This window comes from Jeotgalibacillus terrae (assembly GCF_016908195.1).
Classification (GTDB): domain Bacteria; phylum Bacillota; class Bacilli; order Bacillales; family Jeotgalibacillaceae; genus Jeotgalibacillus; species Jeotgalibacillus terrae.
In genome coordinates, this window is record NZ_JAFBDK010000002.1 from 57,672 (window position 1) to 115,342 (window position 57,671).

Annotated in this window: 45 protein-coding genes (2 of these 45 cut by a window edge); 17 read left to right on the forward strand and 28 right to left on the reverse strand. The window is 43.4% G+C overall.

What is annotated here, in order from left to right:
- The 4 genes from JOD21_RS02230 to JOD21_RS02245 all read left to right on the forward strand — a co-directional run.
- Window positions 1-754, forward strand: the 3' portion of a protein-coding gene (locus JOD21_RS02230; protein WP_204728038.1) for an O-antigen ligase family protein. 611 nt of this gene lie to the left of the window's left edge; only the last 754 of its 1,365 coding nucleotides appear in the window; its start codon lies beyond the left edge, outside the window; its stop codon occupies window positions 752-754.
- 204 nt (window positions 755-958) lie between these two features.
- Window positions 959-1,357 (forward strand): GtrA family protein, encoded by a 399-nt coding sequence (locus JOD21_RS02235; protein ID WP_338032859.1) that lies wholly within the window; start codon window positions 959-961, stop codon window positions 1,355-1,357.
- Between the two features lie 4 nt (window positions 1,358-1,361).
- The gene (locus tag JOD21_RS02240; RefSeq protein WP_204728039.1) at window positions 1,362-2,279 is read left to right on the forward strand and encodes a glycosyltransferase; all 918 of its coding nucleotides are present in this window, start codon (window positions 1,362-1,364) and stop codon (window positions 2,277-2,279) included.
- Window positions 2,280-2,295: 16 nt separating this feature from the next.
- Window positions 2,296-3,840 (forward strand): glucosyltransferase domain-containing protein, encoded by a 1,545-nt coding sequence (locus JOD21_RS02245; protein ID WP_204728040.1) that lies wholly within the window; start codon window positions 2,296-2,298, stop codon window positions 3,838-3,840.
- A gap of 56 nt (window positions 3,841-3,896) precedes the next feature.
- Here JOD21_RS02245 and JOD21_RS02250 read toward each other — a convergent pair whose 3' ends face one another.
- Window positions 3,897-5,243, reverse strand: coding sequence for an S-layer homology domain-containing protein (locus JOD21_RS02250; protein ID WP_204728041.1), 1,347 nt, complete (start codon window positions 5,241-5,243; stop codon window positions 3,897-3,899).
- A 109-nt stretch (window positions 5,244-5,352) separates the two neighbouring features.
- On the opposite strand from JOD21_RS02250, the gene JOD21_RS02255 reads away from it, so the two are divergent.
- Window positions 5,353-6,456, forward strand: coding sequence for an acyltransferase (locus tag JOD21_RS02255; protein WP_204728042.1), 1,104 nt, complete (start codon window positions 5,353-5,355; stop codon window positions 6,454-6,456).
- Between the two features lie 403 nt (window positions 6,457-6,859).
- Window positions 6,860-9,703, forward strand: a complete 2,844-nt coding sequence (locus tag JOD21_RS02260) for a carboxypeptidase regulatory-like domain-containing protein (protein WP_204728043.1) — start codon at window positions 6,860-6,862, stop codon at window positions 9,701-9,703.
- A gap of 27 nt (window positions 9,704-9,730) precedes the next feature.
- Here JOD21_RS02260 and JOD21_RS02265 read toward each other — a convergent pair whose 3' ends face one another.
- A complete protein-coding gene (locus JOD21_RS02265) occupies window positions 9,731-10,864 on the reverse strand; it encodes a diguanylate cyclase (protein WP_204728044.1) in 1,134 nt (377 codons plus the stop codon).
- A 198-nt stretch (window positions 10,865-11,062) separates the two neighbouring features.
- Between JOD21_RS02265 and JOD21_RS02270 the strand changes: the two genes are divergently transcribed.
- Window positions 11,063-12,244 carry a C40 family peptidase gene (locus JOD21_RS02270; protein ID WP_239581329.1) on the forward strand — a complete coding sequence of 394 codons (1,182 nt, stop codon included), beginning with the start codon at window positions 11,063-11,065 and terminating at the stop codon, window positions 12,242-12,244.
- A gap of 168 nt (window positions 12,245-12,412) precedes the next feature.
- Window positions 12,413-13,306, forward strand: a complete 894-nt coding sequence (locus tag JOD21_RS02275; protein ID WP_204728046.1) for a hypothetical protein — start codon at window positions 12,413-12,415, stop codon at window positions 13,304-13,306.
- 294 nt (window positions 13,307-13,600) lie between these two features.
- On the opposite strand, the gene JOD21_RS02280 is transcribed toward JOD21_RS02275, so the two are convergent.
- Both JOD21_RS02280 and JOD21_RS02285 read right to left on the reverse strand, forming a co-directional pair.
- Entirely contained in the window at window positions 13,601-15,337 is a 1,737-nt protein-coding gene (locus JOD21_RS02280; protein ID WP_204728047.1) for a methyl-accepting chemotaxis protein, read from the reverse strand.
- A gap of 277 nt (window positions 15,338-15,614) precedes the next feature.
- The gene (locus JOD21_RS02285) at window positions 15,615-17,756 is read right to left on the reverse strand and encodes a 5'-nucleotidase C-terminal domain-containing protein (RefSeq protein ID WP_204728048.1); all 2,142 of its coding nucleotides are present in this window, start codon (window positions 17,754-17,756) and stop codon (window positions 15,615-15,617) included.
- 257 nt (window positions 17,757-18,013) lie between these two features.
- Between JOD21_RS02285 and JOD21_RS02290 the strand changes: the two genes are divergently transcribed.
- Window positions 18,014-19,024 (forward strand): S-layer homology domain-containing protein, encoded by a 1,011-nt coding sequence (locus JOD21_RS02290; RefSeq protein WP_204728049.1) that lies wholly within the window; start codon window positions 18,014-18,016, stop codon window positions 19,022-19,024.
- Window positions 19,025-19,145: 121 nt separating this feature from the next.
- Here JOD21_RS02290 and JOD21_RS02295 read toward each other — a convergent pair whose 3' ends face one another.
- Both JOD21_RS02295 and JOD21_RS02300 read right to left on the reverse strand, forming a co-directional pair.
- The gene (locus tag JOD21_RS02295) at window positions 19,146-20,186 is read right to left on the reverse strand and encodes an S-layer homology domain-containing protein (RefSeq protein ID WP_204728050.1); all 1,041 of its coding nucleotides are present in this window, start codon (window positions 20,184-20,186) and stop codon (window positions 19,146-19,148) included.
- 226 nt (window positions 20,187-20,412) lie between these two features.
- Window positions 20,413-20,997 carry a histidine phosphatase family protein gene (locus tag JOD21_RS02300; protein WP_204728051.1) on the reverse strand — a complete coding sequence of 195 codons (585 nt, stop codon included), beginning with the start codon at window positions 20,995-20,997 and terminating at the stop codon, window positions 20,413-20,415.
- A 264-nt stretch (window positions 20,998-21,261) separates the two neighbouring features.
- On the opposite strand from JOD21_RS02300, the gene JOD21_RS02305 reads away from it, so the two are divergent.
- The gene (locus JOD21_RS02305) at window positions 21,262-22,188 is read left to right on the forward strand and encodes an LCP family glycopolymer transferase (protein WP_204728052.1); all 927 of its coding nucleotides are present in this window, start codon (window positions 21,262-21,264) and stop codon (window positions 22,186-22,188) included.
- Between the two features lie 121 nt (window positions 22,189-22,309).
- Here the strand turns inward: JOD21_RS02305 and JOD21_RS02310 are convergent, their stop codons facing one another.
- The 6 genes from JOD21_RS02310 to JOD21_RS02335 all read right to left on the reverse strand — a co-directional run bounded on the left by JOD21_RS02310 (window position 22,310) and on the right by JOD21_RS02335 (window position 32,958).
- Window positions 22,310-23,620 (reverse strand): acetamidase/formamidase family protein, encoded by a 1,311-nt coding sequence (locus JOD21_RS02310; protein WP_204728053.1) that lies wholly within the window; start codon window positions 23,618-23,620, stop codon window positions 22,310-22,312.
- 168 nt (window positions 23,621-23,788) lie between these two features.
- Window positions 23,789-24,577, reverse strand: coding sequence for a transposase (locus JOD21_RS02315; RefSeq protein WP_204728054.1), 789 nt, complete (start codon window positions 24,575-24,577; stop codon window positions 23,789-23,791).
- Window positions 24,578-24,727: 150 nt separating this feature from the next.
- Entirely contained in the window at window positions 24,728-29,476 is a 4,749-nt protein-coding gene (locus tag JOD21_RS02320; protein WP_204728055.1) for a S8 family serine peptidase, read from the reverse strand.
- A 205-nt stretch (window positions 29,477-29,681) separates the two neighbouring features.
- On the reverse strand, window positions 29,682-30,803 hold the full coding sequence (locus JOD21_RS02325) for a hypothetical protein (RefSeq protein WP_204728056.1): 1,122 nt from the start codon (window positions 30,801-30,803) through the stop codon (window positions 29,682-29,684).
- A gap of 11 nt (window positions 30,804-30,814) precedes the next feature.
- Window positions 30,815-32,257, reverse strand: a complete 1,443-nt coding sequence (locus tag JOD21_RS02330) for an MBOAT family O-acyltransferase (protein ID WP_204728192.1) — start codon at window positions 32,255-32,257, stop codon at window positions 30,815-30,817.
- A 179-nt stretch (window positions 32,258-32,436) separates the two neighbouring features.
- Window positions 32,437-32,958, reverse strand: a complete 522-nt coding sequence (locus JOD21_RS02335; RefSeq protein WP_204728057.1) for a nuclease-related domain-containing protein — start codon at window positions 32,956-32,958, stop codon at window positions 32,437-32,439.
- A 245-nt stretch (window positions 32,959-33,203) separates the two neighbouring features.
- On the opposite strand from JOD21_RS02335, the gene JOD21_RS02340 reads away from it, so the two are divergent.
- Window positions 33,204-33,731, forward strand: a complete 528-nt coding sequence (locus tag JOD21_RS02340) for a YehS family protein (protein WP_204728058.1) — start codon at window positions 33,204-33,206, stop codon at window positions 33,729-33,731.
- Between the two features lie 119 nt (window positions 33,732-33,850).
- Here JOD21_RS02340 and JOD21_RS02345 read toward each other — a convergent pair whose 3' ends face one another.
- Together JOD21_RS02345 and JOD21_RS02350 are read right to left on the reverse strand one after the other, a co-directional pair.
- Complete coding sequence (locus tag JOD21_RS02345) at window positions 33,851-34,993, reverse strand: Gfo/Idh/MocA family protein (protein ID WP_204728059.1); 1,143 nt, start codon at window positions 34,991-34,993, stop codon at window positions 33,851-33,853.
- A gap of 143 nt (window positions 34,994-35,136) precedes the next feature.
- The gene (locus JOD21_RS02350; RefSeq protein WP_204728060.1) at window positions 35,137-36,324 is read right to left on the reverse strand and encodes an aminotransferase-like domain-containing protein; all 1,188 of its coding nucleotides are present in this window, start codon (window positions 36,322-36,324) and stop codon (window positions 35,137-35,139) included.
- A 158-nt stretch (window positions 36,325-36,482) separates the two neighbouring features.
- On the opposite strand from JOD21_RS02350, the gene JOD21_RS02355 reads away from it, so the two are divergent.
- On the forward strand, window positions 36,483-37,007 hold the full coding sequence (locus tag JOD21_RS02355; RefSeq protein ID WP_204728061.1) for a VanZ family protein: 525 nt from the start codon (window positions 36,483-36,485) through the stop codon (window positions 37,005-37,007).
- A gap of 57 nt (window positions 37,008-37,064) precedes the next feature.
- On the opposite strand, the gene JOD21_RS02360 is transcribed toward JOD21_RS02355, so the two are convergent.
- The 7 genes from JOD21_RS02360 to JOD21_RS02390 form a co-directional block, all read right to left on the reverse strand.
- Entirely contained in the window at window positions 37,065-38,741 is a 1,677-nt protein-coding gene (locus JOD21_RS02360; protein ID WP_204728062.1) for an acyl-CoA dehydrogenase family protein, read from the reverse strand.
- The gene (locus JOD21_RS02365; RefSeq protein WP_204728063.1) at window positions 38,738-40,237 is read right to left on the reverse strand and encodes a class I adenylate-forming enzyme family protein; all 1,500 of its coding nucleotides are present in this window, start codon (window positions 40,235-40,237) and stop codon (window positions 38,738-38,740) included. Before JOD21_RS02365 ends, JOD21_RS02360 begins: the two co-directional genes overlap by 4 nt.
- Window positions 40,238-40,242: 5 nt before the next feature.
- A complete protein-coding gene (locus tag JOD21_RS02370; RefSeq protein WP_204728064.1) occupies window positions 40,243-40,614 on the reverse strand; it encodes a MerR family transcriptional regulator in 372 nt (123 codons plus the stop codon).
- Window positions 40,615-40,814: 200 nt separating this feature from the next.
- Window positions 40,815-42,017, reverse strand: coding sequence for an MFS transporter (locus tag JOD21_RS02375; protein ID WP_204728065.1), 1,203 nt, complete (start codon window positions 42,015-42,017; stop codon window positions 40,815-40,817).
- Between the two features lie 263 nt (window positions 42,018-42,280).
- The gene (locus tag JOD21_RS02380) at window positions 42,281-43,075 is read right to left on the reverse strand and encodes an ABC transporter ATP-binding protein (protein ID WP_204728066.1); all 795 of its coding nucleotides are present in this window, start codon (window positions 43,073-43,075) and stop codon (window positions 42,281-42,283) included.
- 6 nt (window positions 43,076-43,081) lie between these two features.
- Window positions 43,082-43,996, reverse strand: a complete 915-nt coding sequence (locus JOD21_RS02385) for an ABC transporter permease (protein ID WP_204728067.1) — start codon at window positions 43,994-43,996, stop codon at window positions 43,082-43,084.
- A 61-nt stretch (window positions 43,997-44,057) separates the two neighbouring features.
- Window positions 44,058-45,047 carry an ABC transporter substrate-binding protein gene (locus JOD21_RS02390; protein ID WP_204728068.1) on the reverse strand — a complete coding sequence of 330 codons (990 nt, stop codon included), beginning with the start codon at window positions 45,045-45,047 and terminating at the stop codon, window positions 44,058-44,060.
- Between the two features lie 273 nt (window positions 45,048-45,320).
- Here JOD21_RS02390 and JOD21_RS02395 point away from each other — a divergent pair, with 273 nt between their 5' ends.
- Window positions 45,321-45,629 (forward strand): hypothetical protein, encoded by a 309-nt coding sequence (locus tag JOD21_RS02395; RefSeq protein WP_204728069.1) that lies wholly within the window; start codon window positions 45,321-45,323, stop codon window positions 45,627-45,629.
- A 134-nt stretch (window positions 45,630-45,763) separates the two neighbouring features.
- Here the strand turns inward: JOD21_RS02395 and JOD21_RS02400 are convergent, their stop codons facing one another.
- The 3 genes from JOD21_RS02400 to JOD21_RS02410 all read right to left on the reverse strand — a co-directional run bounded on the left by JOD21_RS02400 (window position 45,764) and on the right by JOD21_RS02410 (window position 50,468).
- On the reverse strand, window positions 45,764-46,342 hold the full coding sequence (locus tag JOD21_RS02400) for a hypothetical protein (RefSeq protein ID WP_204728070.1): 579 nt from the start codon (window positions 46,340-46,342) through the stop codon (window positions 45,764-45,766).
- Between the two features lie 55 nt (window positions 46,343-46,397).
- Window positions 46,398-47,636, reverse strand: a complete 1,239-nt coding sequence (locus tag JOD21_RS02405) for a LysM peptidoglycan-binding domain-containing protein (RefSeq protein ID WP_239581318.1) — start codon at window positions 47,634-47,636, stop codon at window positions 46,398-46,400.
- A 312-nt stretch (window positions 47,637-47,948) separates the two neighbouring features.
- A complete protein-coding gene (locus tag JOD21_RS02410) occupies window positions 47,949-50,468 on the reverse strand; it encodes a bifunctional 2',3'-cyclic-nucleotide 2'-phosphodiesterase/3'-nucleotidase (protein ID WP_338032860.1) in 2,520 nt (839 codons plus the stop codon).
- 322 nt (window positions 50,469-50,790) lie between these two features.
- Here JOD21_RS02410 and JOD21_RS02415 point away from each other — a divergent pair, with 322 nt between their 5' ends.
- Window positions 50,791-51,324, forward strand: a complete 534-nt coding sequence (locus JOD21_RS02415; RefSeq protein ID WP_204728071.1) for a CueP family metal-binding protein — start codon at window positions 50,791-50,793, stop codon at window positions 51,322-51,324.
- 36 nt (window positions 51,325-51,360) lie between these two features.
- On the opposite strand, the gene JOD21_RS02420 is transcribed toward JOD21_RS02415, so the two are convergent.
- Window positions 51,361-51,834 (reverse strand): immunoglobulin-like domain-containing protein, encoded by a 474-nt coding sequence (locus tag JOD21_RS02420; RefSeq protein ID WP_204728072.1) that lies wholly within the window; start codon window positions 51,832-51,834, stop codon window positions 51,361-51,363.
- A gap of 33 nt (window positions 51,835-51,867) precedes the next feature.
- On the reverse strand, window positions 51,868-52,338 hold the full coding sequence (locus JOD21_RS02425; RefSeq protein WP_204728073.1) for an immunoglobulin-like domain-containing protein: 471 nt from the start codon (window positions 52,336-52,338) through the stop codon (window positions 51,868-51,870).
- 283 nt (window positions 52,339-52,621) lie between these two features.
- Here JOD21_RS02425 and JOD21_RS02430 point away from each other — a divergent pair, with 283 nt between their 5' ends.
- Both JOD21_RS02430 and JOD21_RS02435 read left to right on the forward strand, forming a co-directional pair.
- The gene (locus JOD21_RS02430; RefSeq protein WP_204728074.1) at window positions 52,622-53,452 is read left to right on the forward strand and encodes a hypothetical protein; all 831 of its coding nucleotides are present in this window, start codon (window positions 52,622-52,624) and stop codon (window positions 53,450-53,452) included.
- A gap of 123 nt (window positions 53,453-53,575) precedes the next feature.
- Window positions 53,576-54,682 carry an S-layer homology domain-containing protein gene (locus JOD21_RS02435; RefSeq protein ID WP_204728075.1) on the forward strand — a complete coding sequence of 369 codons (1,107 nt, stop codon included), beginning with the start codon at window positions 53,576-53,578 and terminating at the stop codon, window positions 54,680-54,682.
- Between the two features lie 63 nt (window positions 54,683-54,745).
- Here the strand turns inward: JOD21_RS02435 and JOD21_RS02440 are convergent, their stop codons facing one another.
- On the reverse strand, window positions 54,746-55,657 hold the full coding sequence (locus tag JOD21_RS02440) for an acetamidase/formamidase family protein (protein ID WP_204728076.1): 912 nt from the start codon (window positions 55,655-55,657) through the stop codon (window positions 54,746-54,748).
- Window positions 55,658-55,836: 179 nt separating this feature from the next.
- Entirely contained in the window at window positions 55,837-57,402 is a 1,566-nt protein-coding gene (locus JOD21_RS02445) for an S-layer homology domain-containing protein (RefSeq protein WP_204728077.1), read from the reverse strand.
- Between the two features lie 208 nt (window positions 57,403-57,610).
- Between JOD21_RS02445 and JOD21_RS02450 the strand changes: the two genes are divergently transcribed.
- A protein-coding gene (locus JOD21_RS02450) for a hypothetical protein (RefSeq protein ID WP_204728078.1) crosses the window boundary here: on the forward strand, window positions 57,611-57,671 show its start. Its footprint extends 470 nt past the window's final position; 61 of the gene's 531 nt are visible here — the first part of the coding sequence; the start codon lies at window positions 57,611-57,613; its stop codon lies off the right edge, out of view.

The window sequence follows — 57,671 nt, forward strand, 5'->3', positions numbered from 1 at the left end:
CTTTGCTTACTGGATTCCATTTATTTTAGTCAGCTTCTCACTGATCATGATCGGTACAAAAGTCGGTTATGGCGCAGTCGCAATTACACTTGTGATGGGTCTGATCAGTGCAGTATTCGCGCTCATTGCTAAAGTCAGCCATTTTGGCAACCTGAAAGTCAGTGCTGCATTCACACTGGCACTATTAATTGTGCTTGGTGCAGTCACACCTTTTACACCAGTATTTATGAACACATACGCACATATTGATCTGCTTGAAGATCAGCGTGAGAAAGAAAAAGAGCAGGAGCCGCCTGAAGAAGGTCAGGTAGAAGAACCTGTTGAAGAAGAGGAAAGTAACCTGAACAGTCTGATCTTAAGTAACCGGGATCTTTTCCTGAACCAGTTTGGTGAATATTATGCAGAAGCACCTGTTACTCAGAAATTTTTTGGTATGGGATATGCCGGTAACTTTGAAGAAGTACCGAAAATGATTGAGATGGATTATTCCGATGTCTTCTATTCAGTTGGCATCATCGGGGCAATCCTCTACTTCCTGCCAATCCTTTATATTGGATTCTCAGCCGTCAAAAATGTACTGAAAGAATTCAAAGCAATCTTCTTCCCGCACTATGCACTTGTGATCTCAAGCATCGTGCTCGGACTCGGAATTGCACATTTTGCAGGCCACGTATTTACAGCGCCGGGTGTCAGCATCTACCTGGCAATCGTCGCCGCATATTTCTATCACCACTTGAAAACGCAGCATGCCTGAACATAACCCGGTGCCTTTGGTGCCGGGTTGTTTTTTGGGGACGGAGTTCATACTCTATTATGCAGGGACAGAGTTGGCACTTCGGGGACAGAGGTTGTAGAGTGTTAACTCCGTCCCCAATCCCTGTCCCTTCTGCAGGGGTTGGCGTAAGCAACACCTGCTGATACAATATATAGGATGATTTCATAGAAGTGAGGTTTGGATGTGGAACAGTTAATGGGAAGACTGATGCAAAATGAGACAGTAAAGTTTATTATGGTCGGTTTTTTTAATACATTTCATTATTATTTGTGGTATTTGCTTTTTACGGAAGTACTGACGATTCATTATATTGTGGGTCACTGGATGGCGTTTTTGATCAGTATGGTGGGGTCGTTTTATCTGAATACGTATTTTACGTACCGTACGAAGCCGAGCTGGCGGAAGTTTTTTCAGTTCCCGCTTACGTATGTCGTTAATATTTCGGTATCAACCGGAGCGCTTTATATATTAACTGAGTGGCTGCAGATCGATAACAAGATTGCACCGCTGCTTGCCTCTGGCGTCGCGATACCGTTTACCTTTGTGATTTCGAGAAAAATTTTGAAGACGGAAAAGGATTGATCCGGTGAAAACGTTAAGTATTGTTATTCCGTGTTATAACGAAGAGGAAACAGTTCAGAAGTTTTATGACGAGACAAAACAGTGGATGGAAAAGATCTCCGCTGACATTGAATATGTATTTGTAGATGACGGAAGCAGCGACCGTACGCTTCCTATGTTGAAAGAAATGGCTGAACAGGACGATGATGTTCATTATATTTCGTTCAGCAGAAATTTTGGAAAAGAAGCTGCGATTTTAGCAGGATTTCAGTATGCCAAAGGCGACGCAGTGGTTCTGATTGATGCTGATCTGCAGCACCCTCCTTCTCTGATTCCGATGATGTGGAAGCATTTTGAGGATGGGTATGATCAGGTTATTGCTAAGCGTAACCGTGCCGGTGAGAAGTTTACCCGGAAAAAGTTAACGAATTTGTATTATAAGCTTGTTAACAGACTCGTTGAAGTTGAGATTACAGACGGTGTGGGTGACTTCAGGCTTTTAAGCAGACAGGCACTTAATGCACTGCTTTCATTAACAGAATATAACCGTTTTTCAAAAGGACTGTTTTCGTGGATTGGTTTCCATGAAAAGATGATTGAGTATGAGAATCAGATCCGTGTGGAAGGATCGAGTAAATGGAGTTTTGCGAGTCTGCTGAATTATGGAATGGATGGCATCCTGTCGTTTAATAATAAGCCACTGCGTATTGCTATTTATAGCGGTATCGGCATCACAACGTTTGGATTCATTTATATCCTGATTACACTTGTGAATTATTTTATAAATGGTGTGGAAACGCCTGGTTATTTTACAACGATCTCTGCAATTATTCTGCTTGGTGGTATTCAACTGCTGTTTCTTGGTATTATCGGGGAATACATTGGGCGGATCTACTATGAGACTAAACGACGTCCCCAGTATTTAATTAAGGAAAAAAACTGATGGAGGAACAGATTGTATGCCAGAAGATTTATTTAAATGGGTAAAGTCTAAAATGAAAAGGGAATGGAAAACCTCCTTTATTGCTGCATTAATCATTGGTTTTCTGACTCATATGTTTGTGATGACGAACACACTGCCCAACCATGATGGGCTGATTAATGTCTATAATACTCAGGAAAAATATGTGTCGGGGAGATTTTTTCTCAGCCCTCTTGCAGGAATCAGTTCTTATTTTGATTTGCCATGGTTGAATGGTGCACTTTCTATGTTATATCTTGCATTGACAGCTTTATTTGTCACAATGCTGCTAGATATCAAAAAGACACTGTCTGTTATCCTTACAGCCGGTATGATTGTTACCTTTCCGACAGTGACTGCTACTTTATCATATATGTTCACTGCTGACGGTTATATGCTTGCAAACCTGCTTACGGTCATTTCACTTGTCATTGCAAAGAAATGGCGGTTTGGTTTTATTCCTGCATCACTTCTGTTTTACATCAGTGTAGGAACATATCAGGCAAACCTGACGATCTTACTCACATTCGCAGGAATTTATCTGATAAAAGAATTACTGAATCATAAAAGTACTGTCAAACATTTCTTTGAATACCTTCTTCGCTTCTCAGGCGTGGCGGTTCTTGGGATGGGGTTATATTTTATACATTTCAAAATCTATCAAGCTTTTTTTGCCGGACAGGTTACCAGTTATCAGGGGTTAGATGAAGTTGGATCAGGAGGGGTGGGCGTCACTTCTTCTCTACGGAAGATCTATGACAGCGGAATGGAGTTCTTTTTCAATGGGCTTGTGACAGGATCGACTCCGCAACTATATGAATATCTAAACATTGCCTTCTTTGTTATTTTAGCCTGCGGATTGCTTACCGGTATTTTGAGCAATAAAATCTATCGTCACCCGATGAAGCTGATTTTATTAGCGCTGAGCCTGTTTGCATTACCTTTCCTGGTATATCTGCTGTACTTTGTGTCTCCAGGTGTTACTTATCATATGTTAATGGTGATGGCCATTGCAGCAGTTTATATACTGCCAGTGGTGATATATGATCAGTTATCCATTACACATCGCCCTGCGGTGTTAGTCAGAGCATATTCATGGATATCTGTATTGTTAATTAGCGTCATCATTTTTAACTATGCAGTTATTGCAAATATCTCATACTTTAACATGGATTTGAGATATGAAAAATCTTATGCAACCATGAACCGGGTGCTTGATCGCATGGAACAGACGGAAAATTATGAGGATGTAAGTCAGCTTGCAGTCATAGGCGTACCGGATATCAGATCAAGAATGGGTATTAGAATCTGGGATACCATTCCTGAAATAACCGGGGCCATGAGTGATTCCTTCATCGGTTATCCTGTTCATGTTCAGTACATGCTGGGCACATACTTTGGAGAAAATTTCTATCTCCTCCGACATGATGCACTCGACGCATACACTGAGCTCCCTGAAGTCAAGAATATGCCAGTGTGGCCTGAAGAAGGCTCAATCACCGTGATTGATGAGACAATGATTATTAAATTCAGAGAAGAATAAGTTCACAAAAAGGCTGGGATTGCTCCCAGCCTTTTAATAATTTCAAAGGAAATTGTCTATTCATTTTGTAACTTTGCTGTACGATTCTCCAGGCTGTTCAGCGGACTTTCATAAAAGAAATAATAGTCCCCATTCGAAACTGCAGTCGTAATATACTGCTCTTGCGGTGAAAACACCAGCACACCATTACGGTCTAAATGGCGATAGTTTTCAAACGTATAATTCGTTGGCAGAATTGCATGTGTTGGATCAATTTTATTCAGTTCAGCATCGCGCAGCTGCACTTTGCGTGAAATCTGTACGATATCAAATGATTGGTCAATGCTCCAATACATCGATTCAGTTGCAGAACCAGCAAACAGCATAGACACTTCACCATTCCACAGTCTCAGCATAAGATTACCGTTTTCTTCTCCCTCTACAAATAATGTTGCATAATCGTCTCCTGTGACAAAGTCAGTATCGCCGATAATCGTACGCCCAATGCTAAGATCATTCAGCATCTCAAGGTAAGCGGTCCCGCCTTCTCCGCCTCCATCAATTGCTTCTTCAATACCGTACTTTTCAAAGAGTTCAGGTACTGCCGCGTTTAACGTATCATCACTCAGCTCAGTCGCAACAAACGTATCAATCTCTGTAAAACCGATATCACTCAGCTGATCATCAAGTTCTGCTGCGTCAAGTCCCGCATCAATTAACACCGTTGACTGGTCTGCAAATTCAATCACAGCGGCATCTCCTTCATCGTCACCAAGGAAATGTATACGCGTGTCTGACAGTGGTTCATATAAGTAGTCAGATGTACGTTTTAAAAACAGCGCAAAATGCTGGCGTGACGTTTCCTCGTAAGGACCAAAGCTGCCATCAGCATAACCTGTTGTAATGCCCGCTGCTGCCACACGGCTTATGTAGTCCTGTGTCTCTTCAGGCAGTGACGTCGTATCTGTAAAGGTAATCATGTCATCCCCTGAGATCAGGTTGTACGTTCTTACAAGCACTTTTGCCATCTGACTTCTCGACAGAGTGCCTGCAGAGTCAAAATACAGTTCTCCATTCTGATCCGTCTTCCCCCCGATAATATTAAGGGCATAAGCAAACTTTACTTCCTCATATCCATACATACCAGGCTTCAGATCAGTGAATCCAGGGTCCTCCCCTTCAAAACCATTAATCTCCTCTTCTGTAAAACCGATATCACGCAGCAGCATCTGAACGGCATTCAGCCGGTTTACCGGTGCCTCAGGCTTAAACGTGCCATCCGGATAACCGTTGATCACACCTTTTTCAACGAGCCAATCGATCTCTTCTTCATACATTGTGACATCTGAAAATGATGCAGCTTGTCCGGACAGTGACGGCATAATCAGCAAAAGTAATAGCAGAGTTGTTAAAAGCTTTTTCATAAGTTCCCCTTTCTTATCATTATGACTACAAGTTTATCACAAACAGTGACAAAACCTCATTCCGAGTGGTACGCTTAGTCAGTAAAAAAGTATTTACAGAGGAGATATTATGCGTAAGGAAAGAATTGAATCACTCAAATTTATGAGGGTAGTTGCCATGAACCTGGTTGTGCTGATTCATGTTACAGCACCTGCGATGGTCAATGTGCCCCCTGATCATTTTTTATATGACATTTATTTAATGCTAAATCGTTTCACAAGGTTTGAAGGCGCAGTATTCGTATTTTTAAGCGGACTTGTACTCTTTTATAATTATGAAGATAAGCCATACACGCTCAAAACCTGGCTGACATTTTACAGACGGAGGTTCATGTTTATTCTTGGTCCTTACCTTGTCTGGTCCATCTTTTATGAACTCTTTTCCTATTATATGGGGTACCGTCAATACGAAGGGCTCCGTGCAATCTGGGATAACCTGCTAGTCGGCGGCTCTTATTATCAACTTTACTTTATAATGATTCTCGTACAGCTGTTTTTCTTCACACCGTTTTTCATTTATCTGATTAAAAAGTTTAAGTTCTTAAACCGTTATTTCTTTATCATCGGTTTTGTACTCGAATTCCTCTATACAATGTGGAACAGTGAAACCGGTGCGATTACCTTCCCGTTTTTCATGGTTTATCTAGGAAGCTTCTTCTTTGGCGGCTGGGTTGGTGTTCATTATCAGAAGGTGAAACATCTGTGGAATAAGAAAGCGGCCTTTGGATTCGCTGCGATGACGATTGCATTCGGATTGCTCTATACGTATGCCTTCTATTACAGTTATACGATCGGTGATCCGATTATGTCTTACAGTATGCTGACGATTGTAAAACTATTGTTCTTTGCAGCATCATGCTACCTGTTATTTAAAATGGGTACCTGGATAGAACAGAGTGCTCCATCCCCAATCCTTGCAGTGATTGAGCGGCTCAGAATCTATTCATTTGGATTCTATCTTGTACATCCGTTCATTCTGGTGATCTGGTCAAACCTGCTTGTTGCAGAAACATTCCTGGAATTTAACATCTATATTGCACTGCGCTTCCCGCTCGTCATGCTGAGCACCTATCTCTTTATCAGAGTGTTCCATATCATGTTCCCTAAAGCATGGTTCCTGTTCGGAAACCTGCCGGCAATTAAAAAAGAATCACCTGAACCATCAAAAAGCTGAGACATTGTCTCGGCTTTTTTCTATTAAAGTTGGCAGTTTGTCGACCTAGAGGAAATGAACAGTCACTTATTACATAACTACTCACTTATGAGACTATAGTCATTATACAATTTCAATTGCTAAAGTTTGAATCAGTCCGGTCAGAAAAGTCAGTAAGTTTACAGGAAAAACAGGCAATCAAACTATCGAATCATTCATATACTTCCCTAGGTATTCCATTATGATCAAATAATCTGCCTTGTGTATGAGCGCAAAGAATGATTTTGGGGATTTCAGTAAGTTAATACTTTAATTTTATAACAAACACGTTACAATTATATGTATGTGATGCTAAAGGTGTATATACACCTAACTGAAAGCACACACTTTTATACTTAATCAACAATTAGGAGGACATTATACTATGTCAGTAAATCGTAAATTTTTAGCTGGAACAGTAACGACTGCACTTGTTGCATCTGCTGTTGCACCGGCTGCAGCTGCTGAAGAAGCACAATATAACGCTCAGGAAGAACTTTTCACAGATGTTCCTGAAACAAACTCACACTTTGAAAATATCTATAAAGCAGTAGACTACGGTCTATTAAGCGGTTATCCGGACGGCACTTTCAAGCCGCTAAACGCACTTACTCGTTCAAACGTTGTAAAAGCACTTGGTAAATTCGTGATCGCTTCTGAAGGTTATGACAACCTTGCAGACTACCTTGCAGACAACGACCTTTCAAGCGTTGAACCTTTCAACGACGTGACTGCTGATTCACGTGACTCAGAGCTTTATAACTTCTCACTAATCGTAAAAGAAGCAGGGATTTTCCAGGGAAGCAACAACAACCTGATGCCTTCAAACAATATCACTCGTCAACAGATGGCACAGGTAATCGTAAATGCTTTCAGCCTTGACGAAGTGGAAACCGATAACGAAGCTGTTGTTGAAGACCTTGACACAGCATTCTCAAGCTACCGTGATGACATCCAGATCCTTGCTAACCTTGGCGTTACAACAGTATCTAACTTCCGTCCACTTGACGAAACTTCACGTGGTCACCTGGCTTCATTCCTGACAACTGCTTATGAAGTCTCGACTGATGAAGATGGTGAAGAACTTGCTTCAGGGATTTCTGGATTTGTCTCACAAGATGATAACGCTCCCGCTGAAGGTGCAGTCGTTTCAATCGGCGATCAGGAAGCTGTAACTGACGAAAATGGTTTCTTCCAGCTTCTGAATGTACCTGCTGGTGATGCAGAAGTTTCTATCACTAAAGAAGGCTACAAAACAGTTAAAAAGGATGCAACGATTCTTGAAGACACTGTGACTGCTTTTGATGGTGATCTAGGTGATAAGATTGTTACTACTGCTATTTCTGTAACAGGTAATATCGTGAATGGAGATACTGGTGCTGATGTTGATAATGCGATTGTATCTATCCAGAAACTTGATGAAGAAGGTGAATGGACAGAACTTCTATCTCAGGAAGATGTAGATGGTTCTTACGAAGTTAAAAACGATAAGGACGTTCTTGAGCTTGGCGGAGAATACCGTCTGGTTGTTGAAGCTGATGGCTTCAAATCATACACTCAGGACATCACTTTAGATGATCAGAAAACTGTTAACACTCTTGCCGGTATTCAGCTTGATGAGATCGAAAAAATGGACCTAACAGTGAACGTAACGGACGCTGCCGGTGATGAAGTAACGACAGCAAACGTGAAGGTTTATGAAGAAGGAAATGATACTCCTGTACTTGAAAGAACTGATGAGTTTGATTTCAGCGACCTTCAACTTGAGAGCGGTTCTTATGAGCTTGTAATCGATGATGGAACTTCTGCAGTTTCATATACTGAACTAACAATTGAAGAAGGTACTGACCTTACAACTGATGTTCAGCTAGAAGAAGGTAATGAAGTAACTGCAAAATTCGGTTTGGAAGAAGTTGATGTTGACTTTGATTCTGAAGGTGCTATTCAAGTAGAATTACTTCGAGGCGGAACATCAGTTGTTACAGAGACGCTTACAGGTTCTGATGAAGATTCAATTACTGCTACATTTAGCCGTGTGGCACCAGCTGATTATTCACTTCGTATAAGTGGTGATTACGTTCAGACAAAAACTTTCCCATCATTTACTGTAGATGGAGATGAAACAGTTGAAGAACGTGTTATGACTGCTGGAGTTGTAATTGGAACTGTTTTAAATGATAACGAGGCAGTTGTCAATCTGCTTAATGAAGAAGGAGAAATTGTAGAAACTACTACTCCTAGTGATGAAGGTGTATACAAGTTCTCAGGTATTGCCTCTGGTGATTATACAGTAGAAGTTATCTCTGAGACTAGAAAGAATGCATCTGCTGAAGTAACAGTTAGTTCAAATACTTCTACTCCTCAGAACTTTGATTTAGGTGTTCTGCCTACTTCTGCAAGTGTATCAGGAGTCGTTCGGATTGAAGGAAGCTTGGCCGCTGTAAATTCAGGAACAATCGCGTATTATAATGAAGATGGTGAACTTGCAGCTTCAACAGAGATTACTGATGGTAAATACACAGTTACAGAGTTAGTTGCCGGCACTTATGAAGTAGTCGTTCGTGATGGTGAAAATGCTGAAAACCCAGACCAAACTGAAATTGATACGTTAACTGATTCAATTACAGTAGTAGCTGGCGATGAACTGACTAGCATTAATTATCTTGCTAAGCAAGGCGGCGACGCTGCACTTGAAATCACTGCAGTAGACAGTGAAGGTGAAGAAATCGATCTTACTGATGCTGTTGTAGAACTAACAGACGCTTATTATGCAAATGATGAAGACGATGAAACAACTGACCTTGGCGTATGGAACACTACTGCTGATGCATCAACAATTTCATTCGATAACCTTTCTGCAGGTACTTACGACTTCGATCTAACACTTGGTAGCTTTGTTGACTACGAAGGTACAGCAACAATCGCCTCAGGCGAAGCAGCTGAACTTGAAATCACGCTTGAAGAAACTGCTTCTCAGCGTGAAGTTGATTTCAAAGTACTGGATGAAAGCAATGTTGATAAAACATCAAGCGTTAAAGCAGTCATCTTTAACGAAGATGGAACAGTTAAAGAAGTACTTGCTGATGATGCAACTTCTGTTGACCTGATGGACGGCGATTACACAATCGCGTTCTACCTTGACGGTTATGCAGTATCAACACGTGACTTCACAGTTGACGGCGAAGATGTAACGATCCCGGTTGTTCAGCTTGTAGAAATCTCTAACTAATATTTGTTTAAAGAAGCATCTCAAGGCTTAACCGCCAAGAGATGCTTCTTTTTCTTTTACTGACTCTTTTTGCGCCTTTGTTGCGAGATCATACAACGCGCATACCTGATTTCTACCGGCCTGCTTAGCGATATAAAGGGCACTGTCAGCGCTTTCAAAAAGCTCTTCTTTTAGATCGGCGTGCGTATGACTGACACCTGAAGAAACTGTAAGATGCAGTGCAGTGCCATCTTTTAATTTGAAGGTGTGATCATCAATTCCCCGACGGACTTTTTCAGCAAGTTTTTTCAACTCTTGCTTGTTTATATCCGGCAGCAGCACTGTAAACTCTTCTCCTCCATTTCTCGAGATAATTCCCTGGTGACCGGTAAGTTCTCTTAGACGTATCGCCACTTCTTTTAACACCTCATCGCCGGCTGAATGGCCGAATGTATCATTAATCTGTTTAAAGTAATCTATATCAAGCATAATCAGGCCTACCGGATTACCGGTTTCAATATATTCATTCATATAATGATTGTAATAGTGATCAAATGACCTGACATTAAAAAGTTCAGTCAGCGGATCTTTTCGCGCATTTTCCTGAATTTCATAAAATGTATCCGTCGCTTTACGGATATATCTCGCAAAGTAGAGGACAAAATAGCCGCCACCGATGGCCATAACTGCATGAAACAGTGCGGCTCCCGCTACCTCTACGATTGAATCTGACACAATCCAGAATGCGATAAAAAAGATCGAATGTGCATACACCAGCAGGAGCGTCCATTTTTTCCACACGCCCCATTTAACATACTGACCAATAAGCCCCGTTCCAAGTCCGATCGCCAGAATCATAAAAAGCGCAACGTGAGATGAATAGTTCACATCAATCATATACCGGCCCGCAATCACAACGCCTGAAGCAATCATAGCCGGAATAAACCCGCCATAAAAAGCCACCATTGCGATTGCCACGTGCCTGAGATCAAGTATCGTAATATCATTTATCGTAAAGCTGAAGTTCATTAATAACACACCAAACACACCCGCAATCAGTCCGTCAATTACTTTAAGACTAAGTCCGGATTGAAGCTTCAGTTGATTCCTTTTAAACAGCTGATGCCATACAAAAGTAAAAGAGATCATGATCGAAATATTAATAATAAAATCTCTTAACATCCTTTCGCTTCCCCTCGAATGCTGAATTTTTCGACATTTTTGATATTATAACATATCCAGGGTAGGATGACTTATAAAATACCTATAAATCAAACAAAATTATACTATATATAATCCTCCTTTTTACCCTTTTCAAATATCAAACTGAATCCGATGATATAGATATCAGGTTAAAGAGGAGCTGAAATCGTGAATAAAATGGTCAAATCATCATTTTTCATCCTTTCAACAGCAGCATTCTTTACAACAGCGCCGGAGCAGGTATCCGCTGAAGAACATACCGTCAGCCCGGGTGATACGCTTTACAAAATTGCTAAAGAACACAATATAACAGTTGATCATTTGAAAAAGGTGAATCGTCTGCAAACTGAAACCATTTATGTCAATCAGGTTTTAGATATTTCACCGGCAATAGAAGTAACAGATACTGCTACACTCAAAACAGCTCAGAATAGACCTGATGAATCAGCAGAAATCTATACTGTAAAAGCCGGCGACAGCCTTTCTAAAATCGCAGTCACAAACGGTGTAACCGTTCCGGATCTTGTTACATGGAACAAGCTTCCAACTAAAAAAATCATGGTTGGTCAACAGCTGACCGTACGATATAAAAAAGTGGTTTCTCCCCCGCCAGCTGAAGAAAAGCCTTCGAATCATACATATACCGTAAAGGCGGGAGACAGTTTATCAAAAATCGCCTCACAATATAAAGTAACAATTCAACAACTGATAGATTGGAACAGGCTCAGCTCCACTATCATCTATGTAGACCAGCAGCTCATCATCCATTCAGGCGGGGATGTACTGCCGCCGGATGATACCGGCAATGCAGATTTATACAAAGTAAAGTCCGGTGATACACTTTTTCAGATCGCTCTGAAACACAATGTCAAAATGAATGAACTTCTTCAGTGGAATAATCTGAAGTCTCCAAGAATTTTTGTAAATCAGACGCTTCATGTCAAAAAGCCTGAAGGTCCCACACACGTGGTAAAACCGCCCGTGGAAGTACCTGATAAGGCGTCTGACGTGATTGAAATTGCCATGCAGCAAATCGGTGTTCCGTACGTATGGGCAGGCAACACACCCGACGGATTCGATTGCAGCGGCTTTATTCATTACGTGATGAATGAAGCGGGACAATCTATGGGCCGGCATAATACGCAGGGGTTTTATGACCGTTCATATGAAGTCAGCAAGCCTGAACCAGGTGACCTCGTGTTTTTTGAAGATACCTATAAGTCCGGCATCTCACATATGGGTATTTATATTGGAAACAACCAGATGATCCACGCAGCTGATAACATCGGCGTCATCATCAGCTCACTTGATAATGTATATTGGAAAAAACACTTTGAAAGCTTTAAAAGATTTTACTGAACCCGTCAATCTGGCGGGTTTTTCTTATGGTTATATATTGCCATCTTTGACCCTATGAAAACTTTTTTTGTATAAATATGTTCTTTATCGTTGCAAGCAAGGAAAATATATACTACTATTATATGAGACTATTTAACCATATGTTTTTCTATTATTGGAGGAGATTTCTTGAAAAAGGATAACTGGGAGCTCAATATTTCATATGATGACTACGCATATGAAGTTACAGGAGATTTCAAAAACGTCGAGGAACATTTATCACTTGCAATTAATCACTTGCAAAAAGCTGAAGCTACCAACGAAAAAATTAAGTTTGACCTCAGGATTTACGGTAAAGCACCTTCAAAAATAGAAGAACTCTCAAAAGTAAATCAAACGACAATTGAGATCGACACAGAACTAAAATCGTTTGTAGACTCACTTGGTACAAGGATCGAATGGATCTACTGCCTGGGATTAAGCTATTACGCAAATCTGGTCAACCAGAACAATATCGCAACAGCCAAATCACTTAAACAACTATACACAGCAGCCGATATCCGTCCGCCTCAAAACATACATTTATGCATCAACCAGTGCGTACGGAAAAAATACCTGCAGCCGATCGGCAAATCAGTCGGCCAGAAAGCTTATTACATTACAGATGAAGGTATCACATTCATCGAGCAGCAAATTCAAAACGGCAAAACCAGCCAAAAAGAACTAGAATATGAATCTGAAGAACAAAAAGAAGCAGTTGAAACTTTCATCTCAACACTATCTAAAAAAAATCGTGCATCCTTGGACCAAATGAATGGCATGAGCGAAAAAATCCTGCTCATGATGCACCTCATGAAAAAAACAGGCCTGACAAAACCAGTACGCCCCCACCTCATCTACATGCTGATGGTACGCGTATTCGGCTACGACGGCCTCCCCCGCTCAGTCCACCTCGGACTAAGCAGAACCAGACCGTTAACCAAAAAAGTAAAACTCTCCAATAAAGTACATTACATGCTGACTCAGGAAGGCATTGAGTGGGCTGAGGAGAAAGCTGTTGAGGGGCAGAGTGCAGATTTTTAGGGGGACTTATTGGGGACGGAGTTTATACTCCACTTTCCAGCTGAGATCGGGGACAGAGTTCACACTCCACTTTCGCTATGAACTCTGTCCCCGTTGTTTACGTTGTTCTATTCAAATAAGCCTTGCTGTCTGCATCAGACAGCAAGGCTTTAGTTTTGGGTTGGGTATTGTGCTTGGCTTGGGGACGGAGTTGGCACTCCACTTTCGACACGAACTCTGTCCCTTGATCTTGGAGTGTAAACTCCGTCCCCACCTGCTATCCCAAAAACAGAGTGTAAACTCCGTCCCCATCAACTAACTCACCTTAAACTTCGCCACAATATCACTCAATTCTTCAGCCATTTTCGTCAGTGCCGCTGAGCTTGAGGCCACTTCCTGCATAGATGCGCTCTGCTCTTCTGAAGCAGCTGCGATTGATTCGCTTTCTGCTGATGAATCTTCTACCATTTCAGCTGTGGATTCAACTGAACGAACCATCTGCTGCGTGCTCGCATCAAGTTCGGTGATGGCTCCCAGCACATTTTTAGCGGCTGAAACGATCTCTGTTGTGGACTCCTCGATTTCAATGAATCCCTCACCGGTTCTCTCCATCGCTGTCATGCCGTCGTATACTGCTGCTTCACCATCAGTCATCACTGTGACAGAGCGTTCAATCCCTTCTCTGATATGGGAAATCAGTTCCTGAATCTGGCCTGCTGAGCGACTTGACTGTTCGGCAAGTTTTCTGATCTCGTCTGCTACGACTGCAAAACCTTTTCCATGCTCACCCGCACGTGCAGCTTCGATTGCCGCATTTAACGCGAGAAGATTTGTCTGTTCAGCAACATCTGTAATAAGACTGACAATGCTGCCGATCTGCTGAGACTGATCACCAAGAGTTTGAACTGCCCTGGCAGCTTCATTTGTTTTTGACTGAATTTCTTTCATTTTTGCTGATGTTTCTTCCAGGTGCTTCTTCCCTGTCGTCACCTGGGCAGAAGAAGTCGTTGTCGCATCATTCGCAGAGGTCAGATATCCTCTTATATCTGTAATTCTCGAAGAAATATCCTGCACAGTATGTCTGGATTCAGCAGCCTGAGACGTCTGTTCATTCGCATTTTCTGAAATCGTCTGAATCGATCCTGCAATCTGCTCGCTCGCCCGATTTGTCTCATCAGCACTCGCACTCAATTCCTCCGAGGAAGCTGCAAGCGTATGCGATACCTGATAGATTTGACTCACCATTCCTGATAGGTTATTCTTCATCAGGTTCAAGCTGTCTGCAAGCTCACCAATCTCATCCTTATTTTTAACCTGTAGATCTTCAAGATCCAGATTATTGTCACTCATTTCCTGTAAATGATTTCGCACTTTTACAATCGGTTTTGACAAACTTCTTGCAAACAAAATCACAATGATGATACCTGCAGCCAAAGCAATTCCCGCAGTAATCGCAATCAGCGTCAAAATCTCATTTGCTCCTTCGTTAAAATCCATATAGTAAGAACCGGTTGAAATAATCCAGCCCCAATTCGGATCATAAGCACTGTACATGATTTTATCAGCAGTTGACTCAGGATCCCCCGGCAAAGTCCAGGCATACTCTGTAAAGCCGCCACCTGCATAAGCTTTCTCAAAAACATCCTCTACAAACTTAAAGCCATTCACATCTTCTGTACCCGTCATATTCTGACCCTCAATTGAAGGATGAGCAAGCAAAGTACCCGTCTCATCATACACTGCAAAATAACCATTATCACCTAAATCAACAGGCGTCTCAATCAGCCGAGTTCCATCCTCCTGAAGCGGTCCGATCAGCTTCTCCTTAACACTTTCCTGTGCCTCTTCAAGTGAAAGGTCCCCTGCCTCCACCTGTTCATTCGCAACCTCAATCATCTGCAACGCTAAATGCACTGCATTCTCAATCATCACTTCTCCGCTCTCAGTCAAATTATCCTTCGCCGATAAATAACTGACCGTCCCTAAAACCACAAGCGGAACAAGCAACAGCAAAATACACACCGTCAACAACTTCGCCTTTACACTCTTCATCCCCAGAACCCCTTTGTTTGAATATTTCGTCTATAAAACTTATATCGACAAGCGAAAAGGGTTTTTGAGTATATAGTCTTATTTTATTAGGAGATAGGTTTATGAGTGTGAGATTAGAGGTATACAATACGCACTTTAGGGACGGAGTTAACACTCCACTTTTAAGGGACAGAGTTCGTGTCAAAAGTAGAGTGTTAACTCCGTCCCCAAGTATTTCTGCTATTAAAAAAAGCCTCCCAAAATCAGGAGGCTTTCTTCAATAACAGATTCATTTATTTTACTGCATTGTTTCAACATCTAAGAAAACCGAAATCATCTTAGCTGCCTGTGCGCGTGTTGAGAATGCAAGTGGGCGATATTGATCGCCATAGCCTGATGCAATACCAGTTTCATATACGAATGATACAGCATTATTTGTTTCTTCTCCCCAACCTTCTACATCTGAGAAGTAGTCAGTTGATTCAGGAGTGAACTCATCTCCATCAACCATATAAGCTCTGTAAAGCATAAGAGCAAGCTGTGAACGCGTAACCGGTTCGTATGGTCTGAACTCACCGTCAATACCATTTACGATACCGTTAGCTGCAGCTGCTGCAATCTCAGCCTGCGTTGATTCTGCTACATTTTCAAGATCACTGAATGAAGCTTCCTCTTCAGTTGTAAGTTCAAGACTTCTTACAATCAATGAAGCTGCCTGAGCACGTGAAAGGGTACCAAGTGAATCAAACATTGTGTCAGTTTTACCATTCAAAATGCCACCATAATACAGGTCAGCTACATAAGACTGGTACCAGTTGTCAGTCATGACATCTTCAAAAGGTGTTAGTGCAACGATTCGGTTTTCTTCTTCAGGAGCAAAAGTTCCAAGTTCTGCAATATATTCAGCAAATGTTTCATAGTCTCTGAAGCCTGGCTCAGATACACGGCCATCAGCATATGCTTCTGCAAATACTTCAAAGTCATCTCCACCCTTAGCAGTGAAAACGTTCGTTGCAACTTTGTACATTTCATCTTCTTCGATCATCACTGCTTCGTCACCCATCCAGACATAAGCTTCCTGAACGCGTGAACCTGCTTCCATTGAAGGATCGAACGCAAATTGCATACCTGCTACGTGAAGGAATGCACCAGCTGGAGTTGGATACTGACTTACACTGTGCTCCAGAGCTTCTAAAATCTCAGCTCCTGAAAGCTCCATTATCGCAAGATCATTACCAAAAGGCATTACCGTCAACACTTCACCAAGCGTAATTTCTCCAGCTGGAATTGATGCACGGATACCACCACCATTTTGAAGAGCAATTACAGTATCCTGATCAATAGACTGTGCTTTATCAAGCATAGCGTCAGTAATTAAATTACCAAGATTAGTCTCACCGGTACGCACCTCTTCACGCGTACCTTGAAGAAATACTTCAGATTCTCCTCCAGTTACTTCATTTTTCAAATCTTCAACTGCTTCAGAATATGGAACCAGCATTTCTGCCGCCTCAGTATCTTCTTCAGTTAGTTCTCTAACATCATGAAGCATGCCTTCATATGAACTTACGACACCTTCATCATCAAATGTAACGTCAAGCTGTCCGAGTTGCTTATTGTCTCCTTCAGTTTGAACAATTAATGTATCACCAATTTTTTCTGGTTCATCTAGTTTAAAATGTGTATGACCACCTACGATAATGTCGATACCTTCGACTTCCTGTGCTAATACTCGGTCATTATCTAATGCAGCATTGTCGTTGTAACCAATGTGCGTCAAAGCGATAATTTTGTTTACACCAGCTGCTTCAAATTCAGCTACTGCTTCTTCTGCAGCTGTAATATAGTTTGAGAATGTTACGGACTCAGGACTTGAAATATTTTCTGTTTCTTGAGTCGTTAATCCGAAGATTCCAACCTTTTCTCCATTTACTTCTTTAATAATTCCGTTATAAATTTCTCCGTTTTCAAATTCAGCTGTATAGTCCATTGACTGAAGTCCATCAAAGTTTGTATCTCCTGAGAAATCCACATTAGAAGCTACAAACGGGAATTCAGCACCTTGAACAAATGCAGATAGTTCCGGATGACCGGCATTTGTGCCTTTGTCAAACTCGTGGTTACCAAACGTCATCGCGTCGTAACCCATCAAGTTCATAAATGCAAGATCAGCCTGTCCAAAGAATTCATTGAAATAAAGTGTTCCAGAGAAAACATCCCCCGCATCAAGCAGCAGGTTATTTTCCGGCATCTCAGCCTTTAGGTCTTTTACAAGCTTGACACGCTTTGCAACATTGTCAAGATTCGCATGCGTATCATTCGTATGTAGTACTCTTAGTTCAAATTCGTGGTTATCTGCATGAGTTTCAGCAGCCTGGAATCCGAACACGCTTACTGCCATTGCACCAGCAACAGAAGTCATTAGTAACTTTTTCTTCATTTGACACCATCCTTGTAATTTTTTCTGACAGACTTATTATATATGTAATTTGTAAAGGAAAGTTAAGAAAATTGTAAAAACATATATTGAAAGCGCTGTCAATTAAAATCCTACCATTCTTCTCCTTTGAGAACAACTTTGAAGCTAGTATATTTTTAAAATTTCTGATATAAAGTTGAACTGCTTCTTTTTGAGTATTTTTAGAATGTTGGATTGGCTGTATAATCATAAATAAATACTTACGAAAGGAGCATACAATGAAAATTAAATTGTTATCTGTTTTAACAGTATTCTTTATATTTTCGAGCACAGCTTTATCAGCAGGCTTTTCAGATGTGCCCGATGATCACTGGGCCAGTCAGGAGATAGGGGAACTTTCTGAAGCGGGTATTATTGGAGGGTTCCAGGACGGAACATTCAAGCCTGAGAGACAAGTATCAAGAGCGCAGGCCGCAGCACTGATCGGGCGGACGCTTGACCTGGATGTGACAACAATTCAGAATCCGGGATTTACTGATATCACTGAAAATACAACCGGCTATCGCTATATCGCAAAGCTGACAGAGCTTGGGATCTTTAATCAGACAGCACAATTTAACCCAAACCAGTCACTGACACGCAGCCAGATGGCAAAAATTCTGACTGAGTCTTTCAGCCTGACAGGCAGCAGCATGAAACGCTTCAGCGATTTGACACCAGGAGGAGAAGCCGCGTCATATGCTAGCACGCTTTATAAAGCAGGCATCACAACAGGCACATCCTCTAGCACTTTCAGTCCAAACGCACCTGTACTACGGGCAAATATGGCTGTTTTCCTAAGCAGAACACTCGACTTTTTATTAGAAAATCCCGACGGCAAAGCAGGGACTGATTACAAAGAGCCCAGTGCTGTCGAACGCGAAATTTTGAGGCTCGTTAATATCGAACGTCAAAACGAAGGATTACAGCAACTGGCATTCAAAGCAGAAATGCAATTTCTTGCTGATCTCAAATCAAAAGATATGTCAGACAACAACTACTTTGACCACAACTCACCAACCTACGGCAGCCCGCAGGAAATGGTCACCTACTTTGGCTACCCGTGGTCATACGTAGGCGAAAACATCGCAGCCGGCTACCCAACAGCCCAGGCCGTCGTCAAAGGCTGGATGGACAGCCCCGGTCACCGCGCCAACATCCTTAATGAAAATTATACACATATCGGAATCGGGCATTATGAAGGCGGGTATTACGGGCATTATTATACGCAGTTGTTTTTGAGGGAGTGAGTGGAGGGTGTTTTTTTGGGGGACGGAGTTTCCACTTCATTTTCGAGGGACAGAGTTCGGATTTTCGGGGGACGGAGTTAAACAAGTTAATAGAGTCTAAACTCCGTCCCCCTCTGCTCCCCTACCTCACCTCAATCAACTCAACAATCACACGACCTTCTCGAGCCCCATACCACGTCGATTTCACAATCCCAATATTTTCTACATAATAATCTACATAGTCATTCCCCTGGACTTCTACTGCATTTGTAAAGGTGCCTGCGGGTGTTGTCACGGTTGCGTTTGTGTCTGTGATTTCTAAGATAAGTCCATTCTGGTCCATCCATGTTCGGCCTTCTTTGATTGGGTATCCCAGTGCGAAGCTGAATGTCAGCTGGGGTTCACCGAAGACGATACCGTTATTTGATTCAATGATTAATGATTCTGAAGTGATTTCATTATTTGTTCCGAAGTTTCTTTCCCAGACATTGCCCTCTTTATGATTAATAATCGTTGTAGAATCACCTGTCTGATATGTATACGTTTTTGACTGATCCGGCATAAAGCTTGCCTGGTAGAATGAAGGCTTAAAATCTTCATTTAAAAGACGTGCCATGAATAATGTGAAGTGCTGACGCTGAATCTGTTCAGCGGGTCTGAATGTGCTGTCCTCATACCCTGTCGTAATATCCGTGGAGGCAAGTCCGTTTACATAAGGGTTTGCCCAGTGATTCATTGGTACATCAATAAATGAGATACGCTGATGGTCGTATAAGTCATATCCTTCACTGAGAATCTTCGCCATCTGAGACCTCGTTAATGGTGCATAACGGTCAAAATACTGATACCCATTTCCGTCCGTTTTTCCTGAAATAATGCCCAGTTCAACAGCTGCAGCGACCTCTTCGTACCCATAGCTATCAGGATGCAAGTCAGTAAAACCAGGGTCAGATACATCTTCAGTATCCACTCCAATTTCCCGGATCAGCATCTGGACTGCCTGCAGTCTGCTTAATTCAGCGGTTGGTCTGAACGTTCCATCATTGTATCCTGACAAAATTTCCTGCTCTTCTAAAAAGCGGATCTCATCTTCATACATATTTACATCTGTAAATGCCTGTGCCGGCGCTGTCAAACTCATCGCAGCAATGCCTGACCCTATATATGTAACCAATTTTTTCAAAATCAGCTCCTCCTAACATTTATTAAAATAAACCCCAAATTTCTCATAAAAATTATCATTTTCATTACGACTAATACAGTTCATTTAAAAATCATTATTATACTAGCATATATAAACGAATTTAGATATGATAGCATTCAGCTGCGGTAATACTTTGGTTGGTAAGCCAGCAGCTCTCCTTATTTATAAAAAAGCCGGGCATCAGCGCCTGGCTTTTTCAATATATTTATTCAGGTATCCAGTCTGTCTTCCATAATCGTTCACTCGCTTCAAGCTCAAACTGATCGTTGATAGAGAGCTTGTAAATATCAGGTTTTGTTGTCTGCAGACTGAATTCATATCCATAGCGGTCATCAAACCAGCTCATAATACAAGCAAAAATATTCCCATGAATACCGATTGCGATCTTTTTCCCCTTATGTTCATCAACCGTTTCTTTCAAAGCAGCGATTCCACGTTCAATTACTTCATTGTTAGATTCTCCCTCAGGAAACTTAAAATCCCTATCGTCGAATACCTTTTTAATCGCAGTAAGCGGCTCTTCAAAATGATGATCCCGCGCTGCCAGATCACGCTCTCTAAACCGCGGATCGATCTCAACCTCTTTATTCAATTCCTTAGCAAGTCCTTCAACCGTCTGCCTCGCCCTCACATAAGGACTCGAAACAATGACTTCAATTCCCTCATTAACCAAAACCTCAGTCACCTTCTCAGCAGCCTTCCAGCCCTGCTTCGACAATCCCCTCGTCTCCTCAAACTCAAGCGAAAACACCGAATGAGCATGCCGAACCATATACACCTCTGTCACCATCACGCACCCCTCCCCTCAAATCCGTTTACACTGACTTGTTCCTATATTTTACTATAGTAAGGACTGAGATACTATCTATATGATATGTCTCCTGATTGGGGACGGAGTTTATACTCCATTTATAAGGGACAGAGTTAATATAATGCCAGAGTCTAAACTCCGTCCCCAACTAAAAAGTAGATTTACAAATCTACTTTTGTTCTTTATAATGAACATAATATATTTTATAAAGAATTTAATAAAGTGAAGCAGGGGGTGCTTTTTTTGAATAGAAAGAGAAGTAAATGGCGGCGCTGGTTAATAATAGACTTAGCAATTGTACTAGTTTTTACAGGTTTTTTTGGTGCATACGCTTTTCACTTTTATCAATCATTTGCAAGTGCGTCTAAAGACATTCATGTTTCATTTGATAGAATAAAGTCGGAGAAAAGAGTATCTTCAGTTCGTTTTGAAGAACAGGATCCTTTCACAGTCCTTCTTTTAGGAGTGGATGAACGTGAAAGTGATCGCGGACGGTCAGACACGCTGATTCTCGCTACTGTGAATCCCAAGACCGAAACAACAAGCTTACTCAGCATTCCAAGAGACACGTATACAGAAATAATTGGTTACGGGACAATGGATAAAATTAATCATGCCTATGCATTTGGTGGTATTGAAATGGCGATCGCTACTGTTGAAAACTATCTTGATGTGCCGATTGATTATTTTGTAAAAGTAAACATGGAGGGCTTTGAGGATATTGTTAATGCGGTGGGAGGAATTACAGTTGAAAATGCATTTCCGTTCAGCTCAAACGGATACACGTTTGAAAAAGGTCAGATTAATTTGAATGGAAAACAGGCGCTTGCATACGCCCGCATGCGCTATGACGACCCGGATGGTGATTTCGGAAGACAAGAACGTCAAAAACAGGTCATCGAAAATATTATTAAAAAAGGGGCGACTGTATCCACATTGTGGAACTACAATGAAATCCTGGAGGCACTCGGAACAAACCTGAAAACCAACCTGACCATCCCGCACATCATCCAGATCCAAAACGACTACAAACCAGCCCTTAACCATATGACAAAACGCAGCATCGAAGGTGGCGAGGACACCTATATTGATGGAATCTATTATTATAAAGTACCTGAGGAGCGGATTAGAGAATTGCAGACTGAGTTGAGGAGTGAGCTTGGGTTGTGAAGAGTTTTTTGGGGGACGGAGTTTATTTGTTTGGGGACGGAGTTAACACTCCATAATATAGGGACAGAGTTAACAAAATAAATAGAGTCTAAACTCCGTCCCCAAATCCGTCCTGCCCAATTCACCTACCCTTATAATGCCTCCTCACCTCATCCAGCATCCCGGCTTTTTCTAAATATTCAACCGGTGCTAAAAATGTGATAGTGACTACGCCAGGATGGCGGCCGATTTCGATGGAGCCTGTGATGGTGGTGCGGTTCATGATTTCAGGAACGGTTACGCCAAACAGGTCGGCTGCGCGCTGCAGGCCATTGTCAGTTGCGAGATTCAGGTTGGACCCTGTGCCGATCACTGAAACGGGCAGTGATTCCTCAAGCTTTTCGATGTTCCATTGCTTTGCTACAGCCTGAGCCGATTTCAGTTCAGCTTCGGTAAATGGTTTAGCTGTATAAGGAAGGTCTTCTTCATTTGGCAGAAGAATTGGTCCTTCAAGATTTACATTTTTGATCACATGAACCTGTAAATGAACGATACCTGAAACGTCAGCAGTGTGACCCGCAATTTCGCCGTCGCCCTGCATCGCGTGCATATCTCCGAGGTACACACCGCCACCAGGTACTTTTACCGGACAGATCAGCGTTGAACCTGCCCGCACTCTGCTGATATCCATGTGGCCATCAGTTCGGTGCTCCTTCAATTCATCTTCAGTCACCTTATAATCATGCGGTGCACCTACTAAGAACGACCCAAAATCCCCCGCATTGTGAGAATCAGGAATTGGCCGCGAAGGTGTCGTACCGAGTTGTCCCAAAAACGGTCTCATCCGTGCTATCACTCCAACAAGGTCATGCGGCGCAAACGTAACAATCGGATTCTGTACAGATTGATCCGGCGTCATCATATAATGACGGCCGTCACGCGCAATCGTCTCAGCCGATTCCTTAGACATCGTCACACCCACATCACCGTGCTCACTAAAACTGATCGTATAGCCATTTGTAAAAACAAAAGGCGTCACATCAGCGTGACAATCCGCACATCTGATTGCCTCCTGGCCGATCCCCTCAATCACCGTATCCGGATACATCGTCCCACACTCCGGACATTTCACCGCAACAAACGGATCACCAAGAAAACGGCCATCCACCGGCGTATCATTTCCTGAAGCAGTCGCCAAAGACGTCACATTAATCGAACGAATCTTAATGACAATCGCATCCCCCGGCTCAGCACCCTCAACAAACACAGGTTTCGTTACCTCATGACCACCCCTGATACAAGGCGTAATCATCGGCCCCCAGCACCCCGGCGCCGTATTGGCAATAATATGCCCGCCATCGCGAACCGGTCCAAGCATCTCCTTCTCCGGATCCAAAACCCCATCAATAAACGAATTCACCAGCAAAGTCTCAGTCGCTTTCGACATCTCCATTTCCCCTTTCTGAAAATTCAGTTTTATTATAACTTATTTTTGAGGATATCTCGAGTTCGAGGTTTTTGGGGGGACGGAGTTTATCCTACATATACAGGGGACACATTTATGGGGGACGGAGTTTACACTCTATGATGAAGTGTCAACTCCGTCCCCAAACAAAAGCTTTTAATCCTCCCGCTTCCCCGCTCGCCAAATCACCCCAAGTGGAATACCAAGGATTCTCGAAAGCTGAGGTCCAGAAATATCTTTTATTGTTTTTAAGTGCTGGATGATAATGATTTTTTCATTCATTGGAAGTTTCTTTATGTCGGGGAGTTCGATAGAGCCTACATGAGATTTGATTAAGTCAATTGCTTCAGTATCGGAGCGTTTAATTCGGTATGGGGATTTTCTTTGTGGAAGTTCGTAGACAGCTTCTGTAAATTCGATAAAGTAACTCACTGCTTTCATTGGATCACGTGAAAATAACGCTAAAATATCCTGGCAGTCACTCAAGTCTTTGTACGCGGACCGCTGATCATAATATTCCTGACAGCTGCTCCAAAAATAATGCGCAGGCACTTCAACCATAAAACTTCTGACACAGTTTTGATGAATATACCGAATGGCAGTGTGAAGGTAGGAGATATTTTCAATCGGACTACTGTAAAATCTTCCTGCATAAATTGAACCGCTGCCTCTGTATTTTTGATTGAAGTACCTTGCATAACTTCCATTGAGGCTCTGCATAATCCTTGAAATAGAATAGTCTGATTCCTTTATTACAAGATGATAATGGTTGTCCATCAAACACCAGGCATAAACCTTAAATTTCTTATCTTTTTTGATTTTCAAAAGCTTATTAAGAAACATTTCCCTGTCAGCATCATCATAAAATAATAACTGTGAATTAATTCCTAAAGTATCAATATGATAAATACCCGTACTGCTTATCTTTCTTCCTTCTCTTGGCATCGCAGTCTCTCCTTTTTTTAATTTTTTAGGGATGGAGTTTACACTTCACTTAAATCGTAGTGTAAACTCCGTCCCCCGGTTTCCAAAACCCCGGGACAGAGTCAGCACTCCACTCTTAATGGAGTATGAACTCCGTCCCCAAAGTCTCTTTTAGTATCCCTGTCTCAAAACCTCAACCAATCTTCCAAGCACGGCGGCCATCTGACCGCGTGTGAGCTGGTCTTTTGGTGCGAATGTGCCGTTTTCTTTACCTGTGATAAGGCCGAGCATTTCTGCCTGGTAGACGGCGTCGCGTGCGTAGCTTGAGATGTTGTCATGGTCTTTGAATTCGTTTGGCATGAATATAGTTGGTGCCAGGTATTCATTACTGTGGTTAATGCCGCGCATGATCATGGCTGCCATTTGTTCACGTGTGATTTGTTCGCCTGGCGCGAATGTGCCGTTTTCTTTACCTGTGATGATGCCTGCATGATAGGCTGCTTCGATTGCTGAAGCTGCCCAGTGATCTTCGCTTACGTCTGTAAATACGCCTTCAGCTTCTTCAATTGACAGCTGCATTGTACGCGAAAGCAGTACTGCGAACTCTGCACGTGTCAGGTTCAGGTTTGGTCTGAATTCGTCAGGTGTTTTACCTGTTGTGATATTCAGTGACGCGATTCTTTCGATTTCAGGGCGTGCCCAGTGATCTTTAATATCATCAAAAGTAACGTCGCCTTCAATTACCTGATATACACCTGGTGCAGTCATCATGTAGACAAGTCCATCGTCAAATTCTGATCCGCCTGCATAGTGCCATTTGTTATCTTTCCATTGCTGAACTGATACTTTCTTAACATCACTAACACTGCTGTCGTCATACACGACATTGGCAAGGAACATATGGTCAAACGTATCAACCATTTCCCCGTCTGCAACTGCAGTAAATCGGTATGCATCAGACAATGCTGTTGCATTTCCGCCAAGTTCTGCTGATTCATCCGTTGCAATGTTGAATGCCACACTGTCTGCAGATGCGTTCTCACTCAGGAATCCTGCAGGTACAAGCACCTGGAATGGTCCCGAGCGGAATTCAAGGTCTTTTTTCGCTGCAGCAAGTGTCTTAACAGCCGCCCCACTCATCATCAGCGTTGCATCTACTGTGCCATCCGCCTGCTGCGGAATTGCTTTTAGCATAAACAGTTCATTCGAATCTTTCACAATCTGCTTCGCTGCTTCTTCATCAATATTCAGAACGCGAGAATCATCTTCGCCTTCTTTGAATACGATAATGTCCTTTGTGTAACCAACATTTCCAGTCACATCAACTGCGATTACTTCAAAGTGATTTAATCCAGGCTGAAGGTCTAATTCAATATCTTCAACCGTTGTTTCAAGTGCTTTTTTCTCTAAAAGCTTTGTCGGAACTGATGCGAACTTTTCATCTCCATTTACATATAGACGAACGTCATCATAATTGTCTTTCAGATCAACGGAGATGACAGGATTATCAGCATTTTCATCAACAATATAAGGCACTTTATCGCCAGACAGTTTAACTTCAGGTGCTTCACTGTCTACGATAATTGTACGGTTAATGCTGATTTCATTGCCTTCTTTGTCTGTCGCAGAAACAATAATGTCATGAATGTCATCACTGTCGAATGTCAGACGCTTGAAGAACATGTACTCTCCTTCAAAAACTTCAAACGAATCAACAGCCTCACCATTTACAGTTACTTTTTCAACACTTGATGCATCTGTTACATAGCCGCTCACGAATGTTTCGCGGACAGGTGTCGGCTCAAAGAATGCCGGTGAATCAAGGTAGATTTGCGGTCCTTTTGTATCAGTACCCTGCTGTACAGTCGTTTTCACGCTATTGCCGGCAAAGTCAACCGCTTCAACCTGAATACGCTGGTCCGGATCAATCTTTTTAGTGAATGTGAATGACTCTTCTTCAGGTGACAGGTAAGACTCTGTCACACTCTGACCATCTACTAATACATTCACGTACTGAACGGCTTGATCGTCTTCAGCAGTAAAAGTGATAGTTGATGCAGCTGTATCAAGTGCTGCTTCAACTTCAGGATCTTCTGTATCGATTTTAACCGGAAGTGAAAGCTCCTGCCATTCTGCTCCGTCAAAATCAATTTTCGCCTGAAGCGTCAGATAGTACTGACCGTCAGCTGCTGTGCGGCCATTGACTTTACCGTCCCATGCCCACATTGGTGACGTTGTTTCAGCGTCCAAACCATCTCCGTATAAATAATTCTTACGAAGTTCGCGCTCAGTGCGGATTGTGCGCAGTTCGTCTCCATCTTCATCAGTGACTGTTACCTTCAGCTCTTTCGCATTTCTGAGAAGTGACACGACAGGTACAACTGCATCCTGCATGCCGTCTCCATCCGGAGAAAATGCGATCAGTTCAGGGTCTACAACGTACTCCTCAGCAAATGGATCAATGCCAAGATCCTCAGCCCATTCGCCAAACATGTCAAATGAACGCACACCAGTGAAGCCATAATAAGTCATTTCATCCCACTGAGGTTCATCAAAGATCGGCGGCGCGTTCCAGTCCCCTTTAAAGCCTGCATAAGGAACTGTCAGTACCGGGTTCATATCAGACGGATCTGTAAATGTTACAAACCCTTCTACAAAATAACCATTTTCAAAAATGTCTTCAGGTGTTACTACAACATCGTCCTGAAGCAATGTGACATCTGACAGATCGATTTCAACTTCAACTGTTTCAGTATCCATCGGTGCCACTTCAAGCGTTAATGCCTCTTCTCCATTTAAAAGAAGACCGGCACCAGTGATTTCCTGTCCGTAGATCAGGTTTGGTGCAATGAAGCCTTCTGTTAATGCATCTGTCTGCGCATTAACCGCAACATCATAAACGATTTCTTCATCTGTTAAGTTTTCAACCATCAGTTCAAATACAGCTGTGTCACCGTCAATTTCTTTCAGTGCAACTGCTGCATCACCTTCTGTGTCAGTGACAATTGCCGGTGCAGATAATGCTGCATGAAGCTGCATCAGTCCTGCTCCCTGACGTCGTGGTGAAATCGCAAGTCCATTTGGATCCATGACTGGCGCTGCTGTGTTCATCATGATCGTTTTTACCCAGTCAGATCTGTATTCTTTTGCGACTGTGTCTTTAAGCTGCTGCATCACAAGTGCAGATCCACCTGCGATATGCGGCGCAGCCATTGACGTACCGCCCATTACAGCGTATCCATCTTCATTATCAGTCGATAGAATACTGCCGCCTGGTGCTGTGATTTCCGGCTTGAACTCAAGGTCCGGTGTCAGTCCCCAAGACGTGAAATCACTTAACATACCAGCCGTCGGATTCGGCTGTGTCAGCTCGTCCCCGTTAAATGAAATCTCAACAACTGAACTGTCAGCAAGCGCTGCTGCCAGACGATCTCCTTCAGACTTCACCATAAATAACTGTGGAATGGTAATTTCCGGGTCAGTCGCCATACTCACAAAACCATCAGTATTATTGTAAATAATAACCCCTGCAGCACCTGCATACTGCGCATTCAGCGTCTTTGAAACGAAATCAAGTTCGCCACGCTGAATCAGTGCATATTTGCCAGCTACATCGATATCCATGAAGTCTTCTTCATAACCAAGACCAGCATGCACGACTTCAAAGTCCGTCTGCACATAATCTTCCGGATCTTCTTCATTCGCAACTGAATAAGGCGCAAGACCGGCTTCTTCACCGTCAATTGTCACCTGTACAGCTTTAGAATCAACAAATACGTTATCTAAAGATGCTACCGTTACAGCATTTTCAGACACGGCAGGTGAACCTACCAGGCCGTAATCCGGATTACTTGCGTATGGATAGTAATAATCGTCAGCAAATAATGCTGAGTTACCAGCTGAAATCGATACAAGAATTCCTGCATCCACAGCACGCTGAACCGCCTGCTGCTCAGGATCAGTTTCATCCACATAACCTGCAGTTGCACCAAGACTCATGTTAATCACATCCGCTCCAAGACGGATTGAATCGTCAATTGCCTTAATGAAAATGTCACTGTAAGTCGTGGAAATCAATGGATCACTGCCGAATACTTTCATCGCAAGCAGCTGCGCTTCAGGTGCAACACCTTTAATGCCGCCATTTTCAGTATCACCGTTTGCAGCCACTGTTCCCGCAACGTGCATTCCGTGAGACGCTTCCACACCAAAATCTTTTACCTGCTGATTTTTATCGAAATAGTTATAGCCATAAGGCATCTTTTCAGTCAGATAAGCCCCTTTCAGACCAAACTCTTCGATCGCAGCATTTACATCTGCTTCATCAAGTTTTACATCAGTATCTTCACTGATGACCATGTCACGGTGCGCAGGATCCATCCCTGAGTCAACAATCGCAACAACCAGGCCTTCTCCTTTATAACCGTATTCCTCCCATGCAAGCTCTTTTTCAATCAGCTCGCCTGAATAAGACATATCCGGTGATACTTCCGGACGCTCATACTCATTTGCAATATGTACTTTCTTCACACCGGCGATCTTCTCAATCTTCTCAAGATCTCCCGCCTGAACAGTCGTACTGAAACCATTCACAATCGTTGTGAATTCGTTCTCAACAGAAGCTGCCGTAAATTCCCCTACTTCATTCTTCGCAGCCTGCTGACTCTTCAGCACTTCATTAATAATCGCTTCCTGCTCAGCAGTACTCAGTTCCTGGAAATCCTCTCCTTCCTCAGAAGCAGCCTCCATCGCTGAATCACCCTCGAGCTCAATAATCACCCGAACCTCTTCATCCTGAGCCATACTCATTGAAACCTTACCGCTCTCCCGCACCGGCTTTTCCTTTGGCAACGCCCCAAAAGCAGCACTGCTAAAAGCAAGCATCAGCACAAGTACACTAACCAACAACTTCCTGCCCACAACCTCAACTCCAATCATATTCTAAATATTTCCTTGCCATACTATTATAGATGCAAATATTCAGAAAACGAAAGGGGTATTTTGGACTAATGTGGGATTTATTTGGGAAGAAGCGAATTTTTGGGGACGGAGTTGGCAAACAAAAAAAGAGCAGGACCATCCAGTCCCACTCTCAAAATTCCAATTTATTCATTGATTCATTGATTCATTGATTCATTGATACTACATCTTCCTCAGTCTCATCACGATTCACATATCCTACATTTCTCAGCTGATCCACATTGAAGTTGATCACTTGATTTTTCAAGTTCTCAAGTTGCTGATCATAGGCTGTTTTTGAAGTGACAGGGTCTTCAGAAGCGATTGTATTGATAATATATTCATTGATATATTCATAGTAATGAACGGCGTCTGCCATGTAATTTCCTGCGTCAAATGTGATTTCTTTTTGATCCTGAAAATCATAGAGTTCAGCATTGTCATACTGGCTCAGCAGTTCAAATACCTCTTCTTTAAATGCAAGTCTTTCTTCAAGGTAGCGGTTATGCTGCAGGTAATAACGGTGCTGATTGTAAACCGGATAGGGTGCGTAGAAAAACGTGAATGTTGTGTCCGGATTGTCTTCAATGACCTGAATAACGTTTTCTTTAAACGAAGCGATCATGACTTCTTTTGTTTCGTTTTCAGGATATTCCTGAAGCTCAGGTGCCCGCTGCAGCCAGCCGTCAATTCTTTCTATTGATTCTTCCGGTGCTACCTGTCCGAATTTATATAATTCTTCCGGATTTCGGCGCAGCTCATCATTTGACACGTTAGCCAGCACGTTATTCGCTGCAAGTCTTACATTATAAGAATGAAACAGATATTTAATATCGTTCAGTTTACTGTCATCATACATATAAGTAGGGAAAGGGGTCGCAGAATCCAGCACTTTTTCAGGATCCTCTGCAAATGAATAAAAGTTCAGCTCCCATATTACATGATTCAACTGCTCATTCTCCTGAAGCGCGAATTGCGCAACCATCGACTGTTCTTTTGCATAGGAGGAAGCAAGTGAACCATTCAGGCTTTCGGTGTTCAATGTGTCATCCACATAGTCTTCTCTGAAATTCCGCCCCATTGAAGTAGCCGTGATCAGTGTTTCATATTCTTTATTTCGCAGCAGCCCCGGCATCTGATACCTGGCATCTGCATTATATTGAGGCTCGATCAGCCCTTCATCACGGTAATAAAAAAGTGGATCCAGTATATAAAAAGCCAGTGCGATCGTGCCCACAAGTCCTATGACTGAACTGAAAAACAACATAATAAACTTTTTGCCGGACAATGATTTCACCTCTAAAAGTTAAAGTAAATAAATTCGCTTACTCTCGTTAAATACAGTAAGGATGCTACAAATATAAGACTGACAGCCACTCCTGAGCGGACATTCGGTTTAAATTCTTCCAGTCTCTCAATTGAATTCTTCGTAAAGAATACAAGGATGTAGCCTAACATTACCAGTAACATCGTTGACCAGCCAAAGAAATAAGGCGTTGCCTGAAAGTTCATATTTAAAACACTGCTCAATACTGCTGACAAGCCAGGTGGTAAATCGAGTGCCTGGAAGTTAAACATCTTTACGACCATCTGATTTGCCGTAGTCAGATCAGGTGCTCTGAAATAAACCCATGCAACGTGAACGAATAAAAATGTGATGCCCAGTGCAACTAAGCGCGGCAGTCGGTATTTCCCTTTACTCCATGCCCGGTAGATTATACTTGCCACACCATGCATGACGCCCCACACAATAAATGTCCAGCCGGCACCATGCCAGAATCCGCTGATAAAGAAGATCAGAAATAAATTAATATATGTTCTGGTCGGTCCTTTCCTGCTTCCGCCAAGCGGGATATATACATACTGCGTGAAGAAACGTCCCAATGTAATATGCCACCTTCTCCAGAACTCCTGAATGTTCAAGGATTTATATGGAGAATTAAAATTCACAGGTATTCTGAAGTTAAAAAGTAATGCAAGTCCGATAGCCATATCACAATAGCCGCTGAAATCAAAATACAATTGAAGTGTGTAGGCTAATGTCGTAATCCAACTGTCGACAACTGAAAGTGCCGCAAGATTTCCATAACCGTCATTTGCATACTGCGCAAATGTATCAGCAATTAACACCTTTTTAGCAAGACCGATGCTGAAAATAAACAGGCCGGATGAAAAGTTCAGAGATTTGAACACCGCATTCTTTTTATCTTTAAACTGTGAAATCATTTCGCTGTGGTGAACAATCGGCCCCGCAATCAGCTGCGGGAAAAATGTGACGAATAGTGAATAATCGACAAAATTGTATGTGCCTGTCTCACCGCGATAACTATCCACTATGTAAGCTATCTGCTGGAAAGTGAAAAAACTGATAGCCAGCGGAAGTGCGATCTCAAGCAGCGGCCAATTCGTCTGAAAAAATTGATTTGTATTCTCTATAAAAAAATCAAAATATTTAAAATAGCCTAGCAGCCCAACATTAAAAACAACACCCAAAACTAAAAACAGCTTCTTATAACCTATTTTCACAGATCGATTGATCAGAATCGATACAAAATAATTTACAAAAACGGATGCCAAAATTAAAGGGAGGTAACTAATATTCCAGAAACTATAAAAATAAAGAGAAGCAAGGACCAGTACCAGTCTTGAATATATTTTATTATCCAATTTTAATAAAAGATAATACAGTACCACCACTACTGGTAAAAACCCTAATATAAACACATAGGAATTGAAAAGCACTTTGAACATCTCCTTAAAACTCTAGCTCACTAACTAGAAAAAACTACCACAGTCAGTTAAGGAGAGTCAACCTTTTTCGGGAAAACCCACCTTTTCTCACACTGTACAGAAAAATTTTCAACTTGAGCTTATGACATGATGAAAAGCCCTGAGAGTGACAAACTCCCGGGCCTTGTAAGTCACTTATTCATCCAACTAAATCCACGCTCAAGTATATTCAAGTGGTGCGGCTTAATCGGTTTTTCCTGCTGGACGTTTTTCTTAAGAATAATGCGCTCTATGTATTCAGGAATTTCACTTTCACTGAGCAGCCACTGATTGCCTTCTATGTTTTTATGGTTGCCTGGGACATTGATCTTGACCCGTTTTTTGAAACCTACGATTGAATAGAAGTAGTCGTGGAAATATGGAGGGAGTATTTTCTTTAGGGCTTGTATGATTTTTTCATTTTCCTGCAGAGGATTTTTCATTCTCACATCTCCGTCTGACAGCCAGATCGGCCGCTCCTGCGTTCCGTCAATCATACCCCTTGCTTCATTATATTGAATCACGAAAATGCCGCCACTTGTAAAAACAATCCGGTCAATCATCAACTCATCGTCAAGTGTACGATGCGACAGATTCAGCTGAGTCAGTGTACGATTTTCTATTTTTAAATTTAATGTGTTTTCATTATCAAGGCTTGTTAAAGCATGAACCATGATCCGCCACCCTTTTTCATTTTAAATTAACAGATAATTCTATTATATCTTTCAGTTTCCAGATAAAAAGGTTATATGACAAATTAATGAAAAAGGTCCTATAACAAATTTTGACGAATAGTTCTATCAACCTGCATTTTATATATAAAATGCTCTCACTCTGTCGAATTCTGAATCCAGCTGGAATCCAATCATAATTCCTGCTAAAATAACTAAAGCCGTTCGAACTGAAAAGGAGAACTGATATGACAAATAATGATATTTTAATCCGTTTACGATATGCACTGGATATTAAAAACGTTGATATGATTGAAATTTTCCGCCTTGGCGGAGTCGATGTAACGAAGGATGACGTCCTGAAGATTCTTACGAAGGTTGATGAGGACACATTTTATGATCACGATGAGCCCGAAGAAACTGATGAGTATATCAAATGCACCAATTCAATGCTTGAATCCTTTTTAAATGGATTTATCACTTTTAAAAGAGGACCACAAAAATCAAAAACGGGAGAACCCGTTAAACCTGATCGCTCCATCAAAAATCATGCAAGCGTCAATAACGTCCTGCTCAAAAAAGTAAAAATTGCCCTCTCCCTAACCAGCGAAGACATGCTCGACATCTTTGACCGTGCAGGCATCACAGTCACAAAAGGCGAACTCGGCGCACTGCTCAGAAAAGAAGGCCAGAAAAACTATAAGCCATGCGGCGACCGTTTTGCACGGAACTTTTTGAAGGGATTGACGTTGAAGTTTCGTGATAATGTGAATTGATTTTTGGGGACGGAGTTTAGACTCTGCTTTTTTGGGACAGAGTTTGAATTCCTGTGGACGGAGTTGGCACTCCATTTGGAGTATCAACTCCGTCCCCATTTTCTCTTTCCCGTTCCATCTCAAACCTCCACCCATCTCTCCTCCTCAGCACTCTTCAAAATCGCATCCACAATTCTCATATTATAATGTCCTGCTTCAAAATCAGCGAAATCGCTTTGCACACCCGAATGCTCAATTTTGTTATAAAACGAGAGCATCAAATTTTTGAGACAGTCAGGCCAGCCTTCCTGATGTCCGCCAGGGAAGTGTGCGTAGCTGCTGGCGGTTTCTGACAAAAGGCCCGGATCTTTCATGAGCAGTTGATTTGGTTCGCTTCGTTTGCCGATCCATAACCGGTTGGGTTCCTCCTGATCCCATTCCAGCGTCCCGTCTCCCAGTGAAACAGTGTAGTGAAGATGATTTTTTTTGCCGGCTGTTACCTGGGAGACGTTGAACATCCCCTTCACCCCATTTTCGAACTGAACCAGCACGTTGCCGGCATCTTCTGTAGAAATGTCGACTGATGTAAATGCCTGTCCAGGTTCATTTGAAAAAGTTGAGCCTTCAGATACTGTGGGTTTTTTTCGTGTGGAATGAAGGGTTGTCAGATCAGCCATCACGCGGATGATGCGGCTGCCAACCAGATGCTGAAGGGTATCACACCAATGCGAACCGATGTCAGCTATGGCTCTGGACTCCCCGTTCAGCTGAGTATCCATGCGCCAGCTGTAGTCAGTATCATAAAGACACCAATCCTGCAGATAACCGCCAGAAACAAGGTGCGGGCGTCCCATCTCCCCATTCGCAATGCGGATTCTTGCTTCTTCAACGATCGGATAATGCCTGTAGTTAAAACAGACACCGTGGACCAGACCAGAATCTTTAGCAATTTGAAGTAGTTCAGCAGACTGCTCACTATTTAAAGCGAGCGGCTTCTCAGAAAGCACATGCTTTCCAGCAAGCAGAATTTTCTTATTCAGCTCATAGTGAAGCACATTAGGCGTGCAGTTATGTATGACTCGAATCTCGGGATTTTCCAACAGCTCATCAATCGATGAATACGCATAAGCAAGCCGGTACTCCGCTGCAATCCGTTCCGCCTTCTCTATAGACCTCGACACAATCGCAGCTGCCTCCACCCCCGGTAGCCGTTTCAACGCCTCTAAATGCGCCATCGCTGAAAAACCAGTACCTACCACCGCTGCACGAATTAACTCTTTCATCTTCTCCATCCCCTTTGCGGATAAATGAATATTCAGATAGTGGTATTATAGCACTTCTTTGGGGACGGAGTTTACACTCCACGAAAAAGGGACAGAGTTCGCTCTAAAATAGAGTCTGAACTCCGTCCCCAAAAAACGGAGTGTCATCTCCGTCCCAAAACCTCAGCCAATCTTCTCACTCCCTCCACAATCTCTTCTTCCCTCGCCGCACTGAACGACAGCCTCAGTTTATCCTGTCCGTGCTCCTGTTCTAGACAGAAATGTTTTCCGGGAATGTAGGATACGCCTTTCTGTGTGGCTTGGTTTAAAAGTTCTGTAGTATCAACACCCGGAGCAGTTAGCCAGATGAAGTAGCCTCCGTCAGGCTTGGTCCAGGTTACTTCGCGTGGCATATATGTAGTGAGTGCGTCAATCATTGCATGGCATTTACGATGGTAAACGTCCCGGCATGACTGAAGATGACTCTCCCAGTCCACGGATGCCAGAAAAGTTGCCATGACAGATTGTGCAAATGGATGGTCCAGATCTTTTTTGAAACGGAACAGGGTCTGAATCCATTCCCGGTCAGCTGCTACCCATCCAATACGCATGCCTGGTGCAACAACTTTTGATAACGAGCCGATATAGAGCACTCTGCCTTCACGATCCAGAGATTTTAATGTGGGGACGGGTTCGTGAAAATGAAGTTCCCCGTATGCGTCATCTTCCATCACCAGAAAATCGTAAGTTGATGCCAGGTTGAGCAAATGTTTTCTACGTGTTATAGACATCGTTGTTCCTGTTGGGTTTTGAAAGGTTGGAATAGTATAAAGCACCTTTGGCATTGGTTTCCCTTTCTGCTTTCTTTTCACCAGCAACTCTTCCAACATATCAGTATTCAACCCATGTTCATCAACAGGAACGGTCAGAATCCGGCCAGTATAATTTTGAAAAATCTCGAGTGCTTCCATGTATGTTGGTGATTCCAGGATAATGTACGTGTCTTCATCAATTAAAATTCTTGCTATCAGATCAATTGCCTGACACGCTCCTGAAGTAATCAGCAATTCCTCGCGTTTCACACTAATGTTTCTTTCGGTCATACGCTCGAGTAACTGCGTATGCAGCTTTTCGATTTGCGGGCTGCCGATATAATGGAGCGGCAGGTCACGCTCTTCATTTAAAAGGAGTGTCACTGCCTGACTCAGTTCATCTACAGGGACCAGTGAGGCATCAGGAAAGCCAGAGCTGAGACGCACACATCCTTTAGGCACATGCGGCATCCATGTGCCAGGGGGATCTTGTTTGATCGCTGAATGGATGTTTTTAGAAAAATAGTATAAATATTTCATAATGTAAGACCTCCATTTTTTGAACAGAGTTTATACTCCAATATAACAGGATAAAGTTAACAGACTATAAACTCTGTACCCAATCAGCACTTCAATTTAAAACCATTTTATTATAAAATAAAATCAGAACTTTCAGAAAAAATAATCGGAGTGACTATATGGATAAAATTAAACAGCCAGCTACACTGTTTCTGGCCATACCAATTGGACTGATTCTCATAATCGTCGCCTACTCTTCCTCACAAACGTATGAACAGCAAACGCTCATTCCTGTGATGAAAAGTCTGTCTGCTCCTGACTGGCTGCGTGCCCTCATGGATCAGGTCAGCTTCACTTATGCAGGGAGTCTGGTCAGCACTCAGTCATTGGGCTACGCAGGATTCACTGAATTCTTTTTAAGAAAAGGCGCACACGTCATTATCTTTTTTTCAATCAGCTTTTTTCTCTTCAGACTGCTCATTCATCTGATTCCATCGGTGAAAAAGGCAGCATCACTAAACTTGGCTCTTGTTATTCTTTTTGCATTCAGCGATGAATTTCATCAGTACCTTACAGGTGGAGGACGGACACCCACATTTCACGATATCATACTCGATACAACCGGAGGGATACTCGGTTTAGCCGTGGCGTTTGGTATTTTTGTGCGTTATAAGAAACGGCGGAAGAATTGGGGACGGAGTTAACACTCCATTTGAAGTGTTAACTCCGTCCCCAAAAAACGAAGTGCCAACTCCGTCCCCCTAAACCCCGCTCATCAACTCCCCAAATCCATCCACAGTCCTCATCTCACCGCCAAACTCTCTCACCCCCCAGACCTCTTCACAAAACACATCACACAGCATACGTTCCCTTTCACCATGTCTCACTGCAAACCCCGCTGTCAGCAAACATTCTGTGAGTTTGGTCATTTCTTTCATCATGTGTTTGGCTTCAAATGTTTGCAGGTCTGTGGGCATTTGTTTGAACTGTCTCAGCTCTTTCAGAATGCGCCCCGCCTGTTTTTCAAGCTCAGTATGCCATGATGAAGCTTGGATCGCTTCCAGCTGTGCCTCCACCCACTTCACAAAAATATCGTCAATGCCGTTTTTCAGCAGACGGATCAGTTCGAGAGCCAGGATGTTTGCTGTGCCTTCCCAAACGGTCAGCACCTGGGCATCACGGAGCAGCCGCGGTGTAACGAAGTCTTCGATATAGCCGTTGCCGCCGTGCATTTCGATTGCTTCATGCGAAAAGTGAATCGCATTTTCAGCGGTTTCTTTTTTCAAAAGAGCGATCAGCAGTCTTACAAGCAGGCCTTCTTCACGGCTGGCTGATCCATCAGTCACTTTGTCATACAGCGCGATCAGTTCGAATACGCTGACCGTTTCTGCGTGAAGAGTAGCGGCCATTTTACCAAGGGAATCTTTTACCATCGGATACTGGGTGAGCGGCGCTCCGAACGCTTCCCGTTTTTCAGCGTAGTCTTTTGACTCTAAAAGGGCCCGCCGCATAATGCCGATTGAGGCGACTGCGTTACAGATGCGCGAGAGGTTCAACGCCTCGAGCATATAGTTGATTCCTCTTGCCGGATCGCCGACAACATAAGCTTTTGCTCCGTCAAATTCCACTTCACCTGATGGCACTGCGCGCACGCCGAGCTTATCTTTCAGACGCCTGATTTTCACACCGTTTAATTCACCATTTTCTCTCCACGGCACTGCGAAAAGTGTGAGTCCTTTAGAACCTGACGGCGCTCCTTCCATCCTCGCAAGCACCATCACTACACCAGCCATACCGGCATTTGATGCGAAATATTTTTCTCCGTAAAGACGGTATTCACCGTTTTCAAGCACCGCTTTTACCACATTGGCCCCGACATCTGATCCTCCCTGACGCTCTGTCAAAAAGGTCGCACCTTCATACAGCGGCAAGTCACCGGTTGAACAGACGTGCGGTAAAAAGCGGCTTTTTACACTGTCATCTGCATAATGATCGAGCAAATAAGCGGTCGCCATGGTGAGCGTTACCGGGCAGTAAAAACCCGCTTCCGCATGCGATACGAGAAAGCCCTGTGCAAAACTGTACAGATAGTTCCCCTTACGCCCCAGCGGCGGAATCGGCTCATGAACGTAGCCGACAATCCCGCTCCCGTAAACCTGCCGCACAGTTTCCGCGTATCCCTCATTCACCCAGACCTTCGACTGATCATTCCCAAACCGGTCATACTTCTCAAGGCTCGGCGCCCCCTCGCGATCTGTGTGCCGCGCCCGCTCGTCAATCTCGTTCGCTGCAGCACGGCCAAGTTCAGGGAGTTCTCCGCCTGCAAACTCATAAAGCGCATCATCCAGCTTTTCTTTCAACAATTTTTTTAATGTCTCGTTTCCCTCAAAAAAATTCCGTTTGGTATCCAGACGCTCCTCAGTCAGCACACGCGTCATTTCGCCACCACCTCACGCAGCACTTGTTTTAAGATTTTGCCTGAAGCATTCCTCGGCAGTGCCTCCACCTGTTCATAGATCTTTGGAACTTTGAATGACGCAAGCTTTTTCGCTAAATGAGATGAAAGCTCGCTGTCACTGATCTCCGTTTCAGCAGCAAAAACAGCTTTGACCGTCTCTCCCCACTGAGGATGCGGCACACCAATCACTGCTGCTTCACGCACGCCTGGCACAGTCAGCATTGCTTCTTCAATCTCTTTTGGATACACGTTCACTCCACCTGATATAATGAGATCCTTTTTACGATCCACAACCCAGATGTAGCCGTTCTTATCACGTGTTGCAAGGTCCCCAGTCCGTAGCCAGTTGCCCGTCATTGTTTTAGCAGTCGCTTCAGGATCTTTGTAATACCCGAGCATATTGCCTTCCCCGCTCAGCAAAATTTCCCCAACTTCATCCGGCCCGGCCTCTGTGCCATCCTCATTGAAAATCTGCAGATCAGTATGAAGCGGCGCACGCTTTCCAATACTGCCTGCTTTTTCAGCGTGTTCGTCAGCATGCAGCAATGAACCGCTCGGACCCGCTTCAGTGAGGCCATATACACAGACCAGCCGATCCGTGTGAAATGCGGCGGAAATTTTCTCAATCTCACCTTTAGATAAAGGAGAGCCTCCATAAATCCACCACTTCATCGATGACAGATCCGCCCCCTTAAGCTTCGGATGCCCTGCTGTCAGTAAATAAGCAACCGGCGCACCAAAAAAGTGAGTAGTCCGCTCCATCTCAACCGTTTCAATCAGCAGCTCAGGTGTAAATGTCGGTGTCAGCACAAGCGTTGAACCCACATACAACCCTGCCATTAAAAATAAATGGAGCGGCGCAGAATGGCTGAGCGGCATCATTAACAGGATCCTGCTTTCAGGCTTCACCTCCATCTCCACGGCAATCATAGAGGCCACTGTAAAAATGTTGCGATAGCTGAAAAGCACGCCTTTAGGGCGCCCCGTCGTCCCTGACGTATAAAGAATAGTTGATTCATCATCCTCTTTGGACTGGCTAATCAATTCCTCATCACTTTGGATAAACATGTTATTGTAAGAAAGCCAGCCTTCTTCAGGAGCTCCTGTCGTAATCAGGATTTCAGGTGATGGCAAACCTTTTGCCGCACCTTCCACCCACTCGTGAACGATCAGCGCTTTTGCATCAGAATGATCTAAAATATACGCAAGTTCCTCAGCCGTCAGCTTCACATTAACCGGCACCACCACTGCATCCAGCCGCTGAACTGATATGTAAGCGATTACAAATTCAGGCGTATTCGGTAAAAACAGCGCGACCTTATCACCCTTTTGAATGCCCTGCTGCTTTAACCCCTGACTGAACTGATTGACCTTCTGATTCAGCTCACCATAAGTCATTCCGTTCCCCATAAAGCGCAGCGCATCACGACCTCCATACTTTCTTGCCTGAAAAGCCACTAATGATGATGTGTTCATTCTCCCTACCCCTTTTCACGTAATTTTTGTTCAAATTCCTGCAGGAGTCCTTGCATCTCACCCTTCATTTCCTCAAGTTCAGCAATCTTCTCATCAATTTCCGCCGTCCGCTGCCGGCCATATTCAACCGTCCGTTCGAGCTGTCTGCGCCCCGAACGATCCAGATCAAACAGCAGCACCATCTCCTTAATCTCATCAAGCGAAAAACCAAACCGCTTTCCCCTGAAAATCAACTTCAACTTCGCCAAATCACGCGCACCAAACAACCGGACATTCCCCTCAGAACGCTCAGGACAAACCAGTCCAAGCTCCTCATAATAACGGATCGTCCGCGTCGACACCCCAAACAACTTAGCCACCTCACGAATCGTCATCATCTCACCCCTGCATAAAAATAAAATATCATTTACGTTAACGTTAAGTTCAAGAGGGGGAAGGGAAATTCCTTTATTGGGGACGGAGTTAACACTCCACAAGAAATATGAACGCTGTCCCCGATAATCAGAATACAGCAAAAGGGACGGAGTTTAGACTCCATATGAAGTCTAAACTCCGTCCCCAAAATCTCTCTGTGCCCCTAAAACTCTCTCATCCGCCGCAGCACCACCGCAATTATTGCAGCTAATCCAAGCAGACCTGCCAGTAAAAACCAGGCCGTATGGAAGTTTCCGCTAATATCGATGGTGAGGCCGAAGAGTGGCGGCAGGATAATGACGCCTGCTGAACCGATGGTAAGGCTGACGCCGCTTGCTGCTCCGGCTTGTTCTTTTGGTGTGAGTTCGGTTGCGATATTCATCCATAGACCGTTAAATCCGGAGACAGCGAAACCGAGTATGATGACGATGAAAACGAGCAGTGGCACCGGTACACCATCCGATAAGAACGCCATTCCAAGCGTCCCTGTCAACGCCGTTATGATAATCATCATGAGTACTGGGAATCTCTTCCCCCCGAATATTGAATCGCTCACCGTTCCCCACAGAATCCGTCCAACCGACCCGCCTACTTCTGATAAAACGAGCATCGTTCCTGCAATTGCAAGACTTAGAAACAATTCATCTGTTACAAAAAATAATAAATACGTGTTCACACTCATTTGTGATCCGTTTAAAATGAGGGCAATTACACTGATCATCAACAGTGGTTTATATGTAATCAGGCTGCGCATACCGCCTTTCATTGACGGTTCGCGGCCGGTTTTTTCAGCCAGCTGCTCTCTGTAAAAGCAGTAGGCAACGACACCGCTCAGCATCAGCACAACACATGCCGCTGCGAGTGCAATCCGCCAGCCGAACATAACTGCAAGCGGTAAAAGTGCAATAGCAGCAAGGGCAGAACCGAATGTGACACCCATTTGTTTGATGCCCATAGCAGTTCCCCGTTTAGCTGGAAACCAATACAAAATACCCCGATTCGTTACAGGATGGGTGGCTCCGTATCCCATGCCGCCAATCATAATAAAAAATAGCAGCATATAAAACGATGAGGCAAACGTTCCAACTAAAAATGCACTTCCGAGCACGAGACAAAGCAGCAGCAAAAGCCGTCTGGTCCCAATCTTATCCGTCAGCATCCCAGCCGGAATACTCACCAGCATCTGACCCAAAAACAAAAAAGAAGGCAGCAACCCTACCTGCGCCTTCGTCAGCATAAGATCCTCAGCAATTAAAGGTCCAAGCGGCGCAAGCGAACGCCCCACAAGCGCCACCGCCACCTGAGCCAAAAGCAGCCAGCCCAGCATCTGCCATGAAGTTGAAAGTTGTCTATGTATCGTTGACATGGTGTTGGCTCCTTTCTGACATTCTTTCATATATGTAATCTATCTTGTTCAAAAGTCTTAATGGATGATACTTACATCTTAACATTATGTCACAGATAGCATATAACAAAAGAGACTGCTCAACGCTACGATAGGTGTAGTGTTGAGCAGTCTCTTGACTTGTATTTGGGGACGGAGTTAACACTCCACTTGAAGTGTTAACTCCGTCCCCAAAATAACCAAACTCTGTCCCTGCTATGCAGAGTGCCAACTCCGTCCCCAAGCTATCCTCCAAGCAAAGTCCGATCCGACAACTCCGTCCCCTTCATTTTGCCGAATTCGTTCAGCAGGTCTGAGACGGTGAGGTGCTTTTTACGAGCGCCTTCTTCTTCAAAGATGATCTGGCCTTTGTCCATCATGAGGATGCGGTTGCCGAGGTCGACGGCTTGCTGCATGTTGTGAGTGATCATGATGGTTGTGAGCTGTTCGCGCTCGACGATTTCTTTGGTGAGCCGTGTGATCAGTGCGGCTCTTGATGGGTCGAGTGCAGCTGTATGTTCATCAAGCAGCAGCAGGTCCGGCTTTGTGAATGTAGCCATGAGCAGTGAGAGGGCCTGGCGTTCCCCTCCTGAGAGCAGTCCGACTTTTGCACGCAGACGGTCTTCAAGGCCAAGTCCGAGTGTCTCTAGCTGCTCTTTAAAGAAAGTTCTCCGTTTAGCGGTAACGCCTGGACGAAGTGTACGAGGCTTCACGCGGCTGTAGGCAATCGCCAGGTTTTCTTCAATGGTAAGCGTGGGTGATGTCCCGGCCATCGGGTCCTGAAAGACACGGCCAATTCTTCTGGCACGTTTATATTCCGACAGTCTGGTTACGTCCTGGCCGTTAATGACGACTTCACCCATGTCAGGAAACATTTTACCGGCAATTATATTAAAAAGCGTTGATTTACCGGCTCCGTTACTACCGATGATCGTGATGAAGTCACCTTTTTTTACATCGAGACTGATCTCATCAATCGCCACTTTTTCGTCAGGCGTTCCTTCATTAAATACTTTGTAGATCTCGTTTAGCTGAAGCATGGGTCACTATCCTTTCTGCGCGCTGAGTCGTAGGCGGCGCTGTCGTTTTCGCATCGTTTCTTTCTGCTTGGCAATGGCTTTTGGCAGGACGAGGGCTAAAATCACGATGATCGCTGTGATCAGCTTCAGGTCGCCTGTTTCGAGAAATTCCACGCGCAGTGCGAGGGCCACAATGATGCGGTAAATGATTGCTCCGACAATGACTGCCAGCGTTGTGCGAATGATTGTTTTTTTACCGAAAATCGCTTCACCAATAATGACAGAGGCGAGGCCGATCACGATCATTCCGATCCCTGCGTTCACGTCCGCAAAGCCGCTGTATTGTGCGACAAGTGCACCAGCAAGTGCAACGAGTGCGTTAGATAAGCCAAGTCCGAACACTTTATAAAAATGAATGTTTCCTGAAAAAGACGTAATCATTAGATGATTATCACCCACCGCTCTTAAAGCCAGACCGAATTCCGTTTTTAAAAAGAAATCGAGCAGCACTTTTACGACAAGTACGACTGCTACCATGACACCCATAATCGCCCATGTGCCGCCGATGCCTTCACGGATCCATGTGAAAAGGTGGGTCTGCGTGAGGAGCGATACGTTCGGTGCGTCCATAATGCGCAGGTTGATTGAATAGAGTGCAATCATCATTAAGATTCCTGATAAAAGCGGATTAATTCCGCCGACTGTATGAAGCAGTCCTGTAATCACACCTGCGATAAAACCTGCCGCAAATGCCGCTGTTACAGCGATCAGCGGATTTGCACCGTTAACAAGCATGATCGCTGCAACTGCCGCCCCTGTTACAAAGCTACCGTCAACAGTCAGATCCGGAAAATCAAGAATTCTGAAAGATAAATAAACGCCAAGCGCCATTAAAGCAAACATCAGTCCAACCTCAACCGACGTGAAAATAGACATCCACATACAACTCTTCCTCTCTCCCTTTGATCAAAAAGAGCGAAGCAGCGCGCTCCGCTCATTGCTTTTACTCTGTAAATTCAGCCATCTCTTCCCATTCCGGCTTGATCTCAATGCCCATCTCTTCAGCCGCATCCTTGTTGATCATCAGCTTCAGATTGCCCGGGTACTGAACCGCCATTTCACCAGGATCAACGCCTTCTGTTAAGATCTCAACTGCCATCTGACCGGCTTCATAACCGATATCCCCATATTCAAACCCGTAAGCTGCAAACCCGCCGCGCGCTACAGAATCAAGTTCGCCGACAAACAGTGGAATATCCTGATCGTTTGCCACACTGATCACAGATTCGAGCGCTGAGACAACGGTATTATCCGTAATAATGTAAAATGCATCTACTTTTCCAACAAGCGATTCAGCTGCCTGTTTCACGTCTGCAGATGTTGAAACAGCCGCTTCTTCAACTGTCACGTCTGATCCGACAGCTTCTTTTACCGCGTCAACCTGAACAACAGAATTCGGCTCGCCTGCGTTATACACCATTCCGATCGACTTCACATCAAGCTCACTCGTCATAAACTCAACCGTATTAGAAATCGCATCCGGATGCATATCCGTCGTACCCGTCACATTACCACCCGGTGCCTCCATATCCTCAACAAGACTTGCCGCTAAAGGATCCGTCACCGATGTAAACACGATCGGAATATCCGTCGTCGCATTCAGTGAACTAAGCGCACTAGGCGTAGAGTTAGCAAAAATCAAATCCACACCATCCGCCACAAACTTCTGCGAAATCGACTGACTGTTATTCTGATCACCCTGTGCCACCTGATCATCAAATGTCACATCAAGTCCGGCCTCTTCAAATGCACGCTTAAATCCTTCCGTTGCCGCATCGAGTGAAGGGTGCTCAACAATCTGCGTAACCCCTATCGTATATGAATCTGAACCGCCCTCACCATCAGCAGCAGACGTCTCAGAAGTCTCCTCACCACAAGCCGATAAAATCAACACCGCAGACAACGCTGCACCAGACAACCAAACCTTCTTCATAAAAAATACCCCCATATCAATTCACTTTTTCACTTCGACGCTTTTAAGCTTTTATGCTTTTATGTGTTAAAGTTATTATACATGAAAATGGGATTAGTGCAATAGGTTTAGGGGAATTTTTTGGGGACGGAGTTCATACTCCATGAGTGAAGTAACTCTGTCACCGGGAGAAAGCAACTCGGGGACGGAGTTGGCACTCCATATAGAGTGTCATCTCCGCCACCTGAAACTTTCTGCAGACTTATTCGTAATTCTAATCAAGGAGGAAATCTCATGCTTGAATTATTAACATCCATCATCCCACTTATTTTTATTGCTTACACAGTACATAAATATCGCGAAAAAATATTATCTTTACCGATTAAACACATATTTGTAGTGGCAGGATTATTTTTTGTAACCATTGCAGCGGCTACGTTTCTGATCTACTACGTGGGCAACTGGCTGGTGGGAATGATTCCATGGTCCCCCCTTCGTTTACCCGCATTTATCGTCATTGTGATTGCAGTGATTTACCCTGCTAAATGGCTATTATGGTCGACTGTGTTTCGTGTGTTGTATGTGGATGCACAGCTGAAATAGAGAATAAATACACTCGGGGACGGAGTTCGCACTCCAAATACGGACAAAAATAGAGACAGAGTTTTCACTCCATTCAAAGTGTAAACTCCGTCCAAAAATAATAGAGTGCCAACTCCGTCCCCCAAAAACAGCTCTCAAAAAAATATCACCTCATCACTCACCCGCCTGCATTCTTCTTCGATCCGCCTGACGATCCAGCGTTTTGGGAGGTTTTCTGAGGTCTTGTATTGATGGTGCTCGTAGTATGGCATGAGCTGTTTGAGCCATTCGTACATGAGAAGGTTTTGGCGGCAGGTTTGTTCGAGCCCCGTGAGGCCGCCTTCTATTGAGAGGTAATGTTTGTAAAAGTGATCATAGTGCCGGCTAATAGCTTCTTCTATCTGGAGGGTGGTCTGGCGTTTAATAGTTTTCAGGTCGACTGTAACCTGATAGCCTCTCAAAAGGTCTGCAAGAAGTCGCTTCAGTTCACTAGTTACTTCTATATAAAAGACATTTCTTCTTAGCAGTTCGTATTTATAATCATTGTCGTCGGGGTAAAGATATCGCAGTTTTTTTATGTTTTCTTCTATTAAACTACTCATATCTTTTTCAAGAAGCGGCTTAAGCTCTCTCTCAACATCAGCTGAAATTTTTTTACCAAGAATAGCTTTTTCTTCTGTTAAAGAATCTTGTGTCGGCACTTCTTCTATCATTTTTTTCTTAAAAAAAGCCATTCTTATTCCCTCCATTTCTTTTAAATATACAAAAAAAGCTGCCGCGGCAGCTCGTTTAGTTGTAAAAGCGTTTGAAGCTTTCGAATTTAGACTGCCAGTAACCGCCATCCAGACTTGAGATCGTGACGCCATTGTCTCCTGCGTGGATGAACTGGTTGCCACCGATGTAAATACCAACGTGTGAAATCCCTTGTTTGTATGTATTTTCGAAAAATACGAGATCCCCCGGCTGCGGGTTGCTGACTTCAAAGGACCGTGCATGCTGCCCTTCAGAGTTGGTACGTGAGATATCAAATCCTGCCTGCTTGTGTACGTAGTAAATAAAACCGCTACAATCAAATCCGCCTGGTGCCGTACCGCCCCATGCATAAGGCGTACCAAGGTGTGACTGGGCTTCTGCAAGCAGTTTGCTGACGCTTGCTGTCACATTCTCCGAGCTCTGTGAAGTCTGAACTGGCCCTGTAGACGACTGGTCAGGTTGAACCGATCCTTTTAAACGAAGCTTCTGACCGACTCTGATCATGTCCGAGGAAAGCTGATTGATATTCTTTAATTCTGAGAGCGACATTTTATGTAAGACGGCAATTTTACTGAGCGTATCTCCGCTTTTTACAATATAGTCACTGGCGGCCGGCTGAACAGTAACATTTGGCTGGGATTGCTGAGCGGTTGCGCTCTGGCCATCAACTGTCAGCTTTTGTCCTGCGTATATGATATGTCCGCTTAAGCCATTTAGTTCCATCAGTTTTGCAAGACTGATACCATGTCCGGCTGCAATTTTAGATAATGTATCACCTGATTTTACAATATATGTACTGTCTGCTGTTACATTCAGAGTCGCTGTATTTACCGGTTGACTGACTGGTGCAGCGCCTTTTAATTTTAATGACTGGCCTGGATGGATAATATGAGATAATAACTGATTAAGTGATGTCAGGTCAGCTAACTTTGTACCTGTTTTAGCTGAGATGGCTGACAATGTATCCCCCGGCTGGACGATATAGACTGCTGCCTGCATCGTGGCAGCACCGGTGCTTTTACCTGAAGGAGCGGTTGCCGCTGAAAAAGTTGCCTGCTCTGAGGAAATCTTCAGTATCTGATTCGGCCGTATAAGTTCAGAACTCAGATTATTTAACTTCTTAATATGATCGACAGATGTTTGATATTTGTTTGCAATCTTCCAAAGAGAATCCCCGCTTGATACCGTGTAGGTACTTGCCTGGGCTTCAGAATCCGTTCCCCCAAAAGCCGCCACAGCGATCGTTGCTGCAGCCGTATAGAACCACTTTTTCAACCCGCACACTCTCCTTCTGACAGTTACATTCAAATAACCCGCATCAATAATTTTCTGATAATTAAAACATAAGTCTATAATACTTCCTTTTGAGAGAGAAGTGATATTACAAAAGTGTTACAAATGAGTTTTTGAAAGGGTCCTTTTTGAGGATATGAAAAGGGACAGAGTTCGCACTCTGCGGGGACGGAGTTTATACTCTATTCTAGAGCTAACTCTGTCCCCGACATGTGGAGTGCAAACTCCGTCCCCAAATCAAACTCTGTCCCGGAGTAAAAACTCCGTCCCCAAAAGACTCTATTCCATAAGACTCTATTCCATTAACATATAAATCAGCTTTGCGGCCTGGGCACGTGTTGCCGGCTGTTTAGGGCCGAATTTGCCGTTGTTAAGGCCTTGCATGTAGCCCAGTTCTGTAGCTGCGCTGACTTCTTCTGTGAAGTAGATGTTGTCCTGGTCTGTGTAGTTTGTTGTTGTATCTGTCTGGTAATCTGTGTTGTTTTTAACATTATAAGCACGTACGAGCATTGCAGCCATCTGTTCGCGGCTGATTTCGCGGTACGGCGCGAATGTGCTGTCTGTAATACCCGTTGTGATGCCTGCTTCGAAGGCTGCGTTGATCTCGTCTGCATATGCACCTGTTACATCATCAAAGTAGCTGTCACCTTCTGCTGTTAAATCTAGCGCACGGACCACAAGCGCTGCGAATTGAGCACGCGTGACTTTGCCTTCTGTATCAAATGTGCCGTCCGGCTTACCGTTTACGACGCCGTTTACAGCAAGGGTTTCGATGTATTCTTCAGCCCAGTGGCCTGCAGTATCACTGAATTCAACACCTGGTTCTTCTGTGTCATTCTTATCAAATGTCAGGCTGTATTTAGCGAAACCGTCTTCACCTTCACCTGCATAAGCGATATGACCGTCTTCTGTCAGGTAATCCTGCGCTTTCGGTGACGACTCAAATACGACATTTACATCAGCATCGATTGGCGCAAATGTCCAGTTGCTGTCTGCAGAAGGGTTGATTGTGCCTTCTTCTAGAATGTAGTTGATCAGCACGTTACGGTTTTCATCCGGTGATTCGATGATGATGTTGCTGCCATCGATGCCCGGGAAGCTACCGCCGCCGCTTGCACGGTAGTTGTTTGTCGCAACGATAAATTTCTGTTCAGGATCAATTGGCTCTCCATTGTACTGAAGGTTTTTGATCCGGTTAGCAGATTCGTCAATCACGTTTCCATCAACATCATATTTCAAAGGTTCAGTGACATCAATTTCATAAGTAACGCCGTCAATGACGTCATAGTTGTATGAACGGAAGTCTCCGTTTACAAGCGACTGCTCTTCAGTTGAGTCAGGATCGATTGTGTTAAATTGACCAGCTGAGCGCTCAAGCCATTCTTTTACATCAGCGCCTGTAATCAGTACAGCCTGCAGCGTATTCGGGTACAGATAGAGGTCCGCTACGTTTTTAATTGCAAGCTCGCCGGCAGGAATGTCTGTGTAGTAAGACGAGTCGCCGCGCGTTCCTGCTTTAAATGGAGCGCCTGCTGATAAAACCGGCAGTCCTTCATATTCAGTTCCCTGAATATAATTTTCCACATACCATTTCTGAGCGTTTGTAACGATCTGGATGGATGGGTCATCTTTTACCTGAGCAAAATAGCTGTTAATCGGCGCAGTTGTTGTTCCTACAGCACTTCTTACCCAGTCAACTGTTTCGTTATGGTCCTCTTCAATCACTTCATACAGTTCTTCCACGCGGTCAACCAGCGCATTCCCTTCATCATCCGCAATACCGCGTGTTGACGTCTGCGCGTTCATCACTTCCCACTTGCCGTCTTTCAGCTGAATATCAAGGTCAACAAGGCCAAGGTGGCTGCCCCAATATCCAGGCATCACTGAAGGCACACCATTGATCGTTCCTTTTTCAACGTCTACCCCTTCAATACCCGCGTAATCCTCAGACGGGAACAAGCCGTGTGAGTGACCGAAAAGAAGCGCATCGATTCCCTCAACTTTTGAAAGATCATATGTAGCGTTTTCTTCCATACCGTTTTGCGTAACAGATCCGATACCTGAGTGCGGAATCGCAACGATCAGGTCAGCGCCTTCTGCTTTCATTTGTGGAACGTACTTTTCAGCAGACTCCACCATATCTTTTGCAATGACTTTCCCTTCTAAATTAGCTTTGTCCCACTGCATGATCTGAGGCGGAGCGAATCCGATCACACCAACCTTAATCTGATGCTCATCGCCTTCTTCATCGACTACCGTGCGCTCAAGAATTTCATAAGGTTTAAAATACGACACATCATTTGAAGGATCATCATCACCATCATCTATATACACATTTGAATTCACATATGGAAACGCAGAACCCTCAAGCGACTGATCCAAAAAGTCCAGGCCATAGTTAAACTCATGATTCCCAATGTTCCCGGCGTCATAATTCATCATATTCATTACTTTATAAACAGGATGCGTCTCGCCTTCTTTCAGCGGATTCTCCTTTGCAAAATAATCACTCAGCGGATTCCCCTGAAGCAGATCCCCATTATCAAAAAGCAGACTATTTTTCGCTTCCTCGCGCGCTTCCATTACAAGCGCAGCCGTCTTCACCAATCCATATGCATCCGTCTCCTGATCCTGATAATAATCATAGTTCACAAGATTCGCATGAATATCAGTCGTCTCCAGGATCCGAAGCTTTACGACATCCTCACCCATTACCTCAGCATACGACACAGACGGCGTCGCCATCGGTACAATCAGCCCCAAAGCCAAAGCTCCTCCAGCAAACGCTTTCAATTTCCCACCTTTTCTCACCATCAAAAATTCCTCCCTATGTATCATTGGTTAGATCAACCAGTTTTATTTTACCATTTGGTGGAGGGATTTGGGAAGGCGGAGAGTAGCAGGGTTTGGGGACGGAGTTGAGACACTATGTTAGGGGGACGGAGATAACACTCTATATTTCGAGTAAACTCTGTCCCCTATTAGTGGAGTATCAACTCCGTCCCCAAAAACCAAAGCGTAGTGCAAACTCCGTCCCCCAAATGAACATTCTTTGTCAAAACCACATTCCCTGCTTACATTTCCCACGTTACATACTATAATGGGGTATATCAACTAACGAAAGGACGTCGGTTTCATGAAATTCAAATCACTTTTAGCAATATTATTTGCTTCGATTTTATTGGTCGCTTGCGGCAATGAAGGCAGCGAGGAAGCTGCATCTGATAGCAATGACTCTATTAATATTAAAGAATTGGTGAATGATTTCAGTACACGTGAGGTGAGTGCTGAGCAGGCTTCTATTACAGGTGAGACGCTAACCATTACTGAAGAGGATGGCAGTGAGAAAATACATGATGTGTCGGGTGAGGATTTCTTTGTATCGATCGCACCTTTTGTTAACCAGACCCACTCGTGCACGTTTCACAGTCTGACTGGATGCCAGGGCGAAATGGTGGAAGAAACGTTTGACGTTTATATTGAAGATTCAGAAGGCAATGTGATCATCGACGAGAGTATGACCACTTTTAAAAATGGCTTTATTGACCTGTGGCTGCCACGTGATGAAACATATAGTGTAGTAATTGAACAAGATGGAATGAGTACAGAAGCTGAGATCTCAACGTTTGAAGGAGATCCAACCTGCATTACAACGATGCAACTCAGCTGAAAAAATGACGCAGGAGACATGGGCCTGCGTCATTTTTCATTCATTGATCTCAAATTCAGCGGCGAGGTCATATTTGTCATAATCCCCTGAACTCCTAAAATCTATGACATCCTTTACAATGCGGTATTCTCCACTTTCAAGAGTATCGTATATGCCCGACCATGATGTTTTCCACTCATCAGCAGCATCAGGTAGCACTGTATATCCTACATCCTCAAATCCGTAGTTCTCTTCCAGCGTGATCGGGACCTGATACCAGTCATCATTGATTTTCTTTTCCAGCACATAGGATGCGCCGTAAAGCACCTTCTTGTCAGAATCGTTTTCAATCAGCACAGTCACACCTGTTTTTGAAACTGACTCTTCGATCACACTCATGCTGACACCTGTAAAATTATTTACCTCTTCAGCATCTGTTGGCTCCCAATCAGTTTCTTCTGCACCAGACGAAGAGCAGCCTGTCAAAAGCAGTATAAACGTAAGTATTCCTGAAATGACATGCGATTTCACAATGATTTCCCCTTTTATCAAACTGTAAATGTTCTATTTTATAGTAAACTCCACAGCAAGATAATTCCGCTTTTTAGAGTTCTCTGACACAGAGTAGTTGATTCCTTTCAGGATCCGGTATTCACCTTTATTAAGCTCGCCGTACAGCCAATCCCATTCCATTTCTTTTTCTGCGGATGAGCCTGGGGCAATGGTGTATCCAATTGCGGTAAAACCATATTCCCCTTCAACAGTGATTGGAACTTCAAACCACTCACCATTTACCTTTTTCTCGAGTATATAAGCGTTTCCATACATCACCTCTCTATCGGAATCGTTTTTGATCACCACAGTCGCCCCCTTTGAGGAAACAGACCCTTCTTTCATTTTCATGCTCACACCCTCAAACGTATTCACTTCCTCAACCTCCGATGGCTCCCAGTCAGCTTCTTCCGCGTTAATAGTAGAACATCCGGCTAAAAGTAGCATTAATAACACGCCTGATAAAATATGTAATTTAGTCATTTTTTTACCTCCTTTTGGAATTAGACGTGGGGGAGTGGAAGAAGTTTCATTCGGGGACGGAGTTTGTACTCCACTTGGAGTCAGAACTCTGTCCCTTATATTTGGAGTGTTAACTCCGTCCCCAAAGCTGCACACTACTAATTTCTCATATTACATAATAATCCATTTTTGTCCCTATATTTATGATACACTCTTATCAATTCTTAGACAGGGCACAGCTCAGTCTCTCTTGTGCCCTGAAACCTTTCTTAAAACTGTCCGTATATCTACTTGAGGTGAAACGATGATTTATCAGGAAACGAATACAGATATGTTTTACAGGATTTTTTATCAGTTGTTTTTTATTGGTTTTGGATTATTTGTTTTAGCTGCAGGCCTTTTTCCAGTTTATCTGCTATTTACAATGCCTTCGTGGTGGATTTTGACGGTGGCGTGGATGACGCCTTTTCTACTTTGGATTGCCTGGTATATGGCTAAGGCTTCAAGGCAAAGTTTTATGAAGGAAAAGTATCTGTCGCGCTATGAGATTAAGGATGGCAGACTGACTGGGGTGTCTTACAGATTAGATGAAAAACCACGGATGCATGATGTTGATCTCAATGATGTTAAGCGCGTTGTGGTCACTTCGTATATTTTGAGGCTGAATATCCACCGTCATACAGGTACATTGGACACTCATTATTACACACCTGTCACTGCGCCGGCTTTGTATATTGTGAGCGATGATGATGTGGTTGAAATGCTGATCAGTGACCATCACAATCCTGCTACAAATGAATGGCTGCAGTTTTTTGCTGACCAGGGTATTCCGGTAACTTATACAGATGAAATCATGCATTTTATCGGCCATACAAAATTTTGGAGTGTAAAAAAGAGAGAGAAATACGTACGCGATGGAAGTGATCTCGTTGACTACAAAGCACCGTTTAACTGGCCTCACGATGCTGAAGAACTCTATGAAAAATGGAAAAATCAATCTCCTTTAAAAAGACTAAAAATCGATGAAATTGAACTGAAAACGCATCAGGAAAATCAGAAAAAGAAGAAATTGCGCTCATTTTGGGCGGTTATTCTTTGGATACTGATGGTTATAGCTCTTTTGAGTGCGCTCTAACAGTGTAGTTGGGGACGGAGTTGACACTTCAAATGGAGTGGCAACTCCCTCCCCAAAGTTTGAATCCTATCTCCCTTCAAACTCGTCTATACTCAGTAACAACAAATTCCAGGAGGTTTTATCATGAAAAAGTACATAACAGGAGCTGCGGTGGCACTCGGTTTGAGTACGTTCCCATTAGCGGCGGATGCTTCGTTTAGTGACGTGACAATGTATGGTGACGAGATCAATTATTTAACAGAGCTGGATATCATCAAAGGGTATGACAATGGTGAGTTCAAGCCTGACAATCAGGTGACGAGATTGCAGGCTGTGCAGATGATCTTGCGCGGTCTTCAGGTGGAGCCTGATGGTGAGAGTAGCACTGAATTTAGCGATGTTAACGCTGGTGATTACGGTTATGATGAGATTTTTGCAGCGGTTGAGCTTGGCATTATTTCGGGAAAAACGGATCCAGAGACTGGTGAGCAGTATTTTGATCCATATGCCCCGCTGACCCGTTCACAAATGGCAAAGATCTTAACGAATGCTTATGTCCTTGAAGAGGAATGGAATTACTTTTTTACAGATATCAGTCATGATCATTGGGCAAAAGATTATGTAGATACGCTGGCTTCACACGGTATTTCGACCGGCTATGAAGACCGGACGTTTAGGCCTGATCAGCAGATTAAACGTGGGCACTTTGCGTTATTTATGGCGCGAATGCTTGATGATCGTTTTGTGGAAGGCGATGTGATGGAGTATGTGAGTTATATGCCTGATCCAGAGGACTTTGAATTTAACGACGAAGCTTACCAGGAGGAGCACAAATTTTTAGGATATGCAGAAGATGGTTCACAGCTTTGGGAAGTAGTTACTACAAATATTCAAGAGGCATCAGATAGTTTTGGTGAAACTAGTACCGAATATAGAAAATATTTAGAAACAGCAGACGGTTTATTCATGAGTAGTACAGATTCTCTGGAAAACCTCAACGAAAGCAATATAAATTTAGCTTTCCCTTATCCACTAAATGAAGACGGCACAAGTATTCACAGCGATTATGATTTTTCCTACACATCTTTCTATATCAGAGAAGAGATGACGATCAATGATGTAAACTATAAAAATGTTGTTGTGGCTACTTATCACCCGGACTATTCTCTATCAAGTCCTTATACATCATCAACCTATTATGCACCTAATCTAGGGTTAGTAGATCGATCAAGTTATTGGTTCGGAATATAGTTATTTGGGGACGGAGTTGACACTCTATGTGCAGTGCCAACTCCGTCCCCATTTTTTGGTGTATTAACTCCGTCCCCAAACCTCAACGCCATAAGCCTCCAGCACATACATCGGCACATGAAACTTCGCTGTTTTCAGCGGATCCACGATTTGTCCTACCTGAACCTGGCCCGCTGCACTCATCAGCATGGTCATTTCCGATAAAGAAAGCCCTGTCTGCGGTCTGATAAGGTCGATCATTAGCTCAACTGCTGTGTCTGCCGCTTCGTCGAGGGTTTCTTTTGATACAAGCGCTGTCAGGCCTGCTTCGTTCTCTAAAAATGGGTAAGTAATACTTTGTTTTTTTACAACTTTCACTGTAATTTTAACAGTAGCCGGAATTTCGATGCCGGATACGCTCACCTCGCCGTCTCCCATTGCTGCATGGAGATCGCCGAGTGACAGCAATCCTCCCTCATGAAACACCGGGAAGTACAATGTTGCGCCAGTTGTAACCTCTTTCGTATCCATATTCCCCCCATGCGCACCAGGCGTTCCGCATGAAATGCTGTCTTCTTCAGGCGCAACACCGATTACCCCAATCATTGGGTTCAATGGAATGCTTAACTTATCATCAAAAATCGCTTTTCCATCGCGAACCGGAATCATTTTTACCTCGAAATTCTCCATCCGATGCCCCATCACACCTAATCCGGGGCCCGTCACCATAACACCACGATCACCAATCTCAATATCATCAATCCGAACCTTTAAAATATCACCCTTTTGCGCGCCTTCTACAAAAATCGGGCCAGTCGCAGGATTCACCTTACTCCAGTCAATTGAATCAAAAGCCGTATCCTCTGACTCTATCTGATTCTCAAAACAATCGTATGTATCTACTACAATCTGATCACCAGATTTCACCTTCATTGCCGGTTCATTCGCCTGATCCATTGCGTAGATGAAATTTTCTTTTGCTAAATGGTTTGTCATTGATTCGTGCTCCTTTCAGTATGGATATATTTATATATTTCTAACTGCGAAATAGAATTCCTTTATTTTTCTAGAAGGAGTCTGGTGACCTGGTGTTTAGGGACGGAGTTAATACTCCATTAACTCTGTCCCCGAATAGCGGAGTGTTAACTCCGTCCCCCAAAATTCGAATTCTAACCTCACCACCGCGTAAACAACTTCCCATCCCTATAGTAAGCAAAAGGATTTTCAGCAAATCTGTCTGCTATGGTCAGGTAGTAAAAGATCTCAATGTCTTCACGTTCCTGGTATTGTTCGTATTTATTTAATTCATGCAGGGTCTGTTTTGCCAGCTTTTCTTCATTTGTAAAGTGTGGAATATACCCTCTGGTAAAATAATTCCATGTTCCGTCGCCACCTGCAATCTGGTCAAACTCCAAATAATCTTCAGCTTCCAGGTCTATAAGGGAAATTTCTCTCCAGTTGTCACTAAACTCTGATGTGTCATCAACTCTCGCTAAGTCTTCGCCATAATATACGGAGCCTGCTCTGTAATAGGCGTGATATCCTTCCTCTGCAGCCGCTGCTACACTGGAATCATAAAAATAAATCACAATTTCTTCTTCAATATTTGGAAATAGCTCTGAGTTGTAATAATCTCCGTATTGAGCAAGAAACTCTACTTTTTCAGAATCAAGATAAACATGAAAAACATGTTCCCGGTATTGAACGGACTCTCCAAACGCCTTTTCATATGCTGGCGGCGGATTTGGCCCATATACATACTCTGAAAATACGTTCCAATCCTCCCCACCTCTGATATATTTAGAATCCTTGTTTGGAATTTCTTCAGCTAAATAATCAATGCTCATCTGCACACGTTCATCACTCACCTGATAAGTGATATCTCCTGATTTGATTGTTGCACCACCACTATCAACAACTGCTGACTGATTGAAGAACGTTTCCATCCATTCAACCGTGTCCTGCTGCCAGCTTTCTTTAAAAGGCTGGTCTGACTGATTTTCTATCACTATTGAAACGAGGTTGTTTTTCTCAAATAAGATTGTCATTTCAACAGGCTGTTCAAATACATCATTTTCATATAAAAAAGTAAGGTTCTTCTCGTTAAAATTTTCGGCTTCATTTAATAACTCAATGTCCCCCAACTGCTCAGTTACTTCCTCTCCCGTCATAAAAAATTCAACTTCCGGCACAAAAATTCCCGCTGTCGGAAAAGCCTTTCTGTAGTCTTCTTCAAATACTCTTGCCATAAAAACTGAAAGCTGAGCACGCGTCACGCCATTCTCCGGTTTAAATAACTTATTTTTTGCATCAATTGTAGTAACCCCTTTAGCTGCTAAAGGAGCTACAAATAATGATTGCTCTTCATTGATATCTTTAATCTCACCAAAGTATTCCCCTTCCAACTCAAATGCCCTGGTCAAAGCTTGAGCCATTTTATAACGGGAGAGCTGCGAATGAGAATAATGCGTGCCAGTTTGAATATCATCTATTCTCCATTGATCAATCTCCAATGCACGTGCAAACATTAATGCAGCCTGATACTCCGATAAAAACTGATTAGGGCGAAACGAACCATCCTCATATCCATTAATAATACTGCGTTCACTCAAATAATCGATCTCCTCCGCAGCCCAGAACTCTGGAGAAACATCAGAAAAAGTCTGTGCGCTTGCTTGATCATAATTTGCTGTGGCTACTAAAATAAATAAAGCCAATGAGCTTAAAAGTATTTTATACATATTGCCCCCTTTTTTTGCGCAGTCTTTTTTCCTACTTTTGTATGTTTACCACTAAAGAGGGGGTTTTAACTTGGGGACGGAGTTAACACTCTGATTTTTCAGTTCAACACTGTCCCTAAAGCGTCAACTCTGTCCCCAAATATTATTTCGGAATTATTTGACTTTTTAGTTATTAAAGGTCATATTATCTATAAAGGAGAGTGGTAGAATGGTCGCTATTAAAAGAAAGTTCCCGGATTTTATAGGCATTACTATAAATTTTGATGAAA

Coding starts and splice junctions, on each gene's coding strand:
- JOD21_RS02300 (WP_204728051.1), bottom strand. CDS start 20,997: ATGGTGACAGAGGTGTATATGGTTCGGCATGCTCATTCGGTGTTTTCG.
- JOD21_RS02260 (WP_204728043.1), top strand. CDS start 6,860: ATGTCAGTAAATCGTAAATTTTTAGCTGGAACAGTAACGACTGCACTT.
- JOD21_RS02280 (WP_204728047.1), bottom strand. CDS start 15,337: ATGAAGAGTGTAAAGGCGAAGTTGTTGACGGTGTGTATTTTGCTGTTG.
- JOD21_RS02365 (WP_204728063.1), bottom strand. CDS start 40,237: ATGAACACATCATCATTAGTGGCTTTTCAGGCAAGAAAGTATGGAGGT.
- JOD21_RS02375 (WP_204728065.1), bottom strand. CDS start 42,017: ATGTCAACGATACATAGACAACTTTCAACTTCATGGCAGATGCTGGGC.
- JOD21_RS02350 (WP_204728060.1), bottom strand. CDS start 36,324: ATGAAATATTTATACTATTTTTCTAAAAACATCCATTCAGCGATCAAA.
- JOD21_RS02310 (WP_204728053.1), bottom strand. CDS start 23,620: ATGGAGATGTCGAAAGCGACTGAGACTTTGCTGGTGAATTCGTTTATT.
- JOD21_RS02265 (WP_204728044.1), bottom strand. CDS start 10,864: ATGTTAAGAGATTTTATTATTAATATTTCGATCATGATCTCTTTTACT.
- JOD21_RS02390 (WP_204728068.1), bottom strand. CDS start 45,047: ATGAAGAAGGTTTGGTTGTCTGGTGCAGCGTTGTCTGCGGTGTTGATT.
- JOD21_RS02385 (WP_204728067.1), bottom strand. CDS start 43,996: ATGTGGATGTCTATTTTCACGTCGGTTGAGGTTGGACTGATGTTTGCT.
- JOD21_RS02445 (WP_204728077.1), bottom strand. CDS start 57,402: ATGTATAAAATACTTTTAAGCTCATTGGCTTTATTTATTTTAGTAGCC.
- JOD21_RS02285 (WP_204728048.1), bottom strand. CDS start 17,756: ATGAAGAAAAAGTTACTAATGACTTCTGTTGCTGGTGCAATGGCAGTA.
- JOD21_RS02345 (WP_204728059.1), bottom strand. CDS start 34,993: ATGAAAGAGTTAATTCGTGCAGCGGTGGTAGGTACTGGTTTTTCAGCG.
- JOD21_RS02430 (WP_204728074.1), top strand. CDS start 52,622: ATGATTTATCAGGAAACGAATACAGATATGTTTTACAGGATTTTTTAT.
- JOD21_RS02335 (WP_204728057.1), bottom strand. CDS start 32,958: ATGGTTCATGCTTTAACAAGCCTTGATAATGAAAACACATTAAATTTA.
- JOD21_RS02270 (WP_239581329.1), top strand. CDS start 11,063: ATGGTCAAATCATCATTTTTCATCCTTTCAACAGCAGCATTCTTTACA.
- JOD21_RS02355 (WP_204728061.1), top strand. CDS start 36,483: ATGGATAAAATTAAACAGCCAGCTACACTGTTTCTGGCCATACCAATT.
- JOD21_RS02410 (WP_338032860.1), bottom strand. CDS start 50,468: ATGGTGAGAAAAGGTGGGAAATTGAAAGCGTTTGCTGGAGGAGCTTTG.
- JOD21_RS02245 (WP_204728040.1), top strand. CDS start 2,296: ATGCCAGAAGATTTATTTAAATGGGTAAAGTCTAAAATGAAAAGGGAA.
- JOD21_RS02380 (WP_204728066.1), bottom strand. CDS start 43,075: ATGCTTCAGCTAAACGAGATCTACAAAGTATTTAATGAAGGAACGCCT.
- JOD21_RS02425 (WP_204728073.1), bottom strand. CDS start 52,338: ATGACTAAATTACATATTTTATCAGGCGTGTTATTAATGCTACTTTTA.
- JOD21_RS02290 (WP_204728049.1), top strand. CDS start 18,014: ATGAAAATTAAATTGTTATCTGTTTTAACAGTATTCTTTATATTTTCG.
- JOD21_RS02255 (WP_204728042.1), top strand. CDS start 5,353: ATGCGTAAGGAAAGAATTGAATCACTCAAATTTATGAGGGTAGTTGCC.
- JOD21_RS02315 (WP_204728054.1), bottom strand. CDS start 24,577: ATGCCAAGAGAAGGAAGAAAGATAAGCAGTACGGGTATTTATCATATT.
- JOD21_RS02370 (WP_204728064.1), bottom strand. CDS start 40,614: ATGATGACGATTCGTGAGGTGGCTAAGTTGTTTGGGGTGTCGACGCGG.
- JOD21_RS02440 (WP_204728076.1), bottom strand. CDS start 55,657: ATGACAAACCATTTAGCAAAAGAAAATTTCATCTACGCAATGGATCAG.
- JOD21_RS02395 (WP_204728069.1), top strand. CDS start 45,321: ATGCTTGAATTATTAACATCCATCATCCCACTTATTTTTATTGCTTAC.
- JOD21_RS02415 (WP_204728071.1), top strand. CDS start 50,791: ATGAAATTCAAATCACTTTTAGCAATATTATTTGCTTCGATTTTATTG.
- JOD21_RS02340 (WP_204728058.1), top strand. CDS start 33,204: ATGACAAATAATGATATTTTAATCCGTTTACGATATGCACTGGATATT.
- JOD21_RS02360 (WP_204728062.1), bottom strand. CDS start 38,741: ATGACGCGTGTGCTGACTGAGGAGCGTCTGGATACCAAACGGAATTTT.
- JOD21_RS02400 (WP_204728070.1), bottom strand. CDS start 46,342: ATGGCTTTTTTTAAGAAAAAAATGATAGAAGAAGTGCCGACACAAGAT.
- JOD21_RS02250 (WP_204728041.1), bottom strand. CDS start 5,243: ATGAAAAAGCTTTTAACAACTCTGCTATTACTTTTGCTGATTATGCCG.
- JOD21_RS02435 (WP_204728075.1), top strand. CDS start 53,576: ATGAAAAAGTACATAACAGGAGCTGCGGTGGCACTCGGTTTGAGTACG.